36 protein-coding genes and 2 pseudogenes (1 of these 38 running past the window's edge) are annotated in these 57,671 nt (G+C 48.5%); 26 read left to right on the forward strand and 12 right to left on the reverse strand.

Features of this window, described 5'->3' with window-relative positions:
• Positions 1–330: 330 nt before the first annotated feature.
• The 3 genes from SBG_RS19310 to pspG all read left to right on the forward strand — a co-directional run bounded on the left by SBG_RS19310 (position 331) and on the right by pspG (position 2,847).
• Positions 331–1,215, forward strand: coding sequence for a hypothetical protein (locus SBG_RS19310; RefSeq protein WP_000977503.1), 885 nt, complete (start codon positions 331–333; stop codon positions 1,213–1,215).
• A 201-nt stretch (positions 1,216–1,416) separates the two neighbouring features.
• A complete protein-coding gene (gene dusA / locus SBG_RS19315) occupies positions 1,417–2,436 on the forward strand; it encodes a tRNA dihydrouridine(20/20a) synthase DusA (RefSeq protein WP_042917183.1) in 1,020 nt (339 codons plus the stop codon).
• Positions 2,437–2,604: 168 nt separating this feature from the next.
• Positions 2,605–2,847 carry an envelope stress response protein PspG gene (pspG, locus tag SBG_RS19320; protein WP_000891390.1) on the forward strand — a complete coding sequence of 81 codons (243 nt, stop codon included), beginning with the start codon at positions 2,605–2,607 and terminating at the stop codon, positions 2,845–2,847.
• A gap of 173 nt (positions 2,848–3,020) precedes the next feature.
• Here the strand turns inward: pspG and SBG_RS19325 are convergent, their stop codons facing one another.
• Entirely contained in the window at positions 3,021–4,004 is a 984-nt protein-coding gene (locus tag SBG_RS19325) for a quinone oxidoreductase (RefSeq protein WP_000235540.1), read from the reverse strand.
• Positions 4,005–4,068: 64 nt separating this feature from the next.
• On the opposite strand from SBG_RS19325, the gene dnaB reads away from it, so the two are divergent.
• From dnaB to SBG_RS19355, 6 genes are all read left to right on the forward strand, one after another.
• The gene (gene dnaB, locus SBG_RS19330; RefSeq protein ID WP_000918371.1) at positions 4,069–5,484 is read left to right on the forward strand and encodes a replicative DNA helicase; all 1,416 of its coding nucleotides are present in this window, start codon (positions 4,069–4,071) and stop codon (positions 5,482–5,484) included.
• A 31-nt stretch (positions 5,485–5,515) separates the two neighbouring features.
• A complete protein-coding gene (gene alr / locus SBG_RS19335) occupies positions 5,516–6,595 on the forward strand; it encodes an alanine racemase (protein ID WP_001147292.1) in 1,080 nt (359 codons plus the stop codon).
• A gap of 185 nt (positions 6,596–6,780) precedes the next feature.
• Positions 6,781–7,974: an aromatic amino acid transaminase gene (gene tyrB, locus SBG_RS19340; RefSeq protein ID WP_000486895.1), complete on the forward strand. Its 1,194-nt coding sequence runs from the start codon at positions 6,781–6,783 to the stop codon at positions 7,972–7,974.
• A 186-nt stretch (positions 7,975–8,160) separates the two neighbouring features.
• Entirely contained in the window at positions 8,161–8,874 is a 714-nt protein-coding gene (gene aphA, locus SBG_RS19345; RefSeq protein ID WP_000724440.1) for an acid phosphatase AphA, read from the forward strand.
• A gap of 127 nt (positions 8,875–9,001) precedes the next feature.
• Entirely contained in the window at positions 9,002–9,418 is a 417-nt protein-coding gene (locus SBG_RS19350; RefSeq protein WP_000270361.1) for a secondary thiamine-phosphate synthase enzyme YjbQ, read from the forward strand.
• 2 nt (positions 9,419–9,420) lie between these two features.
• The gene (locus SBG_RS19355; protein WP_000155668.1) at positions 9,421–9,777 is read left to right on the forward strand and encodes an MmcQ/YjbR family DNA-binding protein; all 357 of its coding nucleotides are present in this window, start codon (positions 9,421–9,423) and stop codon (positions 9,775–9,777) included.
• On the opposite strand, the gene SBG_RS19360 is transcribed toward SBG_RS19355, so the two are convergent.
• The 3 genes from SBG_RS19360 to uvrA all read right to left on the reverse strand — a co-directional run bounded on the left by SBG_RS19360 (position 9,778) and on the right by uvrA (position 13,515).
• Positions 9,778–10,116 (reverse strand): hypothetical protein, encoded by a 339-nt coding sequence (locus tag SBG_RS19360; protein ID WP_000146605.1) that lies wholly within the window; start codon positions 10,114–10,116, stop codon positions 9,778–9,780. It abuts the gene before it with no gap.
• Complete coding sequence (locus SBG_RS19365) at positions 10,103–10,558, reverse strand: hypothetical protein (protein ID WP_000427862.1); 456 nt, start codon at positions 10,556–10,558, stop codon at positions 10,103–10,105. Before SBG_RS19365 ends, SBG_RS19360 begins: the two co-directional genes overlap by 14 nt.
• A gap of 131 nt (positions 10,559–10,689) precedes the next feature.
• On the reverse strand, positions 10,690–13,515 hold the full coding sequence (gene uvrA / locus SBG_RS19370; protein ID WP_000357727.1) for an excinuclease ABC subunit UvrA: 2,826 nt from the start codon (positions 13,513–13,515) through the stop codon (positions 10,690–10,692).
• A gap of 247 nt (positions 13,516–13,762) precedes the next feature.
• Here uvrA and ssb1 point away from each other — a divergent pair, with 247 nt between their 5' ends.
• The 7 genes from ssb1 (at position 13,763) to siiF (ending at position 38,764) form a co-directional block, all read left to right on the forward strand.
• Positions 13,763–14,293, forward strand: coding sequence for a single-stranded DNA-binding protein SSB1 (ssb1, locus tag SBG_RS19380; RefSeq protein WP_000168315.1), 531 nt, complete (start codon positions 13,763–13,765; stop codon positions 14,291–14,293).
• Positions 14,294–15,369: 1,076 nt separating this feature from the next.
• Positions 15,370–16,002, forward strand: a complete 633-nt coding sequence (locus SBG_RS19385) for a hypothetical protein (protein ID WP_000389248.1) — start codon at positions 15,370–15,372, stop codon at positions 16,000–16,002.
• Positions 15,999–17,387, forward strand: a complete 1,389-nt coding sequence (locus SBG_RS19390; protein WP_000864661.1) for a MotA/TolQ/ExbB proton channel family protein — start codon at positions 15,999–16,001, stop codon at positions 17,385–17,387. Before SBG_RS19385 ends, SBG_RS19390 begins: the two co-directional genes overlap by 4 nt.
• Positions 17,377–18,696, forward strand: a complete 1,320-nt coding sequence (locus SBG_RS19395) for a TolC family protein (RefSeq protein WP_000694084.1) — start codon at positions 17,377–17,379, stop codon at positions 18,694–18,696. Before SBG_RS19390 ends, SBG_RS19395 begins: the two co-directional genes overlap by 11 nt.
• On the forward strand, positions 18,693–19,970 hold the full coding sequence (gene siiD, locus SBG_RS19400; protein ID WP_001080578.1) for an SPI-4 type I secretion system protein SiiD: 1,278 nt from the start codon (positions 18,693–18,695) through the stop codon (positions 19,968–19,970). Before SBG_RS19395 ends, siiD begins: the two co-directional genes overlap by 4 nt.
• A gap of 17 nt (positions 19,971–19,987) precedes the next feature.
• Complete coding sequence (gene siiE, locus SBG_RS19405) at positions 19,988–36,658, forward strand: non-fimbrial adhesin SiiE (RefSeq protein ID WP_000527115.1); 16,671 nt, start codon at positions 19,988–19,990, stop codon at positions 36,656–36,658.
• 39 nt (positions 36,659–36,697) lie between these two features.
• On the forward strand, positions 36,698–38,764 hold the full coding sequence (gene siiF / locus SBG_RS19410; RefSeq protein WP_000360090.1) for an SPI-4 type I secretion system protein SiiF: 2,067 nt from the start codon (positions 36,698–36,700) through the stop codon (positions 38,762–38,764).
• Between the two features lie 123 nt (positions 38,765–38,887).
• On the opposite strand, the gene SBG_RS19415 is transcribed toward siiF, so the two are convergent.
• On the reverse strand, positions 38,888–39,169 hold the full coding sequence (locus tag SBG_RS19415; protein WP_000719057.1) for a YjcB family protein: 282 nt from the start codon (positions 39,167–39,169) through the stop codon (positions 38,888–38,890).
• Positions 39,170–39,728: 559 nt separating this feature from the next.
• On the opposite strand from SBG_RS19415, the gene SBG_RS19420 reads away from it, so the two are divergent.
• Entirely contained in the window at positions 39,729–41,330 is a 1,602-nt protein-coding gene (locus tag SBG_RS19420; RefSeq protein ID WP_000019879.1) for an EAL domain-containing protein, read from the forward strand.
• Here SBG_RS19420 and soxS read toward each other — a convergent pair.
• Positions 41,318–41,641, reverse strand: a complete 324-nt coding sequence (soxS, locus tag SBG_RS19425; RefSeq protein WP_000019481.1) for a superoxide response transcriptional regulator SoxS — start codon at positions 41,639–41,641, stop codon at positions 41,318–41,320. The two genes, SBG_RS19420 and soxS, sit on opposite strands and share 13 nt — an antisense overlap.
• Positions 41,642–41,727: 86 nt before the next feature.
• Between soxS and soxR the strand changes: the two genes are divergently transcribed.
• The 4 genes from soxR (at position 41,728) to SBG_RS19445 (ending at position 46,637) form a co-directional block, all read left to right on the forward strand.
• Positions 41,728–42,186, forward strand: coding sequence for a redox-sensitive transcriptional activator SoxR (gene soxR, locus SBG_RS19430; protein ID WP_000412688.1), 459 nt, complete (start codon positions 41,728–41,730; stop codon positions 42,184–42,186).
• A gap of 293 nt (positions 42,187–42,479) precedes the next feature.
• The gene (locus SBG_RS19435) at positions 42,480–43,148 is read left to right on the forward strand and encodes a glutathione S-transferase family protein (RefSeq protein ID WP_000958569.1); all 669 of its coding nucleotides are present in this window, start codon (positions 42,480–42,482) and stop codon (positions 43,146–43,148) included.
• Positions 43,149–43,493: 345 nt separating this feature from the next.
• Complete coding sequence (gene ghxP / locus SBG_RS19440; RefSeq protein ID WP_000106897.1) at positions 43,494–44,843, forward strand: guanine/hypoxanthine transporter GhxP; 1,350 nt, start codon at positions 43,494–43,496, stop codon at positions 44,841–44,843.
• Positions 44,844–44,990: 147 nt separating this feature from the next.
• On the forward strand, positions 44,991–46,637 hold the full coding sequence (locus SBG_RS19445; RefSeq protein WP_000402190.1) for a Na+/H+ antiporter: 1,647 nt from the start codon (positions 44,991–44,993) through the stop codon (positions 46,635–46,637).
• A gap of 104 nt (positions 46,638–46,741) precedes the next feature.
• Here SBG_RS19445 and SBG_RS19450 read toward each other — a convergent pair whose 3' ends face one another.
• A complete protein-coding gene (locus SBG_RS19450) occupies positions 46,742–47,629 on the reverse strand; it encodes a LysR family transcriptional regulator (protein WP_000354958.1) in 888 nt (295 codons plus the stop codon).
• A 103-nt stretch (positions 47,630–47,732) separates the two neighbouring features.
• Here SBG_RS19450 and SBG_RS19455 point away from each other — a divergent pair, with 103 nt between their 5' ends.
• Together SBG_RS19455 and SBG_RS19460 are read left to right on the forward strand one after the other, a co-directional pair.
• Complete coding sequence (locus SBG_RS19455; protein WP_000257345.1) at positions 47,733–48,143, forward strand: CidA/LrgA family protein; 411 nt, start codon at positions 47,733–47,735, stop codon at positions 48,141–48,143.
• The gene (locus tag SBG_RS19460) at positions 48,136–48,825 is read left to right on the forward strand and encodes an LrgB family protein (RefSeq protein ID WP_000181100.1); all 690 of its coding nucleotides are present in this window, start codon (positions 48,136–48,138) and stop codon (positions 48,823–48,825) included. Before SBG_RS19455 ends, SBG_RS19460 begins: the two co-directional genes overlap by 8 nt.
• 35 nt (positions 48,826–48,860) lie before the next feature.
• Here SBG_RS19460 and actP read toward each other — a convergent pair whose 3' ends face one another.
• From actP to acs, 3 genes are all read right to left on the reverse strand, one after another.
• Positions 48,861–50,510, reverse strand: a complete 1,650-nt coding sequence (actP, locus tag SBG_RS19465) for a cation/acetate symporter ActP (protein ID WP_000832540.1) — start codon at positions 50,508–50,510, stop codon at positions 48,861–48,863.
• A complete protein-coding gene (locus SBG_RS19470; RefSeq protein WP_000999380.1) occupies positions 50,507–50,821 on the reverse strand; it encodes a DUF485 domain-containing protein in 315 nt (104 codons plus the stop codon). Before SBG_RS19470 ends, actP begins: the two co-directional genes overlap by 4 nt.
• A gap of 235 nt (positions 50,822–51,056) precedes the next feature.
• Positions 51,057–53,015, reverse strand: coding sequence for an acetate--CoA ligase (gene acs, locus SBG_RS19475; protein ID WP_000083866.1), 1,959 nt, complete (start codon positions 53,013–53,015; stop codon positions 51,057–51,059).
• 435 nt (positions 53,016–53,450) lie between these two features.
• Between acs and SBG_RS19485 the strand changes: the two are divergent.
• The 3 genes and pseudogenes from SBG_RS19485 to gltP form a co-directional block, all read left to right on the forward strand.
• Positions 53,451–53,750, forward strand: a pseudogene (locus SBG_RS19485) (cytochrome c-type biogenesis protein CcmH); the annotation flags it as partial.
• Positions 53,751–53,798: 48 nt separating this feature from the next.
• Positions 53,799–54,092: pseudogene (locus tag SBG_RS19490) on the forward strand (heme lyase NrfEFG subunit NrfG); the annotation flags it as partial.
• A 343-nt stretch (positions 54,093–54,435) separates the two neighbouring features.
• Positions 54,436–55,746 (forward strand): glutamate/aspartate:proton symporter GltP, encoded by a 1,311-nt coding sequence (gltP, locus tag SBG_RS19495; protein ID WP_000793285.1) that lies wholly within the window; start codon positions 54,436–54,438, stop codon positions 55,744–55,746.
• Positions 55,747–55,795: 49 nt separating this feature from the next.
• On the opposite strand, the gene yjcO is transcribed toward gltP, so the two are convergent.
• Together yjcO and fdhF are read right to left on the reverse strand one after the other, a co-directional pair.
• Positions 55,796–56,485 carry a Sel1 family TPR-like repeat protein YjcO gene (yjcO, locus tag SBG_RS19500; protein WP_000812004.1) on the reverse strand — a complete coding sequence of 230 codons (690 nt, stop codon included), beginning with the start codon at positions 56,483–56,485 and terminating at the stop codon, positions 55,796–55,798.
• A 172-nt stretch (positions 56,486–56,657) separates the two neighbouring features.
• A protein-coding gene (gene fdhF, locus SBG_RS19505; RefSeq protein WP_077909603.1) for a formate dehydrogenase subunit alpha crosses the window boundary here: on the reverse strand, positions 56,658–57,671 show its 3' end. It continues 1,134 nt past the right edge of the window; only the last 1,014 of its 2,148 coding nucleotides appear in the window; its start codon lies beyond the right edge, outside the window; its stop codon occupies positions 56,658–56,660.

Below are 57,671 nucleotides of genomic sequence, written 5' to 3' on the forward strand. Positions count from 1 at the left end.
TACCTCGCGACCTATTTGATACTTATGAAATATTATCACTATTAATGAATGTAATATTTAATTTGTTATTATAAACACTATACAATGTAATAATTAATAGTATATATATTGGTATGCATAAATATAATCATCAGATTTTTCCTCTCTGCGCTGTGTAATTTTGGTCTTATATTTAGTAATGATTGGCTCATTTGGTCTCGTGGCAGCATGGTTTTTGGTAAAAAATAGAGATGATTCTTTGTGGATATTGACTAAACAGCAATGAGATGATACCAAATAAATATTGAATTAATATCACATGAGATATAGTTCACTCCATGGGAGGTTAATATGATGAAGCCTATTTCTGCCGGATGCCCTGCGATAAGAGCGGTAATACCCGGCACAACTACCACCGATGCTTCACCTGGCCTATCTAAAGATCTTGTTGGCGTAGCTAATATTGCGTATGGTACTTCCCCGTTTGGACAAAAAAGTGGGATGTTATTGGTAACAGGAGAGAAAGGCTTCAATGAATCGGTTTGCCTGAATATGCTGGGTCAGCAAATACCCAGAGTTTTTTCAGGCAAGCCTTTATATCCAAGTGTTTTTCTAACTCAAGCGGCAGTGTCCGAATTTGAAAAAGCAATTGAGAATCCTTATAAATCTATGTCGGGTGACATTGATTTGGAAAAATTCAGTAATGATCATAATTGTGGCACAGCTGTCGGTATTGTTGCACAGCAGCAAGAAAACCTCACTCTGGACGAGGTCACATTAGGGGAATTCAGAAAGGTCTATATTACCGGACATGGTGCTGCAGGCACTGATGTTTTGGCCAGTGGCGGCTCTGTGTATACGGCCAAAGAACTGGTTGATATTCTGGTTGCCCATAACATTTTAGACCAGATAAAAGATATAAGACTTGTTAGCTGTTATTCTGCAGATAAAAGAAGACCCGCCAGTTTTACCCAGGAGGATATAGAGAAGGCGAATAGACCCTCGGGGTTCTTTGAGAAAATGCTGTTAGGCGCGCGAACATCTTTTATGGAGAAGATGGCTGATGAGATTTGGCGTCGAGGCTATACTGATGTTAAGGTTTCTGGCTATCATGGCGCAGGGGTATTTTATTCTGGTGATATCCCATTTACGCATCTTCGAAGCACGACCATTCCGGCAACCCTTACTATCAGACGAGAGACGGTAAGAGAAACGCTGGAAAGCCAGATAGATTAAATCATACACTCAGCTATATTTTTTCGGCCGATAAAAAACCTATTATTAACGTGATATTTTGACAAGACTTTTACGGTGATTTTAGCCATTTCTCTATGCTATATTATGCCACTACGTTGTATTGTCATTATCAGGCTCCCATTATTTGGGGAGCCTGATAAAAAAATAGGCTTCATTGGCATAAAGCACGGTAATATTGAAATGGTAAAAACCCACCAAACCAGCACGATACCTGCAAAGACTGACAATCACTGGAATGGTCGGTTTAGCGTGGCGCCGATGCTCGACTGGACAGACAGACATTGTCGCTATTTCCTGCGATTGCTGTCTCATCAAACGCTGCTCTATACCGAGATGGTGACCACGGGCGCCATTATTCATGGCAAGGGTGACTATCTGGCTTACAGTGAAGAAGAGCATCCGGTCGCACTGCAGCTTGGCGGGAGCGATCCGGCTCAGCTTGCGCACTGTGCTAAGCTGGCGGAAGCGCGGGGATACGATGAAATTAACCTTAATGTCGGTTGTCCCTCCGATCGCGTGCAGAATGGCCTGTTTGGCGCCTGTTTGATGGGCAATGCGCAACTGGTAGCGGACAGTATTAAAGCCATGCGAGATGTTGTCTCGATCCCGGTGACGGTGAAAACCCGCATTGGTATTGACGATCAGGATAGCTACGCGTTTCTGTGCGATTTTATTAATACGGTTTCCGGTCGGGGTGAGTGCGAGACGTTTATTATTCATGCGCGCAAAGCCTGGCTTTCCGGATTAAGCCCGAAAGAGAATCGTGAGATCCCGCCGCTGGATTATCCGCGCGTGTATCAGCTAAAACGGGATTTTCCGCACCTGACCCTGTCGATTAACGGCGGCATCAAATCTCTGGCAGAGGCAAAGGAACATCTGAAATATATGGACGGCGTGATGGTAGGCCGCGAGGCTTATCAAAATCCGGGTATTTTGGCTGCGGTAGATCGGGAGATTTTTGGCGCCGATACGGCTGAGGTCGATCCGGTTGCGGTGGTCCGCGCCATGTATCCCTATATTGAGCGTGAGCTGAGCCAGGGGACATATCTGGGGCATATTACTCGCCACATGTTGGGGTTGTTCCAGGGGATTCCTGGTGCGCGGCAGTGGCGTCGTTATCTGAGCGAAAATGCCCATAAAGCTGGCGCGGATATTCGTGTACTGGAACAGGCACTGCAGCTGGTCGCAGACAAGCGTTAAAAATTCACCAATATTTAGTTAATTTCACTACGCTCCGCGTCCTGTCGCGGAGCGTTTTCTTTTATATATCAATAAAATAAATATTGGCATGGTTTTTGTAATAGCTTATCTATATCGCCCCGGTAAGCACTATGCCGCCGGGCAATTGCATCTTTATGGGGAGCAACTATGCTGGAATTACTTTTCGTCATTGGCTTTTTTCTGATGCTGATGGTTACTGGCGTGTCCTTGCTGGGCATACTGGCAGCGCTGGCTGTGGCGACCGCTGTCATGTTTCTGGGCGGGATGCTGGCGCTAATGATCAAGCTGTTACCGTGGTTACTGCTGGCGGTGGCTGTAGTGTGGGTGATCAAGGCGGTAAAAACGCCAAAAACCCCACAGTATCAGCGCAATAACCGTCGGTTTTACTAAGGTATTGAGCGGTTCGTCACAACCTGAAACGTTACTTTCACAACTCAATGGGAATTGATTATTAAATCTGTCATTATTGCGTAGTTAACGAATTCATCGCGCTGTACCCTACATACAGCCGAGCAAAAAAGAAAGGGCTTCCCGGGTGGAAGCCCAATTTCTTTGCAGAGCTATTACGGAATCAGCAGGCTTGAGCCCTGTGTGGCCCGGCTTTCCAGCACCTCATGCGCGCGACGGGCATCTTTTAACGCATAGCGTTGATTTTCAGCCACATCGACTTTAATCACGCCGCTGGCAATCAATGAGAACAATTCATTGCTGGCTTCGGTCAGTTCTTCACGTGTCGTAATGTATCCCTGTAGCGAAGGCCGCGTGGCATACAGAGAACCTTTCTGATTCAGAATCCCTAAGTTCACGCCGGTAACGGGCCCTGACGCATTGCCGAAACTAACCATCAGTCCCCGGCGTTGCAGGCAATCCAGTGAGGCTTCCCAGGTATCTTTTCCGACGGAGTCATAGACCACGCGCACTTTTTTGCCGCCAGTGATCTCTTTTACCCGCTCGACGATGCTTTCCTCACGGTAATTAATCACTTGCCAGGCGCCGGCATCCAGAGCCCGCTGTGCTTTTTGTGCGCTACCAACGGTGCCAATAAGCTTCGCGCCCAGCGCTTTTGCCCATTGGCAGGCGATCAAACCGACGCCGCCGGCAGCAGCATGAAACAGAAAGGGTTCATCTGGTTTCACTTCATATGTTTTGCGTAGCAGGTAAAAAACGGTTAATCCCTTCAGAAAAGAAGCTGCCGCCTGTTCGAAGGAAATCGCGTCAGGTAAAATCGCGGCTTTATCGGCGGGGACGTTATGGACAGAACTGTATGCGCCGAGCGTAGATTGTGCGTAGACCACGCGATCGCCGACGCGAATATGCTCCACGCCGCTGCCGACTCGACTGACTACGCCCGCGGCTTCGGTTCCCAGTCCTGCAGGCAACGACGGAGGCGGATAAAGCCCGCTCCGGATATAGGTGTCGATGTAATTGATACCAATGGCTTTGTTCTCAACCTGGATTTCGTTTTCCGCCGGCGCCGTTGGCGTAAACTCCACGGCCTGAAGCACTTCCGGGCCACCATGTTTGTGAAATTCAATACGCGTTGCCATGCTTCCTCCAAAAGAAATGTGGTAATCTTTCGACCCAATCACTATCTCGGTAACTCCATTCACTATGGCAGGAAATAAACCCTTCAACAAACAACAGACTGATGCCCGCGACCGCGATCCGCAGGTTGCCGGGATAAAAGTGCCGCCGCACTCGATTGAAGCGGAACAGTCGGTGTTGGGCGGTTTAATGCTGGATAACGAGCGCTGGGACGATGTGGCCGAGCGCGTAGTAGCGGAAGATTTTTATACCCGCCCGCATCGCCATATCTTTACGGAGATGGGGCGCTTACAGGAAAGCGGCAGTCCTATTGATCTGATTACGCTCGCGGAATCACTGGAGCGGCAGGGGCAACTGGATAGCGTCGGCGGTTTCGCTTATCTGGCTGAGCTGTCGAAAAACACGCCAAGCGCGGCCAATATTAGCGCTTATGCGGATATCGTGCGCGAACGCGCCGTGGTCCGCGATATGATCTCTGTGGCGCATGAAATTGCGGACGCTGGTTACGATCCACAGGGGCGTAATAGCGACGAACTGCTGGATTTGGCGGAGTCACGTGTTTTCCAGATTGCAGAAAACCGCGCAAATAAAGACGAAGGTCCGAAAAGCATCGACCAGATCCTTGATGCTACCGTGGCGCGTATTGAGCAGTTGTTCCAGCAACCGCACGATGGCGTTACTGGCGTGGATACAGGCTATCAGGATCTCAATAAAAAGACGGCGGGGCTACAGCGTTCGGATTTGATCATCGTTGCAGCGCGTCCGTCGATGGGTAAAACCACATTTGCGATGAACCTCTGCGAAAACGCAGCGATGTTACAGGATAAACCAGTACTGATTTTTAGTCTGGAGATGCCTGGCGAACAGATTATGATGCGTATGCTGGCGTCGCTGTCCCGCGTTGATCAGACGCGTATCCGTACCGGTCAGCTGGATGATGAAGACTGGGCGCGAATCTCCGGAACGATGGGCATCTTGCTGGAGAAGCGCAATATGTACATTGACGACTCCTCGGGGCTTACGCCGACGGAAGTTCGATCGCGCGCGCGGCGTATCTTTCGCGAGCATGGCGGGTTAAGCCTGATTATGATCGACTACCTGCAACTGATGCGCGTGCCGTCGCTTTCTGATAACCGTACCCTGGAGATCGCCGAAATTTCCCGCTCGCTGAAAGCGCTGGCGAAAGAGCTTCAGGTGCCTGTTGTGGCGCTATCGCAGCTTAACCGCTCCCTGGAGCAACGGGCGGATAAACGTCCGGTTAACTCCGACCTGCGTGAATCCGGCTCTATTGAACAGGATGCTGACTTAATCATGTTTATCTACCGTGATGAGGTGTATCACGAGAACAGCGATTTAAAAGGCATTGCTGAAATTATTATTGGTAAGCAACGTAACGGTCCTATCGGTACGGTTCGTCTGACGTTTAACGGTCAGTGGTCGCGCTTCGATAATTATGCGGGACCGCAGTACGATGATGAGTAACTCTCCATCATTCTTTTAACAAGGAATTCAAATGCAAGCGGCAACTGTCGTCATTAACCGCCGCGCTCTGCGACACAACCTGCAACGACTGCGTGAACTGGCGCCTGCCAGCAAACTGGTTGCGGTGGTGAAAGCGAACGCTTATGGACACGGTCTTCTGGAGACCGCGCGAACGCTCCCTGATGCCGACGCTTTTGGCGTTGCGCGCCTTGAAGAAGCTCTACGTCTGCGAGCGGGCGGGATCAAGCAGCCTATTCTGCTGCTGGAGGGGTTCTTCGACGCCGCCGATCTGCCGACCATTTCTGTTCAACGCCTGCATACCGCCGTGCATAATCAGGAGCAGCTTGCCGCCCTGGAAGCTGCGGAACTGGCGGAACCGGTAACGGTGTGGATGAAGCTTGATACCGGGATGCATCGGCTCGGCGTGCGTCCGGAAGAGGCGGAGGCGTTCTACCAACGTCTGGCGCACTGTAAAAATGTACGCCAGCCGGTGAATATCGTTAGCCATTTTGCGCGCGCGGATGAGCCGGAGTGCGGCGCTACCGAGCATCAGCTTGAAATTTTTAACGCCTTCTGCGGGGATAAACCGGGACAGCGCTCCATTGCCGCCTCTGGCGGCATTTTGCTGTGGCCGCAATCTCACTTTGACTGGGCGCGTCCGGGCATCATTCTTTACGGCGTATCGCCGTTGGAACACAAACCCTGGGGACCGGATTTTGGTTTTCAGCCGGTCATGTCTTTAACGTCCAGCCTGATCGCGGCGCGCGACCACAAAGCGGGCGAGCCGGTGGGCTACGGCGGGACATGGGTGAGTGAGCGCGATACGCGCCTGGGCGTGGTGGCGATGGGCTATGGCGATGGTTATCCACGCGCGGCGCCTTCCGGTACGCCGGTGCTGGTTAACGGTCGCGAGGTTCCGATTGTCGGGCGGGTGGCTATGGATATGATTTGTGTGGATCTGGGACCCAGCGCCCAGGATAAAGCGGGCGATCCGGTTGTGTTATGGGGTGAAGGGCTGCCGGTTGAACGTATTGCTGAAATGACAAAAGTAAGCGCTTACGAACTTATCACGCGTCTGACCTCAAGGGTGGCGATGAAGTATATTGATTAAGCGTACGGTACGCCGGAAGGCGCTTGCGCTTATCCGGCCTACATCGCGCATTAGCTGTAGGTAGGGTAAGGCGTTCACGTTGATATCCGGCAATATTCGCATCCACCGCAACATCCTCTCGATCTTCTCATCCTTCCGGTTTATTGTGTTATCTCCTGCCTTCTGTAAACCTGGAGAACCATCGCGTGTTTCAAAAAGTTGACGCCTATGCAGGCGATCCGATCCTTTCACTTATGGAGCGTTTTAAAGACGACCCCCGTCATGACAAAGTGAATTTGAGTATCGGTCTGTATTACAACGAAGAGGGAATCATCCCGCAGCTTAATGCTGTGGCTGAAGCCGAAGCCCGGCTTAACGCACAGCCGCAGGGTGCCTCGTTGTATTTGCCGATGGAAGGGCTTAATACTTATCGTCACACTATCGCGCCCCTGCTATTTGGTGCCGGGCACCCGGTGCTACAGCAACAACGCGTGGCCACTATCCAGACATTAGGTGGCTCCGGCGCTCTGAAAGTGGGCGCGGATTTCCTGAAGCGTTATTTCCCTGACTCTGGCGTATGGGTAAGCGATCCTACCTGGGAAAACCACGTTGCGATATTTACTGGGGCAGGATTCGAAGTAAGCACTTACCCCTGGTATGATGAATCGACTCATGGTGTTCGTTTTAATGACCTGCTGGCCACGCTTAACACACTACCAGCGCGCAGTATCGTGCTGCTGCATCCCTGTTGCCATAACCCGACCGGGGCGGATTTAACGCCTTCGCAATGGGATGCGGTGATTGAGATAATGAAAACGCGCGATCTGATCCCGTTTCTTGATATTGCTTATCAGGGGTTTGGTGCAGGTATGGAGGAGGATGCGTACGCTATTCGCGCTATTGCCAGCGCCGGGTTACCAGCGTTGGTCAGTAACTCTTTTTCAAAAATTTTCTCGCTGTACGGCGAACGCGTCGGCGGCCTGTCGGTAGTGTGTGAAGGTGCCGACATCGCAGAGCGGGTGCTGGGACAGCTAAAAGCCACGGTACGCCGGATTTATTCCAGCCCGCCGAATTTCGGCGCGCAGGTAGTGGCTGCGGTATTGAGTGATGAGGCATTAAAAGCCGGCTGGCTGGCGGAAGTAGAAGCGATGCGTACCCGCATTATGACGATGCGCCAGGCACTGGTGAAGGTACTAAATGCGGAGATCCCAGGCCGTAATTTCGATTATTTGTTACAGCAACGCGGTATGTTCAGCTATACCGGATTAAGCGCAAAGCAGGTCGACCGATTACGCGACGAGTTTGGCGTTTACCTGATCGCCAGTGGACGCATGTGCGTCGCCGGACTTAACGATGCCAATGTGCAACGTGTGGCGCGGGCGTTTGCCGCGGTGATGTAAACAACAGGTCGGATGACGGCTACGCTGCTCTCCGGCCTGGCAACTGTTGGTGTGATCCTCCTCTTTTTTCGTAACAAAACCGCAGATAATTCTTCCTTTCGACCGTTCCTGGCGTTATGGTCAGGTAGTTTTTTGAGCAAAGACTCAACTTGATAATTATAATTTTTTGAATTTTAAGGGAAAAATATGAAAAAAATAACTCTGGCACTCAGTGCCGTCTGTTTGTTGTTTACGCTAAACAGTTCCGCGAATGCGTTGGTTTCTTCTCCTTCGACGCTCAATCCAGGCACTAACGTTGCGAAACTGGCAGAGCAAGCGCCCGTCCATTGGGTTTCGGTTGCTCAGATTGAAAACAGTCTCACTGGCCGTCCACCGATGGCCGTCGGCTTCGATATTGACGATACCGTGTTATTTTCCAGCCCCGGGTTCTGGCGGGGAAAGAAAACCTACTCCCCGGACAGCGAAGATTATCTGAAAAATCCGGCCTTCTGGGAAAAAATGAATAATGGCTGGGACGAGTTCAGCATTCCGAAAGAGGTCGCCCGGCAGCTTATTGATATGCATGTTCGCCGCGGCGACAGTATTTATTTTGTCACTGGCCGTAGCCAGACGAAAACGGAAACCGTGTCGAAAACGCTGGCGGATGATTTCCATATTCCGGAGGCGAACATGAATCCGGTGATCTTCGCAGGTGATAAACCCGGACAGAATACGAAAATCCAGTGGCTAAAGGAGAAAAACATTCGCATCTTCTACGGTGATTCAGATAACGATATCACTGCTGCCCGCGATTCTGATATTCGTGGTATCCGTATCCTGCGTGCCGCTAATTCCACCTATAAACCTCTGCCCCAGGCAGGCGCATTTGGCGAAGAGGTGATTGTCAATTCAGAGTACTAACAATCAGGAGAGCAACAGGCTCTCCTTTTTTGAGTGATTTTTGAACAAAATTGAGCCGCTGACTTTTACCTTTTCCGGACTTGCTGCACACTATTCAGGAGGGGTTGGTTTTAATAAGGAGCAGCATATGTGGTATCAGCACACGATTACTCTGAGCGAGAAGCCACGCGGATTTCATCTGATAACAGATGAGATTCTCGATAAATTGTCTGGTTTACCGCCTGTCGAAACGGGATTGCTACATCTATTGTTGCTACATACCTCAGCTTCGCTGACGCTAAACGAAAATTGCGATCCTACTGTGCGTGGCGATATGGAACGCTATTTTCTGAAAACCGTTCCCGATAACGCCGCGTATGAACATGATGACGAAGGTGCAGACGATATGCCTTCGCATATTAAGTCATCATTATTAGGCGTATCGTTGCTGCTGCCTGTGCGTCAGGGGCGTTTACAGTTGGGAACGTGGCAAGGCATCTGGTTGGGAGAGCATCGCATTCACGGCGGTTCACGTAAGATCATTGCGACACTACAAGGGGAATGATAATGACCATTTCGGAATTACTGCAATACTGCATGGCAAAGCCTGGCGCAGAGCAGAGCGTCCACAGTGACTGGAAAGCCACGCAAATTAAAGTGGAAGATGTCCTTTTCGCGATGGTAAAAGAAGTCGAAGGACGCCCGGCCGCCTCCCTAAAAACCAGCCCGGAACTGGCAGAATTGCTACGCCAGCAGCACAGCGATGTACGACCGAGCCGGCACCTTAATAAAGCACACTGGAGTACAGTCTATCTGGATGGGTCGCTGCCGGATTCACAACTCTATTATCTGGTTGATGCCTCTTATCAACAGGCGGTAAATACGCTGTCGGAAGACAAACGTAAACAGTTGCCGCAGTCCTGATTACAGTGTGCTGACTAACGACGCCAGGGCAATATCAAGGAGGCGAATAACCGTGGACCGGATACGGTTACCGAGGGCGATTTGTGCATTATTGGCGCGTAGCCAGGCGAGATCCCGCTGTCCTTCCAGCAAGATGATAATATCGTCGTTGTCCAGCCAGCCGCGAGCGTGTTCCTGAAGCGCGCGGGCGATAAACGCGGCGGACTCGCGGATACCTTCATCAGTGTCTTCTATGGAAAACTGGTATGCCTGCATAAATTCGGCGATTGTCGAAGACGCTATGTGATGTTCGCTTCGGGCGGCGGTAAGTAGGTGACGCATTTCGTTAATAGACGCCATCTCGATCTCCCTGATCGCAGTGAGCGCCCCAGCGCAGGCACTCACCCTGTATCGCTAATTGCCAGACTTGATGATTCTGCTGCTGGTATCTTTTTGTCTGGGTGTAAGTAAGCGGTTGCTGACGCTGAATGACCCGCGTATAGAGACGCAGATAGTGTTTTTCCAGCAGCGCCAGACTATCGAGTCGGCGCTTATCTCCGCGTTGGCGGGCAACCTGTTCAGCCTGAACAAACGTCTGGCGAATAGTACGGTCGTCCTTACACAGAGTCTCTTTTTCCCACGGTGTTTGTGCCGCGTCCTGCAGGAAGCGGCTTGAACGCGCCTGTAATAGCGTCAGTTGTTGAAAAGTCACCGCGCTAAAGCGGTCAGACAGCGTACAGGCAGATAAAAAGAAGCACAGCAGTAATGTGATTGTGTCGCGTAACGTCATGATGTTTTCCATAACAGACCGTTTGCGCTATCACATGCCAGACAGGTCCGGCGCGCAAATCACAAATGCTCAATGAGGAAATGATGAGGTGAGGTGAGAGAAAATGATGCCGCTTCCCGGTAAGCCGGAAAGCGGCGTGAAGGTTATTTGAGCATCGGTTTAAGGAAGCGGGCGGTATGCGATGCTTCACATTCCGCCACGGTTTCCGGCGTACCGGAGACGAGAATTTCGCCGCCGCCGCTACCGCCTTCCGGGCCGAGGTCGACAATCCAGTCTGCCGTTTTAATAACGTCCAGATTGTGTTCGATTACCACGATGGTGTTGCCCTGATCGCGCAACTGGTGCAGAACATCAAGCAACTGCTGAATATCGGCAAAATGCAGACCGGTGGTCGGCTCATCAAGAATATACAGCGTTTGTCCGGTGCCGCGTTTCGACAGTTCGCGCGCCAGCTTCACGCGCTGGGCCTCGCCGCCGGAAAGCGTAGTGGCAGATTGTCCCAGGCGGATATAGGTCAGGCCCACATCCATTAGCGTTTGCAGCTTACGCGCCAGCGCCGGAACCGCATCAAAGAACTCCCGCGCCTCTTCAATGGTCATATCCAGCACTTCATGGATGGTCTTGCCTTTGTATTTAATCTCCAGCGTTTCCCGGTTGTAGCGTTTGCCTTTGCACTGGTCGCAAGGGACGTAAATATCCGGCAAAAAATGCATTTCGACTTTAATGACGCCATCGCCCTGGCACGCTTCGCAGCGACCGCCGCGCACGTTGAAGCTGAAGCGTCCTGGCGTATAACCGCGTGAACGTGATTCCGGTACGCCCGCGAACAGTTCGCGCACCGGGGTGAACACGCCGGTATACGTCGCCGGGTTCGAGCGTGGAGTACGGCCAATCGGGCTTTGGTCGATATCGATCACTTTGTCGAAATGTTCCAGCCCCTGAATATCCCGATACGGCGCGGGTTCAGCGATAGTCGCCCCGTTCAACTGGCGCTGAGCGATGGGGAACAGAGTATCGTTAATCAGCGTTGATTTACCGGAGCCGGAGACGCCGGTAATACAGGTAAACAGCCCTACCGGTAATGTCAGCGTCACATCTTTCAGGTTGTTACCGCGCGCGCCAGTCAGTTTGAGCACTTTTTCCGGATTTGCCGGCACGCGTTGTTTCGGGACTTCAATTTTGCGCTTACCGCTCATGTACTGGCCTGTCAACGATTCCGGCACCGCCATAATGGCTTCCAGCGGCCCTTCTGCAACGACTTCGCCACCGTGAACGCCTGCGCCGGGGCCAATATCAATCACATGGTCGGCGGCGCGGATAGCATCTTCATCATGTTCCACCACAATGACGGTATTACCGAGATTACGCAGATGAATCAGCGTACCCAGTAGCCGCTCATTGTCTCGCTGATGCAGGCCGATGGACGGTTCGTCCAGTACGTACATCACGCCGACTAACCCGGCGCCAATTTGGCTTGCCAGGCGAATACGCTGGGCTTCGCCGCCAGAAAGCGTCTCTGCCGAGCGAGAGAGGGTGAGGTAGTTCAGGCCGACATTCACCAGAAACTTAAGACGATCGCCAATCTCTTTTAACACTTTTTCGGCGATTTTCGCCCGTTGCCCGGAAAGCTTGAGATTAGTGAAAAAATCCATCGCGTGCCCGATGCTCATATCGGAAATAGCGGGCAACGGCGTATTTTCCACGAAGACGTGGCGGGCTTCGCGATTCAGTCGCGTTCCTTCACAGCTGGCGCAAGGGCGGTTACTGATAAATTTCGCCAGTTCTTCACGCACCGCGCTGGATTCTGTTTCTTTATAACGGCGCTCCATATTATGCAGCACGCCTTCGAACGGGTGACGACGCACGGAGGTATCGCCGCGGTCGTTCATATAGTTAAATTCGATGTTCTCTTTACCGGAGCCGTACAGTACGACTTTATGTACGCTGGCGCTAAGGCTTGCCCACGGTGCATCCACGTCGAACTTATAATGTTCCGCCAGTGATTTGAGCATCTGAAAATAGTAAAAATTGCGACGATCCCAACCGCGAATTGCGCCGCCTGCCAGCGACAGGTCGGGATTCTGGATCACACGGTCCGGATCGAAATATTGCTGTACGCCGAGGCCATCACAGGTTGGGCAGGCGCCTGCCGGGTTATTGAACGAGAACAGACGCGGTTCCAGTTCGCGCATACTGTAGCCGCAAATCGGGCAGGCAAAATTGGCGGAGAACAGAAGCTCCTCCGCTTTCTCATCGTCCATATCGGCAACAACCGCCGTGCCGCCGGATAATTCCAGCGCCGTTTCGAACGACTCCGCCAGGCGTTGGGAAAGATCGTTGCGAACTTTGAAGCGATCGATCACCACCTCAATGGTATGTTTCTTTTGCAGCTCCAGCTTTGGCGGATCGGAGAGATCGCACACTTCACCGTCGATACGGGCGCGAATGTAGCCCTGGCTTGCCAGGTTTTCCAGAGTTTTGGTGTGCTCGCCTTTACGCTCTTTAATAATTGGCGCCAACAGCATCAGGCGTTTGCCTTCCGGCTGCGACAGCACGTTATCGACCATCTGGCTAACGGTTTGCGCCGCCAACGGCACGTCATGGTCCGGGCAACGCGGCTCGCCCACGCGGGCAAACAGCAGACGCAGATAGTCGTGAATCTCGGTAATGGTGCCAACCGTAGAGCGTGGGTTATGGGACGTTGATTTCTGTTCAATTGAGATCGCGGGCGATAGCCCCTCAATATGGTCAACATCTGGTTTTTCCATGAGCGACAAAAACTGCCGCGCGTAAGCGGAGAGCGATTCAACGTAACGACGCTGCCCTTCGGCATACAGAGTGTCGAAAGCCAGTGAGGATTTGCCTGAACCCGAAAGCCCGGTCACAACAATCAGTTTGTCGCGTGGGATAACGAGGTTAATATTTTTGAGATTATGGGTGCGGGCGCCCCGAACTTCGATCTTATCCATTCACCTTTCCCGGTAGAGACTCGGATGCCTGGTTTGTTTGAAGGACAAACGGCAGAAACGGCTAATTATGACACAATTTAACCTGTTTGAATATACAGTATTGGAATGCATCTTCAGTTAAAGTGTGCAACAATGTGAGGTTCGCGCGAATGAACCGGAAGCTGCATCGCAGCTATTAAAATCCTGCATGGAAATGGTACACTCACGCGTTTACACTATTTATGAAACGTATTCAGGAGACACAATTATGGCCAGCAGAGGCGTAAACAAGGTGATTCTCGTTGGTAATCTGGGCCAGGACCCGGAAGTACGCTATATGCCGAGTGGCGGCGCTGTCGCTAACTTAACGCTGGCTACTTCTGAATCCTGGCGCGATAAGCAGACCGGCGAAATGAAAGAGCAAACGGAATGGCACCGTGTCGTCATGTTCGGCAAACTGGCGGAAGTCGCCGGCGAATATCTGCGTAAAGGTTCACAGGTGTATATCGAAGGCCAGCTGCGTACCCGCAAATGGACCGATCAAAATGGCCAGGAGCGATATACGACTGAAATTAACGTTCCGCAGATTGGCGGCGTGATGCAGATGTTAGGTGGCCGTCAGGGCGGCGGCGCGCCAGCAGGCGGCCAACAGCAGGGTGGTTGGGGTCAGCCACAACAACCTCAGCAACCGCAGGGCGGCAACCAGTTCAGTGGTGGCGCCCAGTCGCGTCCACAGCAATCCACGCCGGCTCCGTCTAACGAACCGCCAATGGATTTTGACGACGATATTCCGTTCTGATCTTTTAACCAAAAATCAATGCGTTATTAGAGATTTTTGACGTAACTCCTGTCTGCCGAAATGCCTGGTGTAAACCAGGCATTTTCTTGTCTGGTATGACACTTCCCTCTATTTAAAAAGAGAAACGCCTCCCTTAGTAAATCACCCTGAGCTTTTCATTGATGGACAAACCCCGCCTTATTGTTTCTGGCAAATCAGCCAGTACTGACCCGATTAGCATACCGTTATCCAGCCGAACTTCATAAGTGTGCCGCTACAACCAGGACCTTCTTAAATATGGAGAAAAAATCTTATCTGCAAGGAATATCACTAGTAGCCATTATTTGATAACAAACGGACACTATAAGAGATTGATATAAAATAAGATTGGTGTAATTTTTGGCTTATTAAATATCTACTTTGGTTTATGGTCAAGGTAAATATGATATGTCCCTTTGGTTTTATTTTTATTGGTTGAAGATAAAAGTTGTTGTTTATAGCTAACCTTATATAAAAAATGGCTTCACTTCTAATTTTACCTACTCAATTATGATTGGTGATTTCCTTTTTATTATATTTCTAACGATTTAAGTTATATTGAAGTCCCACTAACCCTATGCTCTAATGGCGAAAATTTGTTATCTCGGGAACGGAATTATAAATGGATTAAATAGTTACGGCTATGGTGCATATCAATGCTTAATATGCGTAAATTATTTTTTTGCTCAGACTATTAGTTAGCAAATCTATTCAATCATAATTAATATGCTAATAATGAATGTTACTTTGTGTTTATGAAATAGCGGATCATAAAAGATTATTTCATGTGGATATATAGTTTGCCTAATAACTGATATCTGACTAATTAAATAGATAATGAATATTTTTTATAAATATTCAACTTTGTCGTCGACGCATAAAAATGGCGTCATTATTTCCATTTTTCTGAGGCGAGATAAAAAATCGAAATTTATAAAGCATATTGGTAGCAGAAAGCCAAGGGCGGTAGCGTTAATTTCCTGAATGATTTGCATATCCTTTATCGTTTCTACTCCCTAAAACACTAATTTACTCACAATGTAATATCAGGAGACAACATGGAAGACGAAAGTAATCCGTGGCCTAGTTTTGTTGATACATTTTCCACTGTATTGTGTATCTTTATATTCCTTATGTTGGTCTTCGCACTTAATAACATGCTTATTATGTATGATAACTCGATTAAGGTTTATAAGACTAATATTGAGAAACATGCCAACTCTAAAGATGAAAATAGCGGAGATAATAAAAAAGAAAATACAAATGAAAAAGTTCAAAATGAAACAACCAGTAATGATTCGTCGGCGGGAAGTAATGAAATGTCAGGGAAGGAGATAGGTATATACGATATTGCAGATGATCAGCGAATTGATATCACTTCCGAAGAAAAAGAGCTTATTATTACCTATCGTGGCAGACTGCGAAGCTTTTCAAAAGAAGACCTAAATAAAATAACTGTCTGGTTAGAAGATAAAGCCAACAGTAATTTACTGATAGAAATGATTATTCCTCAAGCTGATATTTCTTTCTCTGACTCTTTAAGGCTGGGTTATGAGCGAGGAATTATTTTGATGAAAGAGATTAAGAAAATATATCCTGATGTAGTTATTGACATGAGTGTTAATTCTACAGCGTCCAGTTCGACGAGTAAGGCCATTATCACCACTACTAATAAAAAGGTGCCAGAGTGAAAGTTATAAATGATTACCGTTATTTCTTTATCTGTCTTTTTCTTGCCATACTGCCTTTTTTTGCTTTGTCTTTCTCCGGTATCAGGGCGTATGTTTTTGATAACTTTATGGTTTCGGCAATTTATAACGGAGTTATCATTGCCATTTATATTACTGGGTCTTTATGTGCGTTATTCACGATTCTGAAAAATATCTCCGCAAAAAAGATACTAATGACTCAGGACGCAAGCAGAAAAAATAGTATGCTTTCTGACCTTAATCAAATTTTGTTTGCCGAAAAGTCCAAACAGTGTGATTTAAATCTGCTAATGGAATTAGATGACAATGTCACTACAGCCCGCAATCAGCGATTGTCATTTATTATGAGTTGCAGCAATGTATCGACGCTTATTGGCTTGTTGGGAACCTTTGCGGGTCTGTCTATTACGATTGGCTCAATTGGCAACTTATTGAGCGCGCCATCAGACGTAGGCGGTGATAACGCAAGCAATACACTTAATATGATTGTGACGATGGTTGCATCGCTTTCTGAACCATTAAAAGGGATGAATACCGCATTTGTGTCATCTATCTATGGTGTTGTCTGCGCTATTCTTCTGACCTCACAAAGTGTTTTTGTACGTAGCTCATATTCCTTGATTGCTACAGAGATTAAAAAGCTAAAAATAAGGAGCAACAGTGCAAATAGTAAACAACGAAGCCTGCGAGTGGAGTCCGAAACGCTTGTTGAATTTAAAGAATTATTTAAAGAATTCTTTGATAACTACCTGTCTGTTGAAACGTTACGGACGCAGGACGAAGAAAAAAAACGGGCTATGCTATCAAATAGTTTTTCCACTTTACAGAACCAACTATTAGATAATACCTCTAGACTGGAAAAAATTTCTACGCTGGTTGATGGGTGTCTGGCGAACGGTAACGAAACGAACAAAAAATTAGCCGACGGTATAGTGACAATGACTTCATATTTATCTGTAGGTAATGACTTGCTTGCTGATAGTAATACAAAAATGGAGACCCTTAGCACTGTACAAAAAAATATAGATAAAAAGAATGATGAGATAATTGCATCAGTTGATAAATGTTATCTGGAGTCGCTTTCTCAGGGTAAGACAATAAAAGATATTGCAGCCGACAGTGCCAATATCACTGATGTCCTTGATGGGATGAGGAAAGATATCGATGTAGATATGAATAATGTTCATTTAGCGCTGTCTGATTTATCAGAAACTGATAAAAAGATTATGAATAATACTAAAGAGATTAGTGCTGAGATGGTGAGTTATCATGATACCTATATCCCATTAATGGAAAAAGTCACGTCTATGCATCAGGGGTTGTTAAAGCAAAGTTTATTACACCGCGAGACAAAAAATGAAGATTAAGATACTTTTTCTGACGACTGCTTTTGCTATGCAAAGCGTTTATGCTGACGAGTTACCTGTAATTCCTCTCAGTGATTTAGTTAATGCCGCATTAAAACATCAGCCTTCTGTTGCTGTTTCGTATTATGAAACTGAAAAGAAAAATAGTGATTTAGATGCTACAAGAGCGGCTCTTTATCCTACGTTGGATCTGACGTCTGGTTTTAATAATAACAGGAAAGAGTCCTCAAACACTGAAAGAAACATTGAAAATAAAATATCTTTATCATATCGGATTACGGATTTTGGAGTAACAGGCGCCAATATTAGAAAATCTGAATATGAAAGAGATAATAGTAAAACTGATTATGAAAAAACAAAAAATATCGTCTCACAGGACGTTGCGACAACCTATTACAATATTAGCAAATATCGTGAGATGATTGAGGGTGTAAACCAGGAGAAAGAGTTCTATAAAAAGATGCTGGAAAATTTCTCACTGCTGGTTTCTTCTGGTGTCGCTATGCAGTCAGATATGCGTAAGGTGCAGGTCTCTATCGATGCCTTGAATACACGAAGCATTATGTATCAGTCCATGCTGGACGATGAGATGTATAAAATGCAAAATATGACGGGTCTGAATTTATCATCCGGACAGATTCAAAGTGATGAAAAATTCAACCTCTTCAAAAAATATTCTTTTATAGAAAGCCCTGAAAAGCTTATGGACATGATTATGAAATATAATGATGACTATAAGATGCTCGTTAATACCCGCAAAGCTGCAACTGAAGATATTAATGCCGCAAAATCCTCCTATTTCCCAACTGTAGATCTCGTTTCTAGTTATGTACAGAATAATCCAGGCGGTGCAGCTAAAAAAAGTGATTATGAAGATGAATTCAAAACAGGTATAAATGTCAGTTTCAACCTTTTTAACGGCTTTAGAAACGCAGCCCAGGAAAGGAAAATGGTAGCAAGTTACTCACAGGCTAAACTACAAATTGACGATTTTTTGATTAAAACGCGTTATAACATTGACTCCCAGCTTTCCAGATATAGTGCAGCGAAAGAAACATACGCTGTAGCTGAGCGTTCACATTTAAACGCTTTACAGCTTACAGAATTATATGAGCAGGAGTTTCAGTTAGGTCAGAAAAGTTTGCTGGATTTAATTTCTAGTCGAAATGAAGCATTTCAGGCATATATAAGCATGGTTGATAGTAAATATAGTTTGTATATGCTGAAACTACAGCAACTCTCGTTGGTTTTTCATTTAATGGATTATTTAAAAGGAAGTGCTGTAAGTGAGCTGAACGGAATGAAATGAATAGAAAACAAAGCGATCATCTTATGATGATAATTATGTCGTTGACGATCTTAATTATTATCCTTACCTACTTTATAGAAATTAATTCAGTAGTACATGGTCAGGGGGTTATCACCACTAAAGACAATGCTCAATTAATATCACTGTCTAAAGGTGGGACAATACAAAATATTTATGTTACTGAAGGGGATGCGGTAAAAAAAGGAGAGCTTCTTGCAAAGGTTGTCAACCTTGATCTACAAAAAGAATATCAAAGGTACAGAACTCAAAAGGGGTATCTTGATAAAGATGTTAATGAGATATCCTTCATCCTCGATAAAGGAAATGAGAGCGGGTTGATTACACTGGATGGTATCCGAACTTTAAGCAATAAAGAGGTAAAAGCGAACATTGAGCTGGTCCATAGCCAGATAAGAGCTAAAGAGTTAAAAAAATCCTCTCTTGATTCTGAGATTAGCGGGTTACAAGAGAAACTAAGCTCGAAAGAAAAAGAATTAGCGTTACTCGCGGAAGAAATAAATATTCTTTCTCCACTGGTAAAAAAAGGAATTAGCCCATACACCAACTTTCTCAACAAAAAACAAGCGTATATAAAAGTTAAGTCTGAAATTAATGATATTGACAGCAGTATTACTTTAAAAAAGGATGATATCGAGTTAGTCGCTAATGATATCAAGGCGCTTAATAATGAATTACGATTATCTTTATCCAAAATTATCTCTAAAAATCTCCAGGAACTTGAAGTTGTAAACTCTACTTTAAAAGTAATAGAGAAACAAATAAATGAAGAGGATATTTATTCACCGGTTGATGGGGTGATTTATAAAATAAATAAAAGCGCTACTACTCATGGTGGCGTAATTCAAGCCGCGGACTTGCTTTTCGAAATAAAACCAAAAGTAAAGACAATGCTGGCTGATGTAAAGATACAACCCAAGTATCGGGACCAAATCTATGTAGATGAAGCTGTTAAGCTGGATGTTCAGTCAATTATCCAGCCAAAGATAAAATCATATAGCGCGACCATTGATAATATTAGTCCTGATTCTTATGAAGAAAATACTGGGGGGACGATTCAACGTTATTATAAAGTCATTATTGCGTTTGATGTTAATGAAGATGATTTACGTTGGTTAAAACCAGGTATGACTGTTGACGCCAGTATCATTACCGGAAAACACAGCATTATGGAATATCTCTTGTCTCCCTTGATGAAAGGCGTAGATAAAGCATTTACAGAACCAGTTAATACCAAAAGATTAAACACTCCTTAAAAGGTGAAGATAGTATTATGGGAAATAAAAACGTACAAAAATTTTTTGCCGATCAAAACTCTGTAATTGATCTGTCTTCTTTGGGTAATGCCAAAGGCGCTAAGGTTTCTCTTTCCGGGCCAGACATGAACATTACCACTTCACGTGGTACTGTGATCATTGTTAACGGTGCGCTTTATTCAAGTATTAAAGGTAATAATCTCGCTGTTAAATTTAAAGATAAAACTATCACTGGCTCTAAAATCCTGGGCAGCGTAGATTTAAAAGATATTCAACTGGAAAGAATTGACAGTTCGCTGGTTGACACTGCCCAGGTAGAAAAAAAAGGTAACGGCAAGCAACGTAATAAAAAGGAAGACGAGGAATTAAAAAAGCAGCTTGACGAAGCTGAAAATGCTAAGAAAGAAGCGGACAAAGCGAAGGAAGATGCAGAGAAAGCGAAAGATGCTGCAGAAAAAGCACTCAATGAGGCGTTTGAAGTCCAGAACGCTTCAAAGCAAATAGAAGAGATGTTGCAGAACTTTTTGGCTGATAATGTAGCAAAAGACAATCTGGCTCAACAAAGTGATGCTGCTCAACAAAATACGCAGACTAAAGCAGCGCAGGCGCTTAAACAGGACGATGCAGAAAAAGTTACTCCTCAACCTGTTAATAAAAACACTGGCACAGGAAAAAGCAATAGCAGTAAAAATGAGGAAAATCAGTTCGAGGCTGAACCTGTCAAAGAGAAACTTAAAGTCACATTGACGCTTGCTGGTGAGAGTAATAGCGGTAGTAAAGACGATAGTATAACTAATTTTACTAAACCACAGTTTGTTGGCAGTACCGCCCCCAATGCGACGGTCATTATTAAAATGAATGGTATTTCTGTTGGCCAGGCTGTCGCTGATGGTTTGGGCAACTTTACCTTCACGGTGTCTGAGGAATTGACTGACGGGACGTATAACCTGGAGGCTGAGGCGGCGACTGCAGATGCCAGCGGTAGTACGAAACTTGTGTTTACTATCGATTCTGTTACCGATAAACCAACCTTTGAACTTGCTCCTGAAAGTAGTATTCCAGGTCATAAAGGCTTAACGCCGACTCTGACGCCTTCAATTGTGGGTACAGCGGAAGAGAATGCTAAAGTCGACATTTATGTCGGTAATAAACTGGTTGCCAGCGTTGATGTCGATAATGACGGAAAGTGGAGCTATGAGTTTAAAGATAATGAGTTAACAGAAGGCGAAAATAGTATTAAAGTTGTTGCCGTTGATAAAGCAGGTAATAAAAATGAAACGGCAGACAGTATTATAACTGATACTATTCCTCCGGAAAAACCAACGCTTGAGCTGGATGATAGCAGTGATTCCGGTGTTAAAGATGACGGTATTACGAACAGTACCTTACCGACATTTATCGGTGTGGCGGAGCCCGGTTCTACAGTCTCTCTCTATCTTGGGCTCAAACATCTGGGAGATGTGATTGTTGCTAAAGATGGCTCATGGAGCTATACGCTTACCACACCGCTGAAAGATGGCGAATATAACTTAACCGCAACCGCCACCGACATCGCCGGGCATACCTCTGAGACGACGACTTTGCCATTTACGATTGACACTCGTATCAGCTATTTCAGTGCTGCGATTGATGCAGCTGATGACAGTGGTATTGTTGGCGATAATGTCACTAATAACGTTCGTCCAACCTTTACGGGTAAAACCGAGCCAAATGCTGTTATTAGCGTCAGAAATATCGACACGGGTGAAGAGATTAGTTTTAAAGCGAATGACCAGGGTGAATGGAAATTCGATTTTGCTTCAGACTCCGTTGAAGGTATTAATAATCTCATTTTTACAGTGGAAGATGTCGCTGGTAACAAAAAGGATTTTTCTTTTAGTTATATAATAGATACTGTCGCCCCTGTTGTTCCGACGATTTCTTTAGATGACTTTGTTGTATTGCCGAATGGTATCATTTTATCAGGAAATGACTTGCCGACATTAGTCGGTACGGCAGAACCCAAATCCACCATCTTATTAATGCGAGATGGTAAACTTTATGACAGTATCGAAGTTGATTCAAACGGTACCTGGAATTATCAGTTCGATAAAAAACTCCTCCAGGGGGCGTATGATATTGAAATTGTCTCTCAGGATGCTGCCGGTAATAAATCCCCCTCTGTTAAATATTCTTTTACTATTCAAACCGATGTTGTGCTTCCAAAAGCTGAACTGGAAGACAGTGATGATTCTGGTGTGAAAGGTGACTGGATTACTAATCAATATAATGCCCTTACATTACTTGGTACCGCAGATAAGTTTGCTACTGTCAATATCCTGATTGATGGTAAAACGATTGGTGTGACAACGGCAGATGCAGATGGTAACTGGACTTTTGATATTTCTCGCAATCTGTCTGACAATGTTTATAAAATTACGGTTGAAGCTATCGATCCTTTAGGAAGAACGGCTTCCGTAGATTATCAGCTTACCATTGATAGCTTTACACCCATTCCGACTGTCATGTTGCATGATAGCGCCGACTCTGGCGTTATAGGCGATATGATTACTAAGATTAATACACCGTTGTTCACCGGGATAGCTGAAGCTAATGCTAAGGTGTCTATCTATATCGACGGCGTCTTAAGCGGCGAGGCTATTGCAGGTGATGATGGTGTATGGAATTTCCAGTCTACCACCATTTTACCCGATGGTTCGCATAACGTAACGGTAAAGGTAGAGGATGTTGCCGGTAATATTGCCTCGTCATCAGCTTATAATTTTCAGATTATTACACAAACGCAAAAACCCACAATAGAGTTGGTCAACGATACGGGAATTGATAACACTGACCATATTATTAATGAAAAGAGCCCTGCGCTGACAGGTACGGCTGCACCCTATTCAACCGTTAAATTATATATTGACGGTGTACTGTTCGCTGAAGTTAAAACAAATAAAGATGGCGTCTGGGGATATACCCTGAAACTCGACCAGGGGCTGATTGATGGCGATTATAAAATTACTGCCACAGTTGAAGACGTCGCTGGCAACGTAGCGCACTCAGATCCGTTTTCAATTAGCGTAGATACTACTATCTCAGTACCGGTAATTTCACTGAGTCCGGATTCAGACTCGGGAATTTCAAATGACAATTTGACGAACGTCGTTAAACCCACTCTGCATCTTAAAGATATTGATCCAGACGTCGCCAGTGTTCAGGTATGGGATGCGGTATCTAATAAGCAGATAGGCGTCGCTACGCAACAACCTGACGGAACCTGGGCCTATACTTTTACTTCAGATTTAACCGAAGGTAAGCATCAGGTATATGTCAAGGTTGAAGATATTGCAGGTAATAAAGCGAGCAGCGCAGTATTTGATTTCACTATTGATAATACTATATCCACACCGGTTATTTCGTTGCTTCCCCGGGATGATACAGGGCTTAAAGGCGATGATCTGACCAATATCAATAAACCCGTCTTCGTTATTAACGGCGTTGATGTGGATGCGCATCGGGTCATCGTGCAGGTATTGCATAATGGCGTGACACAAAATATCGAACTCTCCCACAGTAATGGCAACTGGATATTTACACCAGGGGATGCCTGGGCGGATGGCAGTTACACGTTGACTGTGGAAGTTAAAGATAAGGCCGGGAATATCAGTCATTCAGCGCCGCTGACGGTGACGGTCGATACCCATATTGCCATTAATAATGTAGAGCTGGTCAACGACAACGGCGTCAAGGGCGACAATATGACTAACGACGCCCATCCGCAGTTCCGTGTTACGGTGCCGACGGACGTTAAAGAAGTCAGTCTGAGCATTGACGGTGGCGTGACCTGGGTTAAGGCGACACAGAGCGCGACGCCGGGGGTGTGGAATTATACGTGGCCAACCACCGTGCCGGATGGCGACTACACGCTGGCAGTGAAAGCGACTGACAACGCGGGTAATACGGTAACGGAGACGCTCCCCTTCACGATTGATACCACGTTGTCGACGCCGGTTATCGTACTGGATGACATGGATGACACTGGCGATAAGGGCGATAACATGACCAATCGCACCCAGCCGACATTTACCCTACAGCATATTGATGAAGACGCGGTCAGCGTGAAGGTCAGCGTGGAGCATGGCGGTGTCTCCACCACATTTTACGCCACGAAAGGTGCGGGCGGATGGACCTTTACGCCGACAGGGGCATGGACGGATGGTGATTATACCCTAAGTGTGTCGGTCGAAGATGCAGCTGGCAACACCAGCCAATCTGCGCCGCTGACGGTGACGGTAGACACGCAAATCGCCATTGATCGCATTGAAATGCTCAATGACAGAGGAATCCCCAACGATAATCTGACCAATGAAGTGCGTCCACACTTCCAGGTGAAGGTCCCGACGGATGTCAACCAGGTACGCCTGAGCATTGATGACGGCAATACATGGGTAACAGCAGTGCTGAAGTCAACCGGGGCTTGGGAATATATCTGGCCGGATGATATGGCTGATGGTTCCTACACTCTGACAGTAGAGGCGACCGATGTGGCGGGCAATAAGACGACGCAGACGCTCGATTTCACCATTGATACCACGCTGTCAGAACCGACTATCACCCTGGATGACACGGATGACAGTGGAACAAAAGGCGATAACATCACCCACGTTAAAACACCGGGATTTACGCTTCGCAACATTGATACCGATGCTCGCCGGGTAGTGGTGGAGGTCATGCACAATGGCAGTAAACAGGAGATACCGCTGACTCAGTCCGGCGGAAAGTGGCACTTTACACCAACCAGCAACTGGATGGACGGTGACTATATCCTGACGGTGAAAGTGGAAGACAGAGCCGGTAATGTGAAGGAGTCCGCGCCGTTGACAGTGACGGTGGACACACAAATCGCCATCAACAGTGTTGAACTGGTCAATGACACCAGTAATCCCAACGATAATCTGACTAAAGACGTGCGTCCACACTTCCAGGTGAAGGTCCCGACGGATGTCAACGAAGTACGCCTGAGCATTGACGGCGGCAAGACTTGGGTGAAGGCAACCCAAAGCGCGACGCCGGGCGTGTGGGATTACACCTGGCTGAGCGATGTGGGGGAGGGGAAACACACCCTGATAGTGGAAGCGACCGATGCGGCGGGAAACAAGGCGACTGAGAGGCTTGATTTCACCATCGATACCACACTATCAGAACCGACGATCACGCTGGATAGCCTGGATGATAGTGCTGCTGGCGATAATATCACCAATGTTAAAACGCCAGGCTTTACTCTCGGCAATATTGACGCCGACGTGGCCAGCGTGTCGGTAACGGTGACGCACAATGGTAAGAGTCAACAGGTAGATCTGATTCAGACCGGCGGACAGTGGCGCTTTACGCCGGGTACAGCATGGGTCGATGGCGACTATACGCTGACGGTGAAGGTGGAAGATAAGGCGGGGAATATAAACTATTCTGCCCCGTTGACAGTCACTATCGATACGCAAACGGCCATTGATCGTATTGAACTTATGAACGACACAAGTCTCGCTGGCAGTAACCTGACCAATGAATTGCGTCCACAGTTTCATATCGCCGTTCCGAAGGATGTGAACTCTGTTCAACTCAGTATTGATGGCGGCGCCAATTGGGTTAACGCAACGCTAACTGCCGGTGGCGTTTGGGAATATGTCTGGCCGACGGATCTGGTCGAAGGAACGTATACGCTGACGGTGAAAGCGACCGATATCGCAGGCAATACGGCGACAGATACGCTGAATTTTACCATCGATAACACGCTGTCGATACCGACTATCGCTCTGGATGCCATGGATGATACGGGTACTGGTAACGATAATACGACTAACGTTAAAACGCCGGGCTTTATTATCGGCGGTGTTGATGCTGATGTGATTCAGGTTATCGTACAGATTGCGCACGATGGTGGCAGCGAGGAGGTGGAGCTGACGCAGAGCGGCGGTCAGTGGCGTTTTACGCCGGGTGCCGCATGGACCGATGGCGACTATACCCTGACGGTAATAGTAAAAGACGAAGCGGGAAATATTAGCCACTCAGCGCCGTTGACAGTCACCATCGATACCCAAATCGCCATTGATAACATTGAACTGATCAATGACAGCGGTATTCCTGACGATAATCTGACCAATGACGTGCGTCCACACTTCCAGGTGAAGGTCCCCACGGATGTCAACGAAGTACGCCTGAGCATTGACGGCGGCACGACCTGGGTGAAGGCCACCCAGAGCGCGACGAAAGGCGTCTGGGATTACACCTGGCTGAGAGATGTGAGCGAGGGGACACACACCCTGACGGTGGAAGCGACCGATGCGGCAGGAAATAAGACGACGCAGACGCTCGATTTCACCATTGATACCAAACTGTCAGAACCGACTATCACCCTGGATGACACGGATGACAGTGAAACAAAAGGCGATAACCTGACCAACGTAAATAGGCCGACGTTTTTACTGGGCAATATTGACGCAGACGCGCGGTATGTCACGGTTGAGGTGCAGCATGGCAGCACGAAAGAAGTGCTGACGGCCACCAAAGGCACGAACGGCGTCTGGAGCGTTATACCGACCGGAACATGGGCAGACGGCAGTTATACGCTGACGGTGAGGGTGGAAGATAACGCGGAGAACGTAAAATACTCCGCGCCGCTGACGGTGACAGTCGATACCCATGTTGCCATTAATAATGTAGAGCTGGTCAATGACAATGGCGTCAAGGGCGACAATATGACTAACGACGCCCATCCGCAGTTCCGCGTTACGGTGCCGGTGGACGTTAAAGAAGTCAGTCTGAGCATTGACGGCGGCACGACCTGGGTTAAGGCGACACAGAGCACGACGCAGGGGGTGTGGAGTTATACGTGGCCAGACATTGTGCCGGATGGCGACTACACGCTGGAGGTGAAAGCGACTGACAACGCGGGTAATACGGTAACAAAGAAGCTCGACTTCACGATTGATACCACGTTGTCGACGCCGGTTATCGTACTGGATGATGTGGATGACACCGGTGACAAGGGCGATAACATAACCAATCACACCCAGCCGACATTTACCCTGCAGCATATTGATAAAGACGCCGTCAGCGTGAAGATCAGCGTGGAGCATGGTGGTGTCTCCACTACATTTGACGCCACGAAAGGCGCGGGTGGATGGACCTTTACGCCGACAGGGGCATGGGCGGATGGTGATTACACTCTGACCGTATCCGTCGAAGATGTGGCTGGTAACACCAGTCAATCGGCGTCGCTGACGGTGACGGTGGACACGCAAATCTCCATCAATAATATTGAACTGATCAATGACAGCGGTATTACCAACGATAATCTGACTAATGATGTGCGTCCACACTTCCAGGTGAAGGTCCCCACGGATGTCAACGAAGTACGCCTGAGCATTGACGGTGGCACGACCTGGGTGAAGGCCACCCAGAGCGCGACGAAAGGCGTCTGGGATTACACCTGGCTGAGTGATGTGAGCGAGGGGAAACACACCCTGACGGTGGAAGCGACCGATGCGGCAGGAAATAAGACGACGCAGACGCTCGATTTCACCATTGATACCACGCTGTCAGAACCGACTATCACCCTGGATGACACGAATGACAGTGGAACAAAAGGCGATAACCTGACCAACGTAAATAAGCCGACGTTTTTACTGGGCAATATTGACGCAGACGCGCGGTATGTCACGGTTGAGGTGCAGCATGGCAGCACGAAAGAAGTGCTGACGGCCACCAAAGGCACGAACGGCGTCTGGAGCGTTATACCGACCGGAACATGGGCAGACGGCAGTTATACGCTGACGGTGAGGGTGGAAGATAACGCGGAGAACGTAAAATACTCCGCGCCGCTGACGGTGACAGTCGATACCCATATCAGCATTGATAATATTGAACTGGTTAATGACAACGGTACTCCAGGCGATAACCTGACCAATGAAGTTCGGCCGCAGTTCCGTGTCACGGTGCCGGGAGATGTCAATGAGGTACGTCTGAGTATCGACGGCGGTAAGACGTGGGTTCCCGCTATGCAGGTCAAAGCAGGGATCTGGGATTACACCTGGCCGGAAGATGTAACCGACGGGTTACACACCCTGGTGGTGGAGGCGGTCGATGCGGCGGGAAATAAGACGACGCAGACGCTCGAATTTACCATCGATACCCAGCTGTCAACGCCGACCATCACGATGGATGGCAGGGATGATACAGGCATCACTGGCGATCATATTACGAGTGTCAAAACACCAGCCTTTACCATTGGCAATATTGACGCCGATGCGAAATCGGTTGTTTTGCGGATCACCCAGGGCAGCAATAGCCAGGAAGTGAAACTGACGCAGGTTGGAGGCCAGTGGCGCTTTACGCCTGATGCAGACTGGGCGGACGGTAGCTATACGCTTACGGTAGAAGTCAAAGACAACGCAGGGAATATCCGCCAGTCCACGCCACTGGTGGTGACAGTGGACACGCAAACCAGTATTACTGATATTACATTGGTCAATGATAATGGCGAGCCTGATGACAATCTGACCAACAGCACCCGCCCACAGTTTGAGATCAAGGTGCCGGTGGATGTGAACTCTGTGCAATTGAGCATTGATGGTGGCACAAACTGGGTTAACGCGGTGCAAGGCATCAAAGGTGTCTGGGGCTATACCTGGCCTACGGAGATCGGCGATGGGAAACATATCCTGACCGTGATGGTCAAAGACACCGCGGGCAATACGGCTACCCAAACACTTGAATTTACTATCGATACCAAATTGTCGACGCCGACTATTGCGCTGGATGGCATGGATGATACCGGTACGCCTGGTGATGGGATGACCAAAAAGACCCAGCCGACGTTTGTTCTGCAAAATATCGATTCAGATGTTGTCAAAGTCACAGTGAGTGTTACGCATAACGGGACGACAAGCACCTTTGCCGCGACGCAGGGAGCCGGTGGATGGTACTTTACGCCGTTAACACCGTGGGGCGATGGTAATTATACGTTGACGGTAACAGCAGAAGATCGGGCGGGAAATACGCGTCCATCCACGCCACTGACAGTGACGGTGGATACGCAAGTTGCCATTAATCATATTGAATTGGTCAACGATAGCGGCGCCCCTGATATCAACCTGACGAAACATGTGCGTCCGCAGTTCCAGATCTCGGTACCTGAGGATGTCAACGAAGTACGCCTGAGCATTGACGGCGGCACGACCTGGGTTGCTGCCATTAAGAGTTCGACGGCTGGCATCTGGGATTACACCTGGCCGACGGATGTGCCTGAGGGAGAGCATGTCCTGACAGTGGAAGCGACCGATGCTGCGGGCAATACAATAAGACAAACGCTCACTTTCACCATCGACATCACGCTGTCGACACCAACCATTGAGTTAGCGCCGGATCAGGATACCGGACAGAGTAAGAATGATAACCTGACCAGCGTTACTCAGCCGGTATTTGTGTTGGGCCATATCGATAAAGATGTTCGACACGTGGAATTGAGTATTGAGCATAACGGCACGTTTAAAACGGTGGTGCTTACCGAATCCGCCGATGGCTGGCGCTATCGACCGGACTCCGCTTTGGAGGACGGTAGCTACAAATTAACCGTGACGGTAACAGATGCAGCGGGCAACCAGCAGACCTCTGCGCCTTTAACGGTGACGATTGACGGCACATTGACGACACCGACGATTGAACTGGCACCTGGCGAAGACAGCAGTACTGTCGGCGATCGCCTCACTAACCACGATCGGCCTGTGTTCGATATACACCAGATTGATTCTGACGTTACGCGCGTGATGGTTAAGGTCACTTACAACGGTAAAACGCATGAGGAAGCGGCGGTATTCAGCAATGGTCAATGGCGCTTTACCCCTTCTGCGAGCTGGGCTGATGGCTCATATCAGTTAGCCGTTGTGGTGGAAGATCGGGCGGGGAACGTAAAAGAATCCGCACCGTTAGAGGTGCGTATTGATACCACGACGACTGTTAACAATATCGTATTGCTTAATGACACCGGTGTGCAGAATGACCAATTAACGAATGTTGCCAAACCGTCATTCAGAATTGAAGTTCCTGCGGATGTCGTTCAGGTACGCGTCACTCTGGATGGGGGCACTAGCTGGAGTCCGATACGCAAAAATGCCGACGGACAGTGGATTTTTGAAAGCACGAATACCCTGGTTGACGGTACATATACCCTTCGCGTAGAGGCCACGGATGAGGCAGGGAATATTGCGAATAAAGATTTAGTATTTAATATCGATACGACTATACAGGTGCCGACTATCGCTTTAGAGGCAGGACAAGATACCGGCGCGAATACCTCCGATAATATCACCAATATTTCACGTCCTACCTTTGCGATTGGTAATGTTGATCCGGATGTTATCAAAGTCGTGGTGACAATTGATGGTCATAATTATAACGCGACTAAGGTTGGGTCTGGTTGGGCGTTTACGCCAGGCAATGCAATTCCTGATGGCGCTTATAATATTACTGTTACCGTTGAAGATAAGGCCGGGAATATTGCAACATCGAAACCATTACCTGTTGTGATTGATACGACGGCTGAAATTAAAAGCGTAACGTTGGTGACAGATAGCGGCGACAGCACGGTAGATAATATTACTAACATCAATAAACCGCAGTTTAGTATTGTTACCGCTGATGACATTGTCCAGGTGCGTGTTAAAGTCGATAACGCGGCTAATTGGATTGAACTTACAAAAGGAGGGGATGGCCGCTGGATATTTAATACCAGTTCAGCATTACCGGATGGTCAGCATTCTCTGGTGGTTGACGTTGTTGATATCGCCGGGAACGTTGCGCAAGAAACGCTGCAGTTTACGGTAGATACGACTCTGCGAGTACCGACAATTGTACTCGATCCTGGTCATGATACTGGCGATGATACTAATGATAATCTCACCAGAATTAACAAGCCGGTATTTATTATCGGTGATGTGGATAATGATGTCTCACACATTGTAGTTCGCATTGATGGCCGGGATTACACCATTGAAAACACCGGAGGAAAGTTAACCTTTACGCCAGATAAACCGCTATCCGATGGCCAGCATACGATCTCTGTTACCGTAACGGATATTGCCGGTAATACCAAAACATCGGCCGAGCTACAGATTGAAATCGACACACAGGTTCAGATTGATAACGTGACGTTAACGACAGATAGTGGCATCAACGATCATGATAATGTCACCAATGCTAAACGTCCTTCTTTTGAAATTGAAACGCCTGCTGATGTGACGATAGTTCAGGTTTCTTTCGATGGCGTAAACTGGACGCCCATCAGTAAAAACGCGGCCGGACAGTGGGAATTTACTGCTGGTAGCGAACTGTCTGATGGTCATTATACACTCCATGTCCAGGCGACGGATCGAGCAGGAAACACGGCAAATTCCACGCTGGATTTCACCGTAGATACGCAGATTAACGGACTTAGCGTCGTTATGCTGGATGACGCCGGAAAGGATACTGCAGACGGTATCACCAATATTACTTCCCCACGCTTTGAGATTTCGGCCGGAGAGCCGCTGCAAAGTGTGACGGTAATTTTGAATGGGAAATCCAGCACGTTGACTCAGGGAGCGGGTAATAAATGGCTATTTACCCCTGACACTCCCTTAGTGGATGGAACTTACAAAATAGAAATTGTTGCTGAAGATATCGCAGGCAATAAGGTTAACAAAGAAGTCTCATTCACAATAGATACTATTATTTCTGATCCCAGTATTAACTTACTGGATGCGGATGATTCCGGCGAAAGCTCTGTTGATAATATTACCAATGTCACTAAACCACGTTTCGTCATTGGCAATGTCCCTGCTGATATTGATACCGTTATTATCAGAATTAATGGCATTTCTTATCCGGTTACGGCAAATGGCAATAACCTCTGGGAATTTCAGGTTCCCGTTGCGTTAAAAGATGGTGTATATGAAGCTGCCGTTGTCTTCAAAGATATTGCAGGAAATACTTCGGAAACGAAATTACCCTTTACCATTGATACCACGACAAGTGTCACTGTAAGAATGGAGCCTGCATCTGATACCGGAAGCTCTAATAGTGATAATCTGACTAATAAGCAAAACCCCAAATTCGAAGGCACTGCGGAGCCAAATGCGAAACTGGAGATTACCATTGTTGACGATGCGTCTAATGTGGTTCTAAAACAAACGGTTACAGTTGGCCCTGATGGCAACTGGAGTATTACACCGTCTCTACTGGCGGATGGTACATATACGATTAACGTTACGGCGACAGATGTGGCGGGAAATACTGCGCAAACGCAGGAAAAATTCACTATCGATACCGTCACGACCGATCCGACCATTCGTCTTTCAGATCCGTCCGTCGATGATCAGCATGAAGCGACCAGCTTGCGTCCTGAGTTTAAAGGTATCGCTGAAGCGTTTTCGACGATTATGATTAAGTGGGATGGCAAAGTTGTTGGCTCAGCGAACGCAAATGCGAATGGCGACTGGAGCTGGACACCGCCGTCGGTATTAGCCCCTGGCTCCTATGTGGTGAGTATTGTTGCCAAAGATAAAGCGGGTAATGAATCCTCGCAGGTCGACTTTGCTGTTGTCATCCCCGTTATTGACGTAACACCTCCAACGATAAAGCTCAGTGATGAAAGTGATACCGGGCCTTTAGGAGACTTTACGACCAGTAATAAAACGCCGACTCTGATAGGGAACACATTACCTAATACGATTGTGAGTATTTATGTTGATGGTCTGAAGGTCGGCGAGGCGACAGCGGATACTGCCGGTCGATATACCTTCCAGCTGCCGGAAATGAATGACGGCCAGTATGTCGTTCAGGTCGGTATCATCAATCCTCGCGATCATAGCGAACTGCGTTCCACGGCCGTTGATGTCACCATTGATACTCAGGTTGCTGAACTGGTATGGAATGTATCCGGCATGCATGAGGGCGGATACATTAACACGGTGACGCCAGAGATTGGCGGCACCAGTGAGCCAAACAGTAAGGTTATTATCCTTGTGAATGGCGTTGAAAAAGCGATTGCTTATACCACAGGAACAGGTCACTGGGGGGTTGTATTACCCGCTTTGGGTAATGACGGTAATTATGTATTAACCTTTAGGGTTGAAGATGTTGCCGGAAATACTAAAGAGTTTGGCCCGCAGCACATCATACTGGATACGGTCATTGCTCCGATGACAGTGGAATTACGTGAAATAGATGACAGTGGCAAAATTGGCGACTGGATCACCAAAAAATCTCATGTCACTCTTGAGGGTACTGCCGAAGCAGGAAGTACATTAACCATCCGCAATCCGCAGGGCGTGGTTATTGCTACCCTGGTGGTAGGAAATGATGGTCGATGGAGCGCGGAAGTCGATCTGCGTGAAGGTAGCAACGCCTTTGTCGTTATATCGGAAGATAAAGCAGGTAACAGCCAACAAAAAGAAATCCTGATCGAACATGATACACAGATTGAAATCAGCGATATTTCATTAAGCCGGGATACGAACAGCGGTGATAAATATGATCTGATTACCAATAATAAGTCTCCGGTGCTGGTTGCTATGACCGACCCCGGCGCAACGGTACAGGTTTATATTAATGGCGTGTTACAAGGCACGGTTGAGGCAAACTCATCAGGTAATATTAGCTATACCATGCCGGCAAATAGTGCTGACGGCGAGTATCAGGTGCAATTTGTTGCTACAGATATCGCTGGCAACCGGGTTGAATCTGCGGTTACAACCGTGACAATTGATTCTCAAATCGCAGTCTTTGACATTGATGAAAATACATTACCAGCTATCTCTAATAACCGGGCGCTGTCAGTCTCCGGCGTAGGGGAGGCTGGTTCACAGGTCAGCATTTTTGTCGATGGTAAATTAGTCAACGTTGTTATGGTGGAGGCTGATGGCTCGTGGAGTGCGCCAATACTGCTACAAGATGACGGTACGTTTAATATTCATTTCAGCATTACTGACGTTGCCGGAAACACTGAAGTCAGTAAGAATTATAGCGTGGATGTCGATTCATCAACTGCCTTCCCAACGCTCAACCTTGATGAGTTGAGCAACTCAGGTTCACATGACGATCTGATCACTAATCATAACAAGCCAGTGTTAACTGGTACCGCAGAAGCGGGAGCAACAATCCATATTTATGTGGATGAAAAGATTGTGGCAAATGTTGTTGTGCTTGAGGATGGAACCTGGTCCTATCAGTTTGATAATGCCTTAAAAGACGGGGAATATTCTATTCGCGTGGTTGCCGAGGACCTTGCGGGTAATACGGCAGAATCGCCTCGCTTAATCGTTACGATAGATACCAGCACATACATTGATCCGCCTGCACTGGCTCCCGGGTCTGATAATGGCATGTTCATTAACGACGGTATCACAAGTCAAACCCGGCCTAAGTTTAGTATCAACGGTGAGTTTAATCAGAGTGTCCAAATCTACATTGATGGGAAGCTCGTCGATACGGTAACCGTGACGGACAGAAACCAGGTTTATCAACCTGCGATTCCTTTGGGTGATGGTACCCATAGTATTCATTACGTTATCACTGATAAAGCGGGCAACACAGCCACATCGAAACCCCTAAGCTTTACGGTAGATACTACTAATACAACGCCTGTCCTGATTGATTCTATCGATGGCCAAACGTTAGCCGAAATGACCGCCAGTGATGGGAAGATATATATAACAGATACAACACATAACCTGATGTTTAGTGGGAGTGCTGAGCCCGATAGTTTAATAGAGTTAACTATTAATGGACTAGATGTAGGGAAGATTTGGGTTGACAATACAGGAAAATGGCAGATGCCTGTCAATCCCGTTTATCTCTCGCAAGGTCTTCTGGATATAAATGTCAAATCTACGGACCGTGGCGGTAACGTAAATCAGGAAAACTATTCCATTTGGGTTGATACGATGATCCAGGAGTTTACCAGCGAGCTTGATGACAATAAGTCGTTGTCGAAAACGGACTGGTGGAGTAATAGCGCTCTTATTACCATGAGAGGTATGGGTGAAATTGGCGCTACGGTATCATTAATAGTGGCAGGGGTCACGCTGGCAACCGCTGTCGTTGCAGCTAATGGGCAGTGGGAATTATCGACCGATAAGCTTCCGGAAGGGAAATACGATATCACTTTGAGTATTGAGGATAACGCAGGCAACCGTAAGGAAGAGGTACATGAAATATTTATTGATCGAACGCCGCCGAGTGCGCCTGTCGTAACGTATTCAGACATAGTTAACGATCTGATTATTATGCAGGGAACGGCGGAAGCCAAATCACAGCTAATAATAACCGATAGCGAGGGAAATACTTATACGCTCACGGTTCCTGATAATGGTAACTGGAGTACGGCAATACCGTACCCATCGGAAGGGAAGTTCACCATTACGAGCGTGGATGCGATGGGTAACAAGAGCGATGTACTTTCTCTCGATATAATGAAAGACGTGCCTGTTATTTCATTAGCGGTAGACTCGGATGGTAATATAGTAGGCGATAATATTACGCAAGATAATCAACCCACCTTTATTATCGGGAACCTGGAAAGCGATGTGGTCACTGTTCAGGTCGATATCAATGGGACCTTATATAATGCTGAACAACGCGCTGATGGCGTTTGGTTCTTTACGCCAGGTACCGCGCTAGCCGACGGTTCCTATACCATATCGGTCATTGCGAGTGACGCCGCAGGTAATAAGAAAAACTCATTACCGATTACCGTCACGATCGACAGTACGCTGACGGTGCCGGAGATTGCGCTGGCGGCAGGTGAAGACAATGGCGCTTCAGACAGCGATAACGTGACGAATCATACCCAGCCTAAGTTCACGTTGCAGCATATTGATGCTGATGTGACCGGGGTGACCATAAATGTGGCGCATAGTGGAGGGACAGACACCTACCAGGCAACGCAGAGTGCGGATGGCTGGACCTTCACGCCGCCGGTCGCATGGAATGATGGCACATACACATTGAGCGTAACGGTGGTAGATGATGCCGGGAATAAAAAGCATTCTGCCTCGCTGACGGTAACGGTTGATTCAACGGTAACAGTAGCGACGAATGCGTTAAGCGGCCATAGTGATACCGACACACTAACGGACGTTATACAATCTGAGCCCGAAACGAAGAATGCTGAAAGTGATACACATGCTCGTACCGGGATGCCTGCGGCTGAAGAAAGCACAGCAGCGGAGGAGGCATATAACATTACATTGTTAAATGCTGACGCCGGAGATGAAACAGAACGTTCGATTAGCCAGACACCTTCTTTTGAAATCTCTGTGCCAGAAAATATTGTTAACGTGAGTGTCATGTTCGAAGGAGAAGAATTTACTCTGCCGATAATTAACCACAAAGCAATATTCGAAGTTCCATTATCTTTAGAAGATGGTGAATATACTATGGATGTGAAATTCCTTGATAAGGACGATGATTACCTCATCAAGGAGAAAACATTCTCCGTTGATCAGTCTTCTGCTGATATTGTGAATGCAATGAACGCAAGAGGAAAAACGGAAGATGATATTAATGATTCCCCTTCAGCGAGTTCTGTAGGGCATAATAATGGTGCAATTGAGGCTTTCACCGTTAATGAAGTTACGCTCCCTGTAGATAATCAAGAAGAATACGCATAATCACTGAGGCCCCTCACCTTCGGGTGAGGGGATTTATTTATGGATAAAAACTTAGAACCCTATTATTTAAGCGCAGAAACGGCATTGTCTATAGTTTCTAAAAAATTCAATATAAAGATTGATATCAAAGAAGATGATATCAATATCAGATTTAAAAAATACGACAGGAATAATACAGATGACTCTATACAAATGAAGAATTTCTTCCTGTCACTGGGACTTTCTTTACAGGATATATTATTTAGTAGCGGAGAGGATTTATTAAACGAGCCTATGCCGATTTTACTATTAACACCTGAAATGAAATGGATGGTGTGTGTTAGCGGCGGGCAAAAAGTAAAACTGGTCAACGCTCGAGGGGAACTCTGTTATGTTGAGATTCCGGACGAATACTTAAAACAATTATCGGCATTTAGTATCATGCCGTTAAATAAAGTCGTTGATAGTATAAGAGTACAGAATATTATCAAACACTCTTTATCAATGAATAAGATTTTTTATACTAAATACTTCTTTTCGTCTCTTTTTATGGCAATTTTTGCGTTAACTATTCCAGTATTTAGTAACTTATTCTATGATAAGCTGGTTCCAAGTGCTTCGGTCTCATCGTTGTTAGGTGTCACGATACTTGTCGCCGTGTTTATTGTTTTTGAATTTATCCTGCGAACCTCCAAAGATATTTATCAATCCATAACAGCAAGGCAGGATGATGTCGATATAGATATCGCATTTCTTGAGGCGGTTCTTTATAGTAAAAAGAAAAATGGCAGATCCATGTCATCGGCATTCGTGCTGTGGAATGAGTTTCAGAAAATAAAGCCCGTTTTATTAAATTCGATCTTTCAACGGATAGCAGATATCCCAATATTTATTATATTTCTTATTGTTATCTATATAAATTTAGGTCTGGTGGTTATTGTTCCTGTAACTATGTTAATAATATCCATTGTTATTTCCATCGTTAACCATCATTATACCAATGAGTTGATGAATAAACAAAAAGAAGGGCAAAAAAACAGAAATATTTTTATTTCGGAGGTCTTTTTATCTATTAAAATGATCCATACCTTAAATAATCAGGGATTACTCTTCGATTGGGTTAACACATCAAATGAACAATCATACCTTAACCTGAAGATAAGGAAATTAAATCTTATCTACCAATCTATACTGGGCAGTATGTCATCTATTACCCAAATAACCATTATGGTAATAGCATTTTTTATGGTAATTAAAGGTGATGTGACCACAGGTGCAATTGTTTCATCTGTCATTGTCTCAGGTCGTATTTCTGGCATCATTTCAAATTTTTCTTCTACATTGATCTCTATCTTATCAGCAGAAAAAACAGGCAAGGATCTGCTTTCTTTTTTTGATGAAGAACAGGCAGAAAAAATGCCAGCGCTACAATCAATATCAAAATGTCATGGCGATGTTGCCGTCCGGGGCGTGAGTTATCAGTACGATTCTCAATCTCCGGTGATTATTAACCGTCTCTCTATCGACATACCTGCCGGGCAACGTGTCGCTGTGATAGGCGAATGTGGCGCAGGTAAAAGCTCACTATTGGGTATGCTCTCCGGCTATCTTTCGCCAACAGATGGCGCCATCTTATATGATGGATATAACTTAGGACATTTATCGCAAAACTTTTTCTCTCAGCATTTAAGTGTGGTGACGACACATGATGTTTTATTCACCGGAACAATTGAAAGCAACTTCGCGTTGAAACCGCAAAATGACAGGGGGAGGGTGCTTAAAGCGCTTCAGCTGGCGAACTGTGGTTTTATTTTACAGCACCCTATGGGACTGAAATTCCCGGTGAATTTTATGGCTAAAAACCTGTCATCCGGACAACAGCAGCAGCTATTATTAGCGCGGAGCCTGAGTAGTAATGCCAGCATCTTTCTGTGGGATGAGCCCACATCAAATCTGGATGAAAATACCGAGAAGCAAATTTTTGATAACTTAGACGAATTTATCCATGGGAAAACCCTGATCATGGTGACGCATCGTCGATATCTGATAAAGTATTTTGACCGGGTTCTGGTGATGAAAGGCGGAAAAATAATCCGTGATTGCTCTCCGGATAAACTATTAACGTAAAATAAGATAAGCTGTTGTTATAAGGGTATATCGCTTAATAAGGCAGACCAGCGACACAAGCTGGTCTGTTTTTTTTCGTGTTGGGATAACCGGAGGGCGACTGAATCTGGCCACGATAGCGCATCAGGTTAGCACCATTGGCCATTCTGGCGGAGTATGGCTCATTGTTTCGACCATAACAGCTTCAATGTTGTGCCAGATAGCCGCGAGATCCATCATCGTGATACCCAGTAAACCGGTGGCAAACCAGCAAGCGGATACGACACCCAGACCGCTACTGATCACCGCCAGGCCAATATAATCTGATTTGCGGAAACGGATATTGAGCGTGCTGGCTAAAAACATGAGCACGGCGCTCAACAATTGCCAGCGGAGAAGAACGACACCAGTGGTTATGGCAGCCATGAAACATTTCCTCTGAATAGACCTTTGTCCAGGACAGCACGGGGTGTTCACGGGAAGCGTGGGACATTCAGGCTATCAACGGACATCACATCAACATCGAATGAAACATTGTTTCTGTTTCATTATTTTTGTGAACTATATCACATATGGTGGCGTATTCACCAGATCGCTATGCTATTTTTGTGCGTTTTATAACCTCATTTTTTGCGCGAGTTTAGAAGGGGCGCACAAAAATAGACGGAAAGTAAAGATGTATTATTATTGCTCTTTTATTTCTACGTGAAATTCAGGCCTAATAAAAATATCAAGTTATTTATCAAAAGAAGTGGATAAAAATTTATACCAGGGCGTTATACCTCGGTATAAATCTGATATTTTCGCAAGTATTCGGCCTCCTGCCTGTTATGTAGTGCGTACGACGCTTACCCATTAATAGTAAATGTTGACCAATAAATGTGTATTGCTAATATTGGTAGATTCATGCACCGTAAACATCCATTGGTATCACCTCCTGTTTTGCTAATAATAGTCACATATAATGCAGGGAAATAGGCTGAAAATGAGTCATAGCACACGACGTAAGGTGTTGAGCTTTCTCGGAACGTTCATGGTGGTGTTACTTCCTGTATTACTGGCGATATGGTTTGCGCATATTCGGGCAGTCTCTGAAACCAGAAATCAGCTACACGCATTTGCGCAGTTAGTATTAGATAAAACGGAGGGGGTTATCCTGCAGGCGGACTTGGCTCTGGATGCTGCCGAACAATATTCAGGGCAGGCTTGTACGCCTGCACATCAACAACGAATGCTGAACATTATCCGTGGTCGTTTGTACATTAACGAGATGATTTATGCCGAGGGCGAGCGTTTTTTATGCTCTACGGTGATGAAGCCAGATAGCCCTTATTTTATTTCCCGTGCTGACTATAAACGTAAACCTGACCTCGCTATTTATTACTATCGTGATACACCTTTTTTCAGTGGTTATAAAATGACGTATATGCAGCGGGGAAGCTATGTAGCGGTGATCAATCCCTTATCTTATAGCGAGGTCATGTCAGACGATCCGGCGCTAGCCTGGGGAATATATGATACGTTGACCAAAACCTTTTTCTCCCTGAGTGAACTGGCGCAGGCTGCCGAGCTATTACCTTTGGTGCGACGGGGTGAGCCTATTTTCCAACAGGGAGAGCGTTTTTATACGCTGGTTAAATCAGCAAAACGACCGATTGCCGCCATTGTTTCAACCTCAAATGCACGTTTTTACCAGAACCGCTTCCATCAGCTTACGTTAACTCTTCCGTTAGGGATCATCTGTAGCATTCTCGTCTTATTCGTGTGGTCACGATCCCGGCAGGCATATCACTCCCCGCGCCGGCTGCTACAACGCGCCATTGCCAGACATCAGCTTTGCCTTCATTATCAACCGATCATTGATATCCGTAGCGGGACGTGTGTCGGCGCTGAAGCGCTGTTGCGTTGGCCGGGTTATAGCGGTCCGGTGATGAGTCCTGGCGAATTTATTCCGCTGGCGGAAAAAGAGGGGATGATTGAGCAAATTACCGATTATGTCGTCGAAGGGGTATTTAATGATTTAGGTTATTTTCTGGCCGCACATCCTCACCTTTATATCTCTATTAATCTCTCTGCCGCCGATTTTCTCTCTTCGCGGTTAATCGCGATGATTCATGAAAAAACGCGTCAGTATTCAGTGCTGGCGCAACAGATAAAGGTTGAAGTGACCGAGCGCGGATTTATTGATGTACCTAAAATGACGCCAATCATTCAGGCGTTTCGCCAGGCGGGTTATGAAGTGGCTATTGATGACTTTGGCACGGGGTATTCAAACTTACATAACCTGTATTCATTAAATGTTGATCTTTTAAAAATTGATAAATCATTTGTTGATACGTTAACCACCAATAGTACCAGCCATTTGATTGTGGAGCATATTATTGAAATGGCACAAAGTTTGCGGCTAAAAATCATTGCCGAAGGGGTTGAGACGGGGGAGCAGGTTAGCTGGCTGCTAAAGCGCGGCGTCCAGTATTGTCAGGGATGGCATTTTGCGAAAGCGCTGCCGCCGCATGAGTTCATCGCCTGGCTACAACACTCGCCCACGTCTCTGACGATACGCGGGCAAATGTCCTACAGACGGTGACGATAATCACTGGGGGTACGATCGAACTCGCGGCGGAAGACACGCGAAAAGGTTTGTTGCGATACATAACCCAGGTCCATCGCGATATCAAAAATCGGGCGCTCGGTCGTCCGTAGTTCAACCGCCGCCAGCAGGAGACGGCGCTGGCGAATATACTCGCCTAATGTTTGATGCGTTACCGTACGGAACATCCGCTGCAGATACCACTTGGAGTAACCCGATTTTTTGGCCACAACATCAATGTTCAACGGTTGGTCGATATGTTCATCAATCCATTCAATAAGGGACTGAATTATCTGCTGATGCGACATATTGTTGCCTCTTAAACAGTATTCGATTCGTCGTTTTGTCTGCGGGCGAGTATAATTCCTCAAGTTAACTTGAGGTAAAGCGATTTATGGAAAAAAAATCCCCCCGTTTAAAAGCCTTACTTACGCCGGGCGAAGTTGCAAAACGTAGTGGAGTTGCGGTATCCGCCCTGCACTTTTATGAAAGCAAAGGATTAATTACCAGCATTCGCAACAGTGGTAATCAGCGGCGATACAAGCGTGACGTGTTGCGATATGTTGCGATTATCAAGATTGCCCAGCGTATCGGTATCCCGCTGGCGACCATCGGTGAAGCGTTCGGCGTCTTGCCAGAAGGGCATACATTAAGTGCAAAGGAGTGGAAGCAACTCTCCTCGCAGTGGCGTGAAGAGTTAGACCGGCGTATTCATACGTTGGTGGCGCTGCGCGATGAGCTTGACGGTTGTATCGGCTGCGGTTGCTTATCACGTAGCGACTGCCCGCTACGAAATCCAGGCGACAGGCTTGGGGAACAGGGTACAGGTGCCCGGCTGCTTGAAGATGATTAACACGGAGTCGGCCATCGGGCAAAAGATCCATAAAACTAAAGCGCCGCTAAGGGCGCTTTAGTTTGTTTCCGGTCTTTGTCTTTCGCTCTATCCCGCTGATTTACAGGAGGGTTTCCCCCGACGTCAACACCCCTCATATCGAGCACGTGGTGGAGGTTCCGGTTTGTGTTGATACTGTAAGTGTATGTCACGGCGTTCTGTTTGCCAGTGAAATGCTGATTTTTTAGCCGAAATTTTTACGGCAACTGCCATAATTTTCTATAGTTAGTTGGCATACCTTACAGGAGACAGTCATGCTGACGGTGCATCATTTAAATCAGTCTCGCTCCCAGCGTATCCTCTGGGCGCTGGAAGAACTGGCGTTGCCTTACCAGATTGTGCGTTATCAGCGTGAAAAGACGATGCTGGCGCCGCCAGCCTTGAAAAAAGTGCACCCACTGGGCAAGTCTCCGGTTATCGAAGATCACGGCGCGGTGATTGCGGAATCAGGCGCTATTCTTGAGTATTTGCAAGAGACTTACGACAGTATTGGGCGTTTTAAACCGGCTGATGCGCAAGGAAAACAACACTATCGATTTTGGCTACATTACGCTGAAGGTTCATTAATGCCATTGCTATTGATGAAGCTGCTTTTTTCCTCATTGGGGAAGCCACCAGTGCCATTGGGCCTGCGCACATTGGGCGGCGCTATTGGCAAAGGCGCGCAAAAAGCGTACCTCACTCCGCAACTGGAAACCCATGCGCGTTTTATTGATGGGCACCTGGCAAATCACCCCTGGTTTGCCGGTGAGCAATTAAGTATGGCGGATATCCAGATGAGCTTCCCGTTATTTGCGCTGCTTGCCAGAAGCGGGATCGGTAACCTTAGCCATATTAGCGCATGGAAAAAGCGGGTGGAAATGCGTCCCGCCTGGCAGCGGGCGATTCAGCAGGGCGGTCCGTTTTCCATCCCCGGAGAATAATGACGTTTTTGCGAACCAGTTGCGCAACGCATTTGCGAATAGCTAAGCGAAAAATTGTTGCCGGATTGCGCAGTCACGATAACGTTTGCGCATCGTCTGATGGTTTATTGAGCATAATAAAAAGAAAAGCATAAAAAGCGGCAAAGTTCAGTTGAAAAAGCGCTTACGATCGCTGGATAATCGTTTGCTTTTTTTTGCCACCCGTTTTGTATGCGTGGAGCTAAACGTTTGCTTTTTACGGCACCCCGGTTGCTGTTAACGTCGCATCAGAAGATAACGTTGTGCAGTTTGTGGATTGCCTCCCACGCATACTAACGAAAAATAAATTTTCAGGGGATGTTTTCTATGTCTACGCCTTCAGCGCGTACCGGCGGTTCGCTCGACGCCTGGTTTAAAATTTCACAACGCGGGAGTACCGTTCGTCAGGAAGTCGTTGCTGGCTTAACCACGTTCCTCGCGATGGTTTACTCTGTCATCGTAGTGCCGGGAATGCTGGGTAAAGCCGGGTTTCCGCCTGCGGCTGTCTTTGTGGCGACCTGCCTGGTCGCCGGCGTCGGCTCTATCGCTATGGGGCTATGGGCGAATCTCCCGCTGGCTATCGGTTGCGCAATTTCGCTGACGGCGTTCACCGCGTTTAGCCTGGTATTAGGGCAGCATATTAGCGTTCCGGTCGCGCTTGGCGCGGTATTCCTGATGGGCGTACTGTTTACCATTATCTCCGCCACCGGCATTCGTAGCTGGATTTTGCGTAACCTGCCACAGGGCGTAGCACACGGAACCGGTATCGGGATTGGCCTGTTTTTGCTGCTCATCGCCGCCAACGGTGTGGGGTTGGTGATTAAAAACCCGCTGGATGGGTTGCCAGTCGCGCTGGGCGATTTTGATACCTTCCCGGTCATCATGTCGTTAGTGGGGCTGGCTGTCATTCTCGGTCTGGAAAAACTGAAAGTCCCCGGTGGCATCCTGTTGACGATTATTGGTATTTCAATTGTCGGTTTGCTCTTCGATCCTAATGTCCATTTTTCCGGAATTTTCGCCATGCCTTCGTTGAGCGATGAGAACGGTAACTCATTGATTGGCAGCCTGGACATTATGGGGGCGTTAAACCCTATCGTCCTGCCAAGTGTTCTGGCGCTGGTGATGACGGCGGTGTTTGATGCTACCGGAACGATCCGTGCCGTCGCGGGGCAGGCTAATTTGCTGGACAAAGATGGACAAATCATCGATGGCGGTAAAGCGCTGACTACCGATTCCCTGAGCAGCGTTTTCTCCGGACTGGTCGGCGCAGCGCCGGCGGCGGTCTATATTGAATCTGCGGCAGGTACGGCAGCAGGCGGCAAAACGGGCCTGACGGCGATTACCGTTGGCGTACTGTTTTTGCTGATCCTGTTCCTGTCTCCGCTCTCTTACCTGGTTCCCGTTTATGCAACGGCCCCGGCGTTAATGTATGTCGGCCTGCTGATGCTGAGCAATGTGGCGAAAATCGATTTTTCTGATTTCGTCGATGCGATGGCGGGGCTGGTGACAGCAGTATTTATTGTACTGACCTGTAACATTGTAACCGGGATTATGATCGGCTTTGCCACACTGGTTGTCGGACGTCTGGTCTCCGGTGAGTGGCGTAAACTGAATATCGGAACAGTTATTATTGCAGTCGCGCTGGTCGCTTTTTATGCCGGAGGTTGGGCTATCTAGTCCCGTCTTCGTTCCGAAAAACGGGTGGCATTGGCCGCCCGTTTTCATTTTCAGGACACATGACGTTACCTTTTGCGTTAATCTGGAGAAGGTAAAACCGAGGCATGATGCCTTTTCCATCATAAAAACATCGCAAACAGGGAACGCATGGAAATTTTCTTCACAATACTCATCATGACCCTTGTGGTCTCGCTGTCGGGGGTATTTACGCGTGTATTACCCTTCCAGCTTCCTTTACCCCTTATGCAGATCGCCATTGGCGCGCTGTTGGCGTGGCCGACGTTTGGTTTGCATGTGGAATTCGACCCGGAACTCTTCCTGGTGCTGTTTATTCCGCCGTTGCTGTTTGCAGATGGCTGGAAGACGCCGACCCGGGAATTTCTTGAACATGGACGAGAAATTTTCGGTCTGGCGCTGGCGCTGGTGCTGGTGACGGTCGTTGGAATCGGGTTCCTGATTTATTGGTTGGTGCCTGGCATTCCGCTGATCCCCGCTTTCGCGCTGGCCGCGGTACTGTCGCCAACCGATGCGGTAGCGCTCTCCGGTATTGTGGGCGAGGGGCGTATACCGAAGAAAATTATGGGGATCTTACAAGGTGAGGCACTCATGAACGATGCCTCCGGTCTGGTGTCGTTGAAGTTTGCCGTTGCGGTGGCGATGGGAACCATGGTCTTTACCGTCGGCGGAGCAACGCTTGAGTTCTTCAAAGTGGCGATTGGCGGCATTCTGGCTGGCTTCGTAGTGAGTTGGTTGTATGGACGTTCGTTGCGCTTTCTCAGCCGCTGGGGCGGCGATGAGCCGGCGACACAAATCGTACTGCTGTTTCTGTTGCCCTTCGCGTCTTATTTGATTGCCGAGCATATTGGCGTGTCAGGCATCCTGGCCGCGGTCGCCGCCGGGATGACCATCACTCGTTCTGGCGTGATGCGTCGTGCGCCGCTGGCGATGCGCTTGCGTGCTAATAGTACCTGGGCAATGCTGGAGTTTGTCTTCAACGGCATGGTCTTTCTGTTGTTGGGACTGCAATTACCCGGGATCCTGGAATCCTCGTTGGCAGCGGCGGAAGCTGACCCGAATGTCGAAACCTGGATGCTGTTTACCGATATTGTCTTGATTTATGTGGCATTAATGCTGGTGCGCTTCGGCTGGTTGTGGGTAATGAAAAAGTTCAGCCTGCGCTTTTTGAAGAAGAAACCGATGGAGTTTGCCACCTGGACGTCACGTGAAATTCTGATTGCTTCCTTCGCCGGCGTTCGTGGGGCGATCACCTTAGCGGGTGTGCTCTCTATACCGTTATTGTTACCGGATGGCAGCGGGTTTCCGGCGCGTTATGAACTGGTATTCCTGGCGGCTGGCGTCATTTTATTTTCATTATTTGTTGGTGTGGTCATGTTGCCGCTATTGCTGCAACATCTGGAAGTCGCCGACCATGCTCAGCAGTTGAAAGAAGAGCGAATCGCGCGTGCCGCAACGGCAGAAGTCGCGATTGTCGCCATTCAGAAAATGGAAGAGCGTCTGGCGGCGGATACCGAAGAAAACATCGATAATCAGTTGCTTACCGAAGTCAGTTCTCGTGTTATTGGTAACTTGCGTCGCCGTGCCGATGGGCGAAACGATGTTGAAAGCTCCATACAGGAAGAAAACCTGGAGCGGCGTTTCCGCCTCGCGGCGCTACGTTCCGAGCGCGCCGAGTTGTACCATCTGCGCGCTACGCGCGAAATCAGCAACGAAACGCTGCAAAAGCTGCTGCATGATCTGGATTTGATGGAAGCATTGCTGATTGAAAACCAGTAACCATTAACCTTTAATCTTGCCCGGTGGCGCCATGCTTACCGGGCCTACGGGTAGGCCGGATAAGGTGCTTGCGCCGCCATCCGGAAAGGGTTTTAGCCCATTGCTTACGGTTGTTTCAGCCAAAACCCCTCGCAACATGTCAACCATGCCTGAGCGCTGTGCGAAAGATAGACGCCCTCGCGCCAGATCATGCCTAACTGCCAGCGTAAATCACTTTCCAGCGGGATCCAGCGCAGGGTGGTTTTATCCAGCCGTTGGCAAATCGGCTCGGGTAAAATCGCCAGCCCAACCCCTGCCTGTACCATCGCGGCAAGAAAATCCCACTGGCCGCTACGCACCGCAATCCTGGGTTTGACGCCGTACTGAGAAAAAAGCGCCATCAACTGGCGACTGAGCGCAAAATCTTCGTTGTAGATAAGTAACGGATGCGCAGCCAGCGCGTCGGGGGCAATCGATTCGCAGCGCACCCACTGCTCAGAACGGGGGACCAGTACGCACAGGGGATGGCTGAACAACGATAACGTCGTCAGACCGCTCTCCTCTTCCACGGGAAGTGCGGTCATCGCGACATCCAGCTCGCCGTTCATCACCGCCTGCTGCACCGTCAGGCCGCCAAACTCAGAAATTTTCAGTTCAACGCCAGGATAGCGCTGCCGGAACAAACTGATTGGGCCGGCCATCAACACGCCGACCATCGGAGGAATACCGAGCCGTAGCAAGCCCTTATTGAGATGGTTAATGTCGCTCAGCTCGGCCTCTAACTGGCGAAACTCCGCGAGGATCGCCAGGCCGCGTTCAAACACTACGCGTCCGGTATCGGTTAACAACAACTTACGTCCGTCACGGATCAGAAGCGTACAGTTGAGCTCATCTTCAAGGTTTTTAAGCATCTTGCTGATGGTGGGCTGGGTGACAAATAACTTCTCCGCTGCGCGGGTGAAACTTTGCTGGCGCACCACCTCAACGAAATAACGCAGCGTTCTGATATCCATGATTATTCCTTCCGACTATGTCTGCAATGATTTTAATTCATTTCTGCCCGTGACGGAGGTTCTCTATACTGGCGCTCCGTAATATTTTTCAGGACATTCCCCCATGGCTGTGGCGATAAGCCGCGTTACGCCTGCCATTGTGCAACGACTCCAGGTTCCGGTTCAGGTACTGTTGTATGCAGGTTTATTCATTTTTGCCCAATACCTTGTCTCCTGGCTGCATCTGCCATTACCCGCAAATCTGGTCGGCATGGTGCTCATGCTGGCGCTGATCGTCTGCCGGATTATTCCGCTTAGCTGGGTACGCGCAGGCGCACGCTGGTTGCTGGCGGAGATGCTGTTATTTTTTGTTCCCGCGGTAGTGGCGGTAGTGAACTACGCCCATCTGCTGCTGGTGGACGGTTGGCGCATTTTCTCGGTAATTGCGCTCAGCACGTTGATGGTGCTAGGCGCAACCGCCTGGGTGGTAGATAAAGTGTATCGCTACGAGATGAGCAGGTTAAATCGTGACTAATTTTCAGCTTAGCATCCTGTGTCTGGCCATTACGCTGGTGATCTATTTTGCCAACAAACGTCTTTATCGCCGTTTTCGCAAACTGCCGTTGATGCCGCTGGTGCTGACGCCTGCGCTGTTGGTGCTGATGTTGCTAGCTGGCCATATCTCCTGGCAAAACTACATTGGCGAATCGCACTGGTTGCTGTGGTTGCTCGGGCCCGCGACCATCGCCTTTGCGGTGCCAGTGTACGATAACCTGGCGATTATCAAACGCCACTGGATGTCGCTGACTGCTGGCGTGGTGACGGCGACGGTGGTGGCCGTTACCAGTTCCGTGTGGCTGGCGCGTCTGTTCACATTGTCGGATGAGATCCAGCGTAGCCTGGCGGTACGCTCCGTTACCACACCGTTTGCGCTGGCGGCCGCAGAACCACTGGGCGGTCAGCCCGATCTGGTTGCGCTGTTCGTGGTCGTCACGGGGGTGTTCGGTATGGCAGTCGGCGATGCGTTATTTTTACGGTTGTCTATACGTGAAGGCATGGCGAAAGGAGCCGGATTCGGCGCGGCGTCACATGGAGCGGGTACGGCGCGGTCATATGAACTGGGTCAACAGGAAGGTGTGGTTGCCAGCCTGGTGATGATGTTATCCGGTGTGGTGATGGTATTAGCCGCACCGCTGGTCGCGAAGGTAATGTTTTGATATCCCCGGCCCGCAGGCCGGAGGAAACGATAAAATTAATGTGCGCGTCCTTGTTCTACGCCGAACCCCGTCTGGGAGCGGATAAACTGGGCGCGGAACTGTTCGCGTTCACGGTTGCCTTCTGCTGAGTTATCGGTGGCTGAGAAGAACCAGATCCCAAGGAACGCCACGCTGATAGAGAACAACGCCGGATATTCATACGGGAAGATTGCTTTTTCGTGGCCGAGGATCTGCACCCAAATCGTCGGGCCAAGAATCATCAGCACAACCGCCGTCAGTAAACCTAACCAGCCGCCCAGCATGGCGCCACGCGTCGTCAGTTTTGACCAGTACATGGAAAGCAGAATGATGGGGAAGTTGCAGCTCGCGGCAATCGCGAACGCCAGGCCCACCATAAAGGCGATGTTCTGGTTTTCAAACAGGACGCCGAGAATAATAGCAATAACGCCGAGCACCAGGACGGTGATTTTCGATACCTTCAGCTCTTCACGCTCGGTTGCGCCTTTGCGGAACACGTTGGCGTATAAGTCATGCGACACCGCTGATGCGCCCGCCAGCGTCAGGCCAGCGACGACCGCAAGGATAGTGGCGAAGGCCACGGCGGAGATAAAACCGAGGAACAGGTTGCCGCCTACCGCATTCGCCAGATGCACCGCCGCCATATTGTTACCGCCGATGAGCGCGCCTGCGGCATCTTTATAGGCCGGGTTCGCCCCCACCAGCATGATGGCACCAAAGCCGATAATAAAGGTCAGGATGTAGAAATAGCCCATAAAACCGGTGGCATAGAACACACTCTTACGCGCTTCACGGGCATCACTGACGGTGAAGAAACGCATCAGAATATGCGGCAAACCGGCGGTGCCGAACATCAGCCCCAGACCCAATGACAGCGCCGAAATTGGGTCTTGCACCAGACCGCCCGGACTCATAATCGCTGCGCCTTTCGGGTGTACTGCCATGGCTTCGGTAAACAGATTATTGAAGCTAAAGCCGACGTGTTTCATCACCATAAAGGCCATAAAACTGGCGCCGAACAGCAGCAGGACGGCTTTGATGATTTGTACCCACGTTGTCGCCAGCATCCCGCCGAACAGCACGTACATCATCATCAGTACGCCAACCAGTACCACCGCAACGTGGTAGTTCAGGCCGAACAGCAGTTCGATCAGTTTCCCTGCACCGACCATCTGGGCTATCAGATAAAGTGCGACGACCACCAGCGAACCACAGGCCGACAGAATGCGAATAGGTCCCTGTTTCAGGCGATAAGAGGCAACGTCCGCAAAAGTATAGCGTCCCAGGTTACGCAGGCGCTCGGCAATCAGGAACAGAATGATTGGCCAGCCGACGAGGAAGCCGAGCGAATAAATCAACCCATCGTAGCCGGAGGTAAACACCAGCGCGGAAATGCCCAGGAATGACGCCGCAGACATATAGTCGCCAGCAATCGCCAGACCGTTCTGGAAGCCCGTGATATTACCGCCAGCGGTGTAGTAGTCGCTACGGGAACGTACGCGTTTAGAGGCCCAGTACGTAATGCCGAGCGTAAACACGACGAAAATCAAAAACATGATGATCGCCTGCCAGTTGGTGGGCTGGCGTTCAACCGCACCGCTGATGGCATCCGCCGCATGAGCGGCGAAGGGTAGTGTGGCGGCAAGCGCCGTCAGGACTCTCTTCATGATGCTTTCACCTCATGCAATACGGCCTTGTTAAGACGATCGAATTCACCGTTCGCCCGCCAGATATAAATTCCGGTTAACACAAATGAAATCACAATCACCCCTACGCCAATCGGAATACCTCGGGTGACGCTGGTTCCGGCGTGTAACGGCGTGCCAAGCCAGCCGGGGGCAAAGGCAATCAACAAAATAAAGCTGATATAAACTGCCAGCATAATGATCGACAGGATCGTGGCAAACCGTTGCCGTTTTTCAACTAACTCCCTGAAACGCGCACTGTCTTCTATCCGCTGATAAATATTGTCATTCATCACAGAGTCTCCAGAGGCCCCCTTCGTCTTGCTCGCTGCAGGTGTATTGGCCGCACTCGTCCATCCCCGCTACATAGTGAACTATGTGGCCGGGGGGGTGCCCGATTGCCGCCGTCCTGCAACGCGAAATCCTTTGGGGAGGGTTATTATATTTTCCCTCCCGGTCAGGGGAGGGGTAGGGGTGGGATTTGTCGGCCCGATAAGTAGCGCGCCATCGGGCATTTCACGGTTATGGTTACGATGGCATCGCGATGGCCTGCTTCTCTTCGAGCAGCTTCTCAACAACGCCAGGATCGGCGAGCGTTGAGGTGTCTCCCAGATTGCTGGTATCGCCTGCCGCAATTTTTCTCAGGATACGGCGCATGATCTTGCCGGAACGGGTTTTGGGCAGAGAGTCGGTCCAGTGCAACACATCTGGCGTCGCCAGCGGTCCAATCTCCTTACGCACCCAGTTTCGGACTTCGGTGTACAGCTCAGGTGACGGCTCCTCGCCATGGTTCAGCGTTACATAAGCGTAAATTGCCTGGCCTTTAATACTGTGCGGGATCCCCACGACCGCCGCTTCGGCAATCTTCGGATGCGCCACCAGCGCCGACTCGATTTCCGCTGTGCCGAGACGGTGCCCGGAGACGTTTAACACATCATCCACGCGGCCGGTGATCCAGTAGTAGCCATCTTCATCACGGCGCGCGCCATCGCCGCTGAAATACATGTTCTTGAAGGTGGAAAAATAGGTTTGCTCAAAACGTTCATGATCGCCAAACAGCGTCCGCGCCTGACCCGGCCAGGAATCGACAATCACCAGGTTGCCTTCGGTGGCCCCTTCCAGCGGATGACCTTCGTTATCCACTAACGCAGGCTGTACGCCAAAGAACGGACGGGTGGCGGAACCCGCTTTCAGTTCTGTCGCGCCAGGTAATGGGGTGATCATGAAACCGCCCGTTTCGGTCTGCCACCAGGTGTCGACCACTGGACATTTCTCGTTGCCGATCTTCTTCCAGTACCACTCCCAGGCTTCCGGGTTGATCGGTTCGCCGACGGAACCCAGGATACGCAGCGAAGAACGGTCGGTGCCTTCAATGGCTTTATCACCTTCGGCCATCAGTGCGCGAATTGCCGTCGGGGCGGTATAGAGAATGTTGACCTGATGTTTGTCGACCACCTGGCACATGCGAGCGGGCGTCGGCCAGTTTGGCACGCCTTCAAACATTAATGTGGTCGCGCCGCAGGCCAGCGGGCCGTACAACAGATAACTGTGTCCCGTCACCCAGCCCACGTCAGCGGTACACCAGTAAATATCGCCAGGATGATAATCAAAAACATACTTAAACGTGGTTGCGGCGTAGACCAGATAACCGCCGGTGGTGTGCAACACGCCTTTTGGCTTGCCGGTTGAGCCGGAGGTATAAAGGATAAACAGCGGATCTTCGGCGTTCATCGCTTCAGGCTGGTGTTCCGGACTGGCTTTCTCAATCAGATCGCTCCACCACAGGTCTCGTCCCTCCTGCCAGTCAATATTGCCGCCGGTACGTTTCAGTACCACAACGTGTTCTACGCTGGTTACATGAGGATTTTTCAGCGCATCGTCGACATTCTTTTTCAGCGGAATGCCGCGTCCGGCGCGTACGCCTTCATCAGCGGTGATCACCAGACGGGAGTTTGAATCAATAATACGGCCCGCAACGGCTTCCGGCGAGAAGCCGCCAAAGATGACGGAATGCACAGCGCCGATACGCGCACATGCCAGCATTGCTACCGCCGCTTCCGGCACCATCGGCATATAAATCGCGACCACGTCACCCTTTTTAATGCCCAGATTCAGCAATGTATTGGCGAAACGGCAGACATCCCGATGGAGTTCGCGATAAGAAATATGTTTGCTTTGGGAAGCATCATCGCCTTCCCAGATAATGGCGGTGCGATCGCCATTTTCCGCCAGGTGACGATCGAGACAGTTAGCCGCCAGATTCAGGGTGCCATCCTCGTACCATTTAATGGATACGTTGCCCGGTGCAAAGGTGGTGTTTTTTACGGTTTGGTACGGCGTGATCCAGTCGAGAATTTTTCCCTGTTCGCCCCAGAACGTATTGGGATCGTTAATAGACAGTTGATATTTAGCCTCATACTGCTCTGGATTTATCAGGCAACGATCCGCAATGTTGGCGGGAATGGCGTGTTTATGTGTTTGGCTCATGCTGTTGTTCTCCTTGTAGGATGTTAATAATATGTCGCATAAAAGTTAAATGTAGGGTATTAATAAGTTTTGTTTAGTATTTGGGCGACAGATCACGCAAAAAGGGAACTGTGCAAATAAGCAGCAATCTGTTTTTTGATTGCGTCCCGCAAAATTAAAGAAATTCACGACATAACATGACGTTATATGAAATTTTTTAAAAAGGTGATCCGTGTCAGGAAATCAAAAAAGAGAGGGGAATTTGAGTAAGGGGCTAACTCTAAAGTGGTATTTTACATACACTTACAATTGTCTAAAAACAACATGTTAAGTGTGGTTATTTGTTACACATAGAGGTGAGCAATGTAATAACAGTATTTGTGCGGTTGCTGTTATGGAAAACACTACACGCACGCTGTTTCTTCAGCCTTCTTTTCCCTTTTTTCTTCATTACCTCTGTTTATCGCCAGCCAGCTACTCTGCCCGCAGTGTCAGAATCAAAATTTGCTGGAGTCCAATGCGCCGGTAGCGGTCAGTATGCGTCATCAGGTTTATACGATGGTGGCGGAAGGGAAAAATGAAGCGGAGATTACCGCCTGGATGACCCGGCGTTACGGCGATTTTGTTCGCTACAATCCGCCGCTGGCTGCGCAAACGCTTCTGCTATGGGCGTTGCCATGTCTACTGCTGTTGCTGGTGGGCATTATTCTCTGGCGAGTCGGTATTCGTCAGCGTACCGGGAAGGTGAAAAGATGACTCTGCCTGCAAACGTTGTGGCATCACGACGTCCGATGCCCGTAAAATCTTCGGGGCGATAATGCCCAGTTTTTTGCCGCGCTGGCGACGGTGTTGTACTACCAGGCTGGACAGCATATGACGCCTGCAACGCGTGAGATGATTGATAAGGCGCTGGCTCTGGATGCAATGGAAGTGACCGCAAAGATGCTGCTGGCGGCGGATGCGTTTATGCAGGCGGATTATGCGCGAGCCGTTTCGCTGTGGCAGGCTTTATTGGATGCAAATTCACCGAGAGTCAACCGTGCGCAGCTGGTAGAAGCCATTAATATGGCGATGTTGTTACAGAATCGAAAAAAATAATTTTTCTTTTTTGTGATTTGTGTCGTTTGCGCTGTTTAAAAAAACGGCGAATGAATCGCGATAAAAAATTAGTTACCTTATGGTATTATTCATTTTTGTCGAAATAAAAATCTTTCCATAACAAATAGTTATTCATGTCTTACGCCATAAAGTCGCGTTTTTATGCATAAATCCAGCCAAAAGCCCTGTTCTGAAAGGGTTGCGCAAGACACCATGCAAATGATACTGATTATGCGCGTTAAAAAACCCTATAAACCAACGCAACACAAATCATACCCTTTCAGTATGGATTGTTCTCATGCTTTCGGCGGAGAGCAACGCTTCATCGAGGAAGTCTGTTGTTATGAAAAATTTGAAAGTCAGCCTGGCCTGGCAAATTTTGCTGGCTATGGTGCTGGGCATTCTGCTGGGCAGTTATCTTCATTATCACAGTGACAGCCGCGAATGGCTCATCGCCAATCTGCTGTCGCCTGCTGGCGATATCTTTATCCACCTGATTAAAATGATCGTCGTGCCGATTGTGATCTCGACTCTGGTTGTCGGTATCGCAGGCGTTGGCGATGCGAAACAGCTTGGCCGCATCGGCGCAAAGACCATACTCTATTTTGAACTGATCACCACAGTAGCGATTATCCTCGGTATTACGCTGGCGAATGTGTTTCAGCCTGGTTCCGGGATTGATATGTCGCAACTTGCGACGGTGGATATATCGAAATACCAGAACACGACAGCGGAAGTGCAAAGCCATGCGCATGGGCTGATGGGGACGATACTGTCGCTGGTGCCAACCAATATCGTCGCGTCGATGGCGAAAGGCGATATGCTGCCAATTATCTTTTTCTCGGTACTTTTTGGTTTGGGGTTGTCGTCTCTGCCGGCAACGCATCGCGAACCGCTGGTTACCGTGTTTCGCTCCATTTCTGAAACGATGTTTAAAGTCACCCATATGGTGATGCGCTATGCGCCAGTGGGCGTTTTTGCATTGATTGCTGTGACAGTGGCGAACTTTGGCTTTGCGTCGCTGTGGCCGCTGGCGAAACTGGTGCTGCTGGTACACTTCGCGATTATCTTCTTTGCTTTGGTGGTGCTGGGCATTGTGGCGCGCCTGTGTGGGCTCAGTATCTGGATTCTGATTCGCATTTTGAAAGATGAATTGATTCTGGCGTACTCTACCGCCAGCTCCGAGAGCGTGCTGCCGCGCATTATCGAGAAGATGGAAGCTTACGGCGCACCGGCCTCTATCACCAGCTTTGTGGTGCCGACCGGTTACTCATTTAACCTCGACGGTTCCACTCTGTATCAGAGTATCGCCGCCATCTTTATCGCGCAGTTATACGGTATCGATCTGTCTTTGTGGCAGGAAATTGTACTGGTGCTGACGCTGATGGTGACGTCGAAAGGAATTGCAGGCGTGCCGGGCGTGTCCTTTGTGGTTTTGCTGGCGACTCTGGGCAGCGTAGGGATTCCGCTGGAAGGCCTGGCGTTTATCGCCGGTGTCGACCGTATCCTCGACATGGCGCGTACCGCGCTGAATGTGGTAGGTAATGCGCTGGCGGTGCTGGTAATTGCTAAGTGGGAGCACAAGTTTGACCGCAAAAAAGCGCTGGCCTATGAGCGCGACGTGTTGGGCAAATTTGATAAAACTGCGCAATAATTTTGCTTGCCGGATAAGGCGCTTGCGCCTTATCCGGCAATGTAAACCATTATCCGTTGGTTAATGCGTCAAACTCTTCGCAACCGGTATCAAACCCTTCCTGACAGCTCAGATTCAGCCAGTGCAGCGCTTTTTGTTTATTCTTTTCAATAAAGCCCGGTTCGCCATTTAAAAACATCATTCCCGCCCAGTATTCAGAATAACCGGTACGGGAAATGGCGGAGCTACGTTTGAAATACCAGGCGGCTTTTTCATCATCGGCGGCAATTCCCACGCCGTTGGCGTAAATCAGGCCAAGCAACATTTGTGCATCCACCGCTGAATCGTTATCCAGATCTTCAGAGGCCTTTTGCAACAGCGAGATCGCTTTCGGGTAGTCCGGGCGTCCGGCCTGAGTGTTGATCAAAATACGCGCCAGCGTAATTTCACCTGCTTTACTGCCTGCTTTGGCCGCCTTTTCAGCCAGTGTTTTTGCTGCGGGATAATCCAGGCTTACTGGATTGGTGATTTTGATTTGCGCCAGTAGCGCACAGGCGTCGGCATCGCCGTTATCGGCTGCCTTTTGCGCCCAGTATTCAGCCTTGCCTAAGTCGCCGGAACTCAACCAACTATCGGCGAGATAATACTGCGCGCGCGGGTCTCCGCCTTCGGCCGCCTTCAGGTATTGGCTGCCGGGTTGAGGGTCGGCGGCATGGGCAAAAAAGGGTATCAAAAATATCAATGCAACCAGTTGTTTCATTTTGAATTTTATTTAGGGTACGGAATGAACAGTATAAAGAGATTGTATGGATAAAAAAACAGCCTCCGCGAGGGAGGCTGTTAGCAAAAATGATAAGTCGGATGGCAGCGATCAGGCCGGCAGAATGTTCGCTCGTCGGCCTGATAAGCGTAGCGCCATCAGGCAATGCGGATCACCCTAACGCGCTTTCACGCAAGCGGGTTTTCAGCTTGTTATACTCATCAATGACATACTGCTCGGCGGCGCGCTGATCGGCGATCGGTTCGACGCGCACGGCGCAGTATTTGTACTCCGGCGTTTTAGTAATCGGGCTTAGGTTCTCGCTAACCAATTCGTTACAGGCGCCAATCCACCACTGGTAGGTCATATAAATCGCCCCTTTGTTCGGGCGATCGCTGACCTGCGCACGGGTAATGATTTTGCCTTTACGCGAGTGAACCCAGACCAGCGCTTCATCTTCAATGCCCAGGCGCGCAGCGTCTTCGGTATTGATCTGCGCATAGCCCGGTTCATCCGCCAGAGCGGCCAACGCTGCACAGTTACCAGTCATTGAGCGACAGGAGTAGTGGCCGACTTCGCGCACCGTCGACAGTACCATCGGGTACTCTTCGGTGAGCTTATCGATCGGTGCTACCCAGTCGCAGGTGAAGAATTGCGCCAGGCCGTTCGGGGTGTCGAACTTCTCTTTAAAGAGGTAAGAGGTCCCCTGATCGGCATCAGACGTATCGCGGCAAGGCCACTGGATAAAGCCCAGTTCCCCCATCTTCTCGTAAGTCGCTCCGTAGAAGTCCGGGCACAGATGACGCAACTCATCCCAGATTTCCTGGGTATTGTTGTAGTGCATCGGGTAGCCCATCCGGGTGGCAATTTCACTGATGATTTGCCAGTCTGTTTTCAGATCCCACTTCGGTTCAACCGCTTTAAAGAAGCGCTGGAAGCCACGGTCCGCCGCCGTGAAGACGCCTTCATGTTCGCCCCACGAGGTAGACGGTAAAATCACATCCGCCGCCGACGCGGTTTTGGTCATAAAGATGTCCTGGACGATGACCAGTTCCAGATCCTCAAATGCTTTACGTACCGCAGAGAGTTCCGCATCGGTTTGCAGCGGATCTTCACCCATGATGTATGCCGCGCGTACTTCGCCATGCGCCGCACGGTGCGGCAGTTCGCTGATGCGATAGCCGGT

Origin of the sequence: Salmonella bongori NCTC 12419 (assembly GCF_000252995.1) — a bacterium.
GTDB classification, from domain to species: Bacteria; Pseudomonadota; Gammaproteobacteria; order Enterobacterales; family Enterobacteriaceae; genus Salmonella; species Salmonella bongori.

What these genes read in the sequence shown, in the direction of transcription:
- SBG_RS19310 (WP_000977503.1), top strand. Translation starts at nt 331, where the DNA reads ATGATGAAGCCTATTTCTGCCGGATGCCCTGCGATAAGAGCGGTAATA.
- dusA (WP_042917183.1), top strand. Translation starts at nt 1,417, where the DNA reads ATGGTAAAAACCCACCAAACCAGCACGATACCTGCAAAGACTGACAAT.
- pspG (WP_000891390.1), top strand. Translation starts at nt 2,605, where the DNA reads ATGCTGGAATTACTTTTCGTCATTGGCTTTTTTCTGATGCTGATGGTT.
- SBG_RS19325 (WP_000235540.1), bottom strand. Translation starts at nt 4,004, where the DNA reads ATGGCAACGCGTATTGAATTTCACAAACATGGTGGCCCGGAAGTGCTT.
- dnaB (WP_000918371.1), top strand. Translation starts at nt 4,069, where the DNA reads ATGGCAGGAAATAAACCCTTCAACAAACAACAGACTGATGCCCGCGAC.
- alr (WP_001147292.1), top strand. Translation starts at nt 5,516, where the DNA reads ATGCAAGCGGCAACTGTCGTCATTAACCGCCGCGCTCTGCGACACAAC.
- aphA (WP_000724440.1), top strand. Translation starts at nt 8,161, where the DNA reads ATGAAAAAAATAACTCTGGCACTCAGTGCCGTCTGTTTGTTGTTTACG.
- SBG_RS19350 (WP_000270361.1), top strand. Translation starts at nt 9,002, where the DNA reads ATGTGGTATCAGCACACGATTACTCTGAGCGAGAAGCCACGCGGATTT.
- SBG_RS19355 (WP_000155668.1), top strand. Translation starts at nt 9,421, where the DNA reads ATGACCATTTCGGAATTACTGCAATACTGCATGGCAAAGCCTGGCGCA.
- SBG_RS19360 (WP_000146605.1), bottom strand. Translation starts at nt 10,116, where the DNA reads ATGGCGTCTATTAACGAAATGCGTCACCTACTTACCGCCGCCCGAAGC.
- SBG_RS19365 (WP_000427862.1), bottom strand. Translation starts at nt 10,558, where the DNA reads ATGGAAAACATCATGACGTTACGCGACACAATCACATTACTGCTGTGC.
- uvrA (WP_000357727.1), bottom strand. Translation starts at nt 13,515, where the DNA reads ATGGATAAGATCGAAGTTCGGGGCGCCCGCACCCATAATCTCAAAAAT.
- ssb1 (WP_000168315.1), top strand. Translation starts at nt 13,763, where the DNA reads ATGGCCAGCAGAGGCGTAAACAAGGTGATTCTCGTTGGTAATCTGGGC.
- SBG_RS19385 (WP_000389248.1), top strand. Translation starts at nt 15,370, where the DNA reads ATGGAAGACGAAAGTAATCCGTGGCCTAGTTTTGTTGATACATTTTCC.
- SBG_RS19395 (WP_000694084.1), top strand. Translation starts at nt 17,377, where the DNA reads ATGAAGATTAAGATACTTTTTCTGACGACTGCTTTTGCTATGCAAAGC.
- siiD (WP_001080578.1), top strand. Translation starts at nt 18,693, where the DNA reads ATGAATAGAAAACAAAGCGATCATCTTATGATGATAATTATGTCGTTG.
- siiE (WP_000527115.1), top strand. Translation starts at nt 19,988, where the DNA reads ATGGGAAATAAAAACGTACAAAAATTTTTTGCCGATCAAAACTCTGTA.
- siiF (WP_000360090.1), top strand. Translation starts at nt 36,698, where the DNA reads ATGGATAAAAACTTAGAACCCTATTATTTAAGCGCAGAAACGGCATTG.
- SBG_RS19415 (WP_000719057.1), bottom strand. Translation starts at nt 39,169, where the DNA reads ATGGCTGCCATAACCACTGGTGTCGTTCTTCTCCGCTGGCAATTGTTG.
- SBG_RS19420 (WP_000019879.1), top strand. Translation starts at nt 39,729, where the DNA reads ATGAGTCATAGCACACGACGTAAGGTGTTGAGCTTTCTCGGAACGTTC.
- soxS (WP_000019481.1), bottom strand. Translation starts at nt 41,641, where the DNA reads ATGTCGCATCAGCAGATAATTCAGTCCCTTATTGAATGGATTGATGAA.
- soxR (WP_000412688.1), top strand. Translation starts at nt 41,728, where the DNA reads ATGGAAAAAAAATCCCCCCGTTTAAAAGCCTTACTTACGCCGGGCGAA.
- SBG_RS19435 (WP_000958569.1), top strand. Translation starts at nt 42,480, where the DNA reads ATGCTGACGGTGCATCATTTAAATCAGTCTCGCTCCCAGCGTATCCTC.
- ghxP (WP_000106897.1), top strand. Translation starts at nt 43,494, where the DNA reads ATGTCTACGCCTTCAGCGCGTACCGGCGGTTCGCTCGACGCCTGGTTT.
- SBG_RS19445 (WP_000402190.1), top strand. Translation starts at nt 44,991, where the DNA reads ATGGAAATTTTCTTCACAATACTCATCATGACCCTTGTGGTCTCGCTG.
- SBG_RS19450 (WP_000354958.1), bottom strand. Translation starts at nt 47,629, where the DNA reads ATGGATATCAGAACGCTGCGTTATTTCGTTGAGGTGGTGCGCCAGCAA.
- SBG_RS19455 (WP_000257345.1), top strand. Translation starts at nt 47,733, where the DNA reads ATGGCTGTGGCGATAAGCCGCGTTACGCCTGCCATTGTGCAACGACTC.
- actP (WP_000832540.1), bottom strand. Translation starts at nt 50,510, where the DNA reads ATGAAGAGAGTCCTGACGGCGCTTGCCGCCACACTACCCTTCGCCGCT.
- SBG_RS19470 (WP_000999380.1), bottom strand. Translation starts at nt 50,821, where the DNA reads ATGAATGACAATATTTATCAGCGGATAGAAGACAGTGCGCGTTTCAGG.
- acs (WP_000083866.1), bottom strand. Translation starts at nt 53,015, where the DNA reads ATGAGCCAAACACATAAACACGCCATTCCCGCCAACATTGCGGATCGT.
- gltP (WP_000793285.1), top strand. Translation starts at nt 54,436, where the DNA reads ATGAAAAATTTGAAAGTCAGCCTGGCCTGGCAAATTTTGCTGGCTATG.
- yjcO (WP_000812004.1), bottom strand. Translation starts at nt 56,485, where the DNA reads ATGAAACAACTGGTTGCATTGATATTTTTGATACCCTTTTTTGCCCAT.